Origin of the sequence: Paenibacillus paludis (assembly GCF_042610515.1) — a bacterium.
Lineage (GTDB): Bacteria > Bacillota > Bacilli > Paenibacillales > Paenibacillaceae > Paenibacillus_AQ.
In genome coordinates, this window is the sequence record NZ_JBGJZP010000015.1 from 57,672 (window position 1) to 115,342 (window position 57,671).

Here is a 57,671-nt window from a genome sequence, read left to right on the forward strand (position 1 = left end):
CCTTATACTTCTCCAGCACTTCCCCAAACGAATCATGATATTCGATATTTACGGCGTGCCAGTAATCGAGTCCTGCCCGTTTCAGCGTAGCGTCGTCTGTACGGAAGCCCAAGGGACGGACCAGATGAAGATGCGTGCCTGTTGCCGCGCAAGTGCGGGCAATATTGCCGGTATTCGCCGGAATTTCCGGTTCTACCAGCACAATATGAAGTGCCATAGTGTGAATGCTTCCTCTCTGAAGGCTCTAACAGCCCTATAATGTGTTAGTAAGGACATCCTCTAAGGTGAGGGCAGCGCTTATAGATCATACACGGCGCGTGGTGTGCCACGCAGAAAACCTTCCGCCTGCAGGCGGAAGGTTCAAAAGCTTTCATACATTAGCCCTGAGTTTGCCGGAAATGCTGCATGAAATCGGTAAGCGCCTTAACACTCTCATAAGGAACCGCGTTATAAATGGAAGCACGCAAGCCTCCAACACTGCGGTGGCCCTTAAGACCAACAAAACCTTCTTGTTCGGCAGCTTTGACGAATTGCTTCTCAAGCTCTTCCGACTGCATCCGGAATGTAACGTTCATGATGGAGCGGCTGCCTTGTTCCGCAACTCCGCGGTAGAAACCATCACTGCCGTCAATATGATTATAGAGCAGCCCGGCTTTGTCGCGGTTCTTGACTTCGATACCTGCAAGCCCGCCCTGCTCCCCAATCCATTTTAACACTTCATTAACCATATATACAGAAAAGGATGGCGGCGTATTGTAGAGAGAGTTGTTCTTATAATGCGTATCGTAACGCAGAATCGTCGGGATATTGGAAGGCGACTTCGCGATCAGCTCTTCCTTGGCAATAACTACAGTTACGCCTGATGGTCCGAGATTCTTTTGTGCGCCGGCATAAATCAGTCCGAATTTATTCACGTCAAAGGAACGGCTCAGAATGTCGCTGGACATGTCTGCAATCAGCGGGATAGAGCCGGAATCCGGAAACTCCGCATATTGTGTTCCTTCAATCGTTTCATTCGACGTAACATGCAGATACGCTGCATTATCCGCTGCCTTGATGCTGCTAAGCTCTGGAATCGCCAGAAACTTCTTGTCCTCTGAGGATGCGGCGACATGGGCGCCACCAACCAATTTGGCTTCCTTGAGGGCTTTATCCGCCCAGCTTCCTGTCATGACATAGCTGCCCACTTGGCCCTCAGAGACAAGGTTCATCGGAAGCATGGCGAACTGGGTGCTTGCTCCGCCTTGGATGAACAATACCTTATAGCCCTGCGGATTGCCAAGGAGTGATAGCAGACGTTCCTGAGCTTCGTTATGAACGGACTCGTATACCGCCCCACGGTGCGACATCTCCATAATGGACATTCCGCTTTCCCGGAATTCGACAAACTCCGCTTGTGCGCGTTCCAATACTGCAAGCGGCAGCGCCGCCGGACCTGCATTAAAATTGTATGCTCTCTTGCTCAAAATTGCCCCCACCCTTTCTCTCCTGCGAATATGGATAGAGATTATGATAGCAGTAATCTAACACACCATCAAGTATAATTATTCACATAGAAGGTATAATCGCCAGGCTTAAATGGTGAAAAACTGATAGCTGCGGCTCCAATCCTTGCTGTGACGCGGTAAAATGCTGATGTCCGCAAAAACTTCCGGCGAAATAACATGCTTCTCGCCCCACAGTGCTATCTGTTCCGGCTGGAAACTTCCGTATTCCCTGATCCCAACTCTGCTTGGCTGATGAGTGATTTCCCAATAAAAGGAATCCCCTGCATCTTCCCAGCCTCCCAGCTTACAGTAGAAGGGGCGGTCCGGCTCATTCTTCCAGCTTAGTTTATCTCCGGTTCGGCTGAGCAATTCCTCTGTATAAATGGATTCCGCCTGCTCTACCCTGACATTGTCCGGCAATCTCAGTTCATAGCCTGATCCGACATTTTTACCGTTAATTCCAACAAAATTATGATTGTACTCCTCCGTCAGAAGCTCCTTTGACCCTCTGTTCTCCAGAGTGTAAGAGATGTTCAGCCTGTCTTCGTCAAGCGAGATCCTCTTGGTCAAAAGCATGCTGTATCCCCGGCACTCCATCGGCTGCACCGAATAGGTAACCGAATCTGTAGTGTGTTCTTCCATCACCTCAAAGGGAATCAGCGGATAAATTCCGGCAAAAAAATAGGGAGCATCTTCCTGCTTCTGCAGCAGCCCTACTCCCGGCTTTGGAAACCATTCTCCAACTTCTGCATCGTCATAGCCAATTGCCCGGGAAATGCCGAATTCATTACATAGCCCAAAACCGCCAGTACCCTGCCCGGGCACGAGGCTTTCCGGAACGCAAAACGTATGTTTACCCTGCTCCAGTGTTACCTGTGTAATAAACCCTGTCCAATCAAATCTAGTGCCGTTATAGGCTCCAGTATCAGCAATCTCCACAGTAAGTATCCCATTAGTGAGAGTGTAAGCCATAAGTTATTCTTCCTCTTTCATTTGCTTATTATTATTGTTACCAATATTCTCAGAACCTCTTCATCGCTGAAAAAAGCGCCTGCAGCCGCATTTCCTGCGAAGCAAGCGCCTTTTCGTATACTTTTATGCAGTTAGGCCAGCTCCACTTGCAGGAGATGCAGTTCTCCTTCCGGCAGCGCACGGAGTATGCTGCGTGGTATCACAACACCCTCTGAGACGCGCTGAAGCGTCACCTCAGCGCCGTTAAGCGACACAGAGTGTATTTCATACTCCCCGTATTCTCTGCTTCCTGTGGACGTATAGGCGACCTCCAGCATGCGTTCCGCAAAGATCGTCTTAATCGTTGCCTTCCCCTGCTCATCGAACTGTTCCTTCACCAGTTTAGGCTGAAGCAGCAAATCGCCGAGCCGGCCCTTGACACCAAACACCTCTGTGACCATCGTCAGCAGCAGCCAGCTCGCTGAACCGGTTAAATAGGTGTACATTCCTCTGCCCTGCTCATTGATATATTCGGGAATGCCGGGATACATCCGGCTGAGTTCGAAATTCGCGCTGAGCTTGTACAGTGAACCCAGCACTTTGCGGCCTTCCTGAACAAAGCCGCGTTTATACAGGGCGTTCCCGTACATCACGGTCATATGGCTGAACATAGCCCCGTTCTCTTTATGACCAAAGGCAAAACCAAAAGCACGGCCCAGATTCTGCTGGATGCCGCCAAAATTGGTATTTAGCCGGTATCCGATATTGTCGTCCAGCAGGTTGCGTTCTACCGCTGCGACGATATGCGGAATTTGCTCTGGCGCTGCTGCATGGCCGAGCAGCGGGAATACCTGGCCTGTCAGTGTCATGCGTACACCTTCGGCATGTTCGCCTTCGACGCGTTCTCCGTCGTTATTATAATAACCGTTGAACCAGCCGTCGCCATGATCACTTTGCACCCACTCATTCCGGCGCAAGTGATTGAATATCCATTCTGCCTTTTTCGCCAGATCAGCTGCCACTTTCGCTATTGGCAGAGTTACCCGGACCCCGCTTACTTTGTTAGGCGCAGCGGTGTAGTAAAGGTTCAGCTGTTCCCGCTTGGCTATTACAGACTCATAGTTCAGCGATTTCTCTAATGTATCCAGCAGCAGCGTCATCTCTTCCGCCAGCTCCAGTGACTCCAGCCCGGTACGTTCCTGAAGAGTGCTCAGCAGCACGGACAGATCATACAGGTTGCTGCCATAGAAGGCAGTGAAGGTCACACTTTCTCCCCGCTGGGCCGCCATATCCAGCCCGTCATTCCAGTCTGCGCCCTCCAGAAGAATATTGTTATGCTCCCCCACATTGAAGAACGGAACCAGATTCTGCAGCAGAATATGCTCCAGAATCGTCCCTTTGTAGGTCTCTCCGGTTGAGGTCTGCAGATGGCTTCCCCCCGCAGCGTCCCAGGAGGCGTCGCGTTCCCGGCACCGGCTCATGAAGGAGTCGCGGAAATAGCTTTGCTCCTGCAGAAGAAAATCCAGATCCCCGCTCTGGTCCAGGTACAGCATAGTGGTCAGGAACGGCCAGGCCCCATGATCCATCCAAACCCGGGGAATATTGTTGCGGTCGGCAATAAATTCGCCCGGCTGCTGGCCGATAATGGTCGCATTGCTGCCATCGATTCGCACACCTGCATAATTATTCAGCAGCAGACTCCGCACATCTGACGGCTCCATAATAAGCAGCGCCAGGCAATCCTGCCACAGATCGCGCCAGCCGCGCCCGCCTCTTCCGTAGTCATGATAAGGGAGGAAAGAGTTGCCGTACAACCTGCGAAGCACAGGCTGCAGCGTTACCCATTTCATCCACTGGTCAGCAGCATGATCTCCGGTATGAAACTCAACTGTATTCACCTTGTCCGCCCAGAAAGCCTTGTTTTCTTCCAGTAAAACGTCAAAGGCTGCGGCGGATCCGTATTTGGCCATTAACCCCGGAATATCTATTCTTTCACTTTCAATGGCCAGAATCACCACATAGGAACGGCTTTCTCCTGGAAGCAGAGATGCAGTGGCAAAACGCAATCCGCCAAGAGCCTCATAACCTTCTTTATATACGCCTTCTTCGCCTGTCTGAGGAGCCTGATTCCGCACAACAGCCTCAGGCCAATCCAGGCTTCCACCTTCACCGATAAATTCCTCCTGCACCGGGAAGAAGCCCACAGGAGTTCTTCCTTCTCCTTCTACACCGAAGACGCCATAGGAGGTATGATTCACGCGATGGCCCCGTTCATCAAAGGAAAGTGCCGGCTGAACCTCGACACCGTGTGCTGAAGTATAAATCCGGTTGAGCAATGAGGTCACATGCCGGTGATCACGCAGATCATCCGCTGAACGGGCATACAGCGGAACAGCCGCAGTCGGCGTTATGATGATCTCAGCCGCTCCGGTATTCGTAAGCACCACCTGCATCAATTCTACCTTGTCTTGGCCGCAGGGTACAATGCTGGTGATTTGCGCCTTGATACCGAGTTCACGGCTCTCACGGGTTACCCGATGCCATAGGAGCCCTGCTTCCAATTCCGAATCATCAGAGTTAGGCTCATAGGCCTGTGCATGCTGTCTGGCTGAACTCCCCGCTGCCGACCAGGCGCCTTTACCCTCAATATATACCCAGAAATTGCGGGAAGCACGCGAATTATGCAAATCCTCCACCGAAAGCGGCGGAGTAAGAAATGTATTATGCCCTGAAGTGGCTTGGCCATGAAGATTCGGAGTGACCGAAGACATCATCCCTCCCTCATTCACCAAGGGAAAATATAAAAAACTGCTTTTTTCTGGATACTTAAGTTTAAACTCTCCATTTGTTCCGGTAAATTCCCAACCTGACTTAGACGTTTGTTCCACTGCAATCATCCTTTCCATAGCCTATTATTTTGTTACTTTTTTATCCATTTTACAGAAACCGCTTTCGGTATTTATTATCACATCGTTAGATATCGTTGTAAAGTAATTTCCGTTTGGTAACCTTGAATAATAATAAAACATAGAATAAAGTCTGATATATCAAGGAATAAACAAATTTATTACATAGGGGGATCACTTACACCAATCAATAATAACCGCACTAATTCGTCCGAAACTATTTTCGGTAATTCACATTATTGATCAAATTCACTCAAATAAACCTCAAAATCTTGAGTTTTCTTATCAAAAAACGCCTTAAACCAATCACATTACATATAAGCTCATGCTAAATGCACTCAAACTATGTAAAATAATGATATATCAACGAAACTTTTCGTTTTTTTCGTAAATTGTTTTTAATTTTGGGACATTGATTAAGAGAAATAGACCACAAAGAAGCCCCCGGGATACCCGGGGGCTTCTTAACAAAAATTAAGCTAACTTATAGGTCGAAGTACAGGGAGTATTCATGCGGATGTACACGAATCGCAACTTCTTGAGCTTCAGAACGTTTCAGAGCGATATAGTTATCGATGAAGTCTTTAGTGAATACGCCGCCTTCAGTAAGGAATTCGTAATCAGCTTCCAGAGAATCAAGCGCTTCGCTCAGGCTGCCCGGAACGCTGCGGATTTTTTCTTTGTCTGCATCGGACAGTTCGTAGATGTTCTTGTCCAGAGGACCGTAACCCATTTCTTCCGGGTTGATCTTCTTCTTGATTCCGTCCAGACCGGCCATCAGCATAGCTGAAAATGCCAGGTAAGGGTTGGCTGTGGAATCCGGTGTACGGAATTCGATGCGACAGCCTTTAGGTGTCACAGCAGCTACCGGGATACGAACAGCAGCGGAACGGTTACCTTTGGAGTAAACCAGGTTAACCGGTGCTTCATAACCAGGAACCAGACGTTTGAACGAGTTAGTGCTTGGGTTAGTCAGCGCGATCAGTGCCGGAGCATGATACAGGATACCGCCGATATAGTGCAAGGCCATCTCACTCAGGTTGGCATAAGCGCCTTTTTCGTAGAACAAAGGAGCGTCGCCGTTAAAGATAGATTGGTGAACGTGCATACCGCTACCATTATCGCCGAACAGCGGTTTTGGCATGAATGTTGCCACTTTTCCGTATTGGCGTGCAGTGTTTTGCACAATATATTTGTAAGTCAGCAGATTATCAGCTGTTTTCTTCAAGGTATCAAAACGGAAGTTGATTTCCGCTTGGCCTGCAGTTGCCACTTCATGGTGATGACGTTCAATTTCAAGTCCGGCTTCAGCCAGCAAACGGCACATTTCACTGCGGATATCCTGTTGGGAATCCACTGGCGCTACTGGAACATAACCGCCTTTAACGCCAACTTTGAATCCCAGGTTCCCGCCTTCGTCTTTACGGTTGGTATTCCATACCGCTTCTTCGGAATCTACAAAGTAGGAAGAACTGTTCATTCCGCTCTCATAACGCACATCGTCGAAGATAAAGAACTCGGATTCTGGTGCGAAGAAAGCTGCTGTACCCACACCGCTTGCTTGCAGGAATTCTTCTGCTTTCACTGCAATACCACGAGGGTCGCGCTCGTAACGTTCACCATCAGGGGTGAAAATATCGCACATGATGTTCAGCGTCGGATGAGCTGTAAAAGGATCGATATATGTAGTGCTTGGATCAGGCATCATTACCATGTCAGATTCTTCAATACCGCGGAATCCTTTGATGGAAGAACCGTCAAACGCAACACCATTTTCAAATGTTTCTGCTTCCACTGCGGATGCTGGCAATGAGATATGGTGAGCACGTCCACCCAAATCTACAAAACGAAAATCCACCCACTCGATATTGTTTTCCTTGATCGTCTGCAACACTTTTTCAACCGACATGAATATATTCCTCCCCAATTTCCGAACATTAGGCCGCTCACAGTATCAAATGTTCTTGTTTATAATTTTTTTGCTGTCGTCATTATAAATCTCAAACCTAACATCGTCAATGCTTATGTCAGGTATTTTTGAAGACAATGTAAGATATTCTAACGCTTTAGTGAAAAAAGCAACTTTCTCTATTTCCTATGTCACATTCATTCAATACGATACATAAAAACCGTCCTCTCCCTACGCCCGTAAGCGAGAAGAGGACGGCCTAAAGGCTGATTTCTGCTTCTTGTACTAAAGAATCGGGGCAGGCTCAAGAGACTCCGAGAACTTGCGTCCCACCAGCGGAGCAAGCTTCTCCAGATCTCTCAGCAGGGTGTCAAACTGCTCAGGGAACAGAGACTGGACCCCATCGCCTGTCATGGAATTGTCGGGATCGGTATGCATTTCGATAATAAGACCGTTGGCTCCCGCAGCAACAGAAGCTTTGGCCATCGGTGCAACCAGTTCACGCCGTCCTGTACCATGGCTCGGGTCAGAAATCACCGGAAGATGGCTGAGGTTCTGAAGCACCGGAATTGCTGACAAATCCAGCGTGTTGCGGGTGTAGGTTTCAAAGGTGCGGATTCCGCGCTCACAAAGCATGACATCACGGTTACCGCCGGCCAGAATGTATTCAGCCGCATTGAGGAGCTCATCATAAGTAGCACTGAAGCCGCGTTTAAGTAATACCGGACGTCCGCAGGTGCCCAGCTTGCGCAAGAGGTCGAAATTCTGCATATTGCGTGTGCCCACCTGCAGTATATCAGCATGCTCCGCACAAATATCCACATACTCCGGTGTCATGACCTCGGTAATGGTCAGCAGACCATGCCGCTTGCCGGCTTCTGCCATCATTGTCAGTCCTTCTACACCGACACCCTGGAAGCTGTAAGGTCCGGTACGCGGCTTGAACGCGCCTCCACGCAATACTTGGCCTCCGGAAGCTTTCACCAGCCGGGCGATTTCGTCAATCTGCTCCGGGGATTCAACGGCACAAGGCCCACCCATAATGACAAGATTTTCCCCGCCGATCTTCACGCCGCGGATATCGATAACCGTATCCTCCGGATGGAAATCGCGGCTCGCCAGCTTATAGGATTTGGAGATTTTCACTACGTTCTCCACCCCTTTCATCTGGCGCAAATGCTCGGCAAGCTTTGGTGTGACACCACCGATCAGGCCGATAACCGTATGATCCGCCCCCCGGGAGAGATGAACCTGCAGCCCTTCCTTTTCGATAACGGCAATAATATCATTTACCTGCTCTTGCGGTGTTTGATTGGATGTAATAACGATCATATTATAGCTCCCCTTTTAGGCAATTATTTAGCAAATGTTACCTTACAAATCACACAACACTATCACGCTACGACGCGTGTACGCTTTTAAGCACTAAAGTAATTTTACCGCATTTTGTTCTTTTCGTCAACCTTCAATTACGCTTCCAGCTGCATTAGTTACCATTTATTAGTATTCATGAAGCTATATCTCTGGTGCACATTGGAAAATCAGCTGGTACAGCATGGAATAATAAAAGGGATATCTATCCAATAACAAAGAGCACACAGGTTCCGCTGCCGGAATCTGTGTGCTTCATATTCACCTAATTTATAAGTTCAAATGCCGGGACAAACCTTAGGTAGCGCTCGCAGTCTTGTTCTTCACCGGAGGCAGCAGCTTCGCCATATTCACCGTACGTTTGATTTCCCATGTCTCCGGAAGCGCCGGATCATACTGCTCCAGGTAACTGATAACTTCCTTCGTAATCGGTGTAGGCGTCGAAGCGCCGGACGTTACCCCTACCTTGGATACTCCCTTGAGCCACTCTGTATTCAGTTCCGACACGTCGGAAATACGGTGGGCAGGCACGCCTGCGATCTCTTCTGACACCTGTGCCAGACGGTTGGAGTTATTGCTTCTAGGGTCGCCAACAACGATGACCAGATCACATTGACCAGCCTGCTCCGCTACAGCTTCCTGCCGTACCTGGGTAGCCATACAGATCTCGTTGTGCACCTCAGCGCCGGGGAACTTCTCCAGCAGCTTTTTCATGATATTTTTAATATCCCACTGGCTCATTGTGGTCTGGTTCGTAATAACGATACGGGAAGAAGGCACAGACAACCCTGCAATCTCTTCTTCCTTCTCAATCAGGTGGACATGCTCCGGGGCAATACCAACAGCGCCTTCCGGCTCCGGATGGCCCTTCTTGCCAATATAAATAATCTCGTAGCCTTCCTCTGCCTTCTCCTTGATGAGGTCATGCGTTTTGGTCACATCGGGGCAGGTGGCATCTACGGTCGTCAGCCCCTTGGCGCGGGCCATCTTGCGCACCTCCGGCGAAACGCCGTGTGCGGTGAAGATAACGGTACCACTGTCGACTTTATCGAGAATATCCAGACGGTTATGCCCGTCTAGAGTTATAATTCCGTCATCCTCAAAAGAATTGGTAACATGACTATTATGAACAATCATGCCCAGTATATAAATCGGCCGGGGCAGATCAAGATTTTGTGCGGCCTGCCGTGCCATTACCATGGCGTCGACGACACCGTAGCAATAGCCCCGGGGAGATATTTTGATAACTTCCATGAATTCACCGGCTTTCTGCTGTCAATGACGGCTGTAATAGGACCTGCCTAATTATACCCTATTCCAGCGGCGGAGCAAAGAGAAGGGGCAGCCAGATGACAAAAGTAGTCCCCTCGCCCTGGCGGGTAACGACCTCCACTGAACCGCCATGCTCATCAATAATCCACTTGGCGATGGACAGCCCGAGACCAATTCCTTCCGTAATACCCCGCGACTCATCGGCCCGGTAGAACCGGTCAAAGATATGCGGCACCTCATCCTTGTCCATCCCGATTCCGGTATCCGTGATGCGGATCCCCACCTGGCTCTGATAAAAGACAGCGTCCAGCGTCACTACTCCGGAAGGTGTGTATTTGAAGGCATTATCGATAAAAATGAATAACATCTGCTGCAGATAATCCTTGTTGCCGACAATATATTTGCCGTTCAGATGCCCCATAGCCCCTACAGACCATTCCGCCTGCCGCGGCAGGAAGGACGCCCGGCGGGCGACCTCAGTCATCATCGGCTCAAGCGCTACCGGCTCCTTATCAAAGGTCCGCCCGGTATCGGAACGTGCCAATGAGAGCATATCTGCGACCAGCCGGCTCATGCGCTGCGATTCATCGGCAATATCCTTCACCGACTCCATAGAGAGCTGGCGGATTTCCGCCTCGGTCATTCTGCTCTCGCCCGGCTCCATCTCCCATATTTTTTGCAGCAGGTCGATGTTCCCGCGAATCGTGGTAAGCGGAGTCCGCAGCTCATGCGAGGCGTCGGATACAAACCGGCGCTGGGTTGCATACGAATCCTCAAGATCCTTATAGAAATCCTCCATCCGCCCCAGCATGCTGTTGACCGTTTCAATCAGCCGCCCGATTTCATCCGGCGGACCGTCATATTCAATGCGGGAGCTCAGATCGGTTCCCGTCTGAATTCCGTTCGCAGCTTCAATGACCATGCCGATCGGGCTCATGGATTTACGGGCCAGGAACAGGCCGAAGGTGAAGGCTGCGATCAGCGTGGCAAAAGAGCCGACGAGCAGGATGTTCTTGAGCCGGGTCAGCATTGTCACTTGTTCCCCAATATATACTGCAACCTGAAGTACACCTGCATGATTGCCGCTGCTAGTAGCAACATCAACTGCCTGCTGGTAGATCAGAAAGGGATTCCCGCCATAATAGGACTGAGAGAATCCTTGCTGTTTCTGGATGTTTTCTTTCGCAGGATATTTGAATTCCAGATTGATCTGTGTCATGTTCGTGCTGAGAATCAGCTTTTCCAGGTCATAAATATACACTTGGGCAAATAAACTTTGTCCTGCAGGCCCTCTAAGCACCGGCCCCAAAGTACCGTCATTGTTCAAGCCCATGTCGGGTTGAACCTGCTGTGCCTGCAGTTTAAGCCGGTCCTTCAAATCACCATACGTATTAAAATAGACAAAACCGTAAATTGCGGCTGATAAAGCCAGCAGCATAACGGCCAAAATTCCTGAATACCAGGCTGTCAGCCGCAATTTAATAGACATGTTTAATTGTCACCTCTTAGAATGTAACCGGCTCCCCGGATCGTCTGGATCAAACGTTTGCCGCCGTGCTCCTCCGTCTTCTGGCGCAGCATGGCAATATAGACCTCAAGCACATTGGACTCCCCGCTGTAATCATAGCCCCAAATTTTATCCATAATCAGGTCGCGTGACAATACGCGCTTCGGATTCTGCATGAACAAATGCAACAGTTCAAACTCCTTGGCCGTCAGCTCCAGACGTTTGCCGGCGCGAGTCACTTCACGCGAGTCCACATCCAGCGTAATATCCTCATACGACACTGCCTGATCTGTGCCGCCTCCCTGCTCGCTCTTACGGCGAAGCAGTGCGCGCACCCGGGCCAGCAGCTCCTCCAGCGCAAAAGGCTTTACCAGATAATCATCTGCTCCGAGATCCAGCCCTTTGACCCGGTGTTCGATTTCATCCTTGGCTGTCAGCATCAGTACAGGCACATTGCTTCCGCCTTCCCGCAAACGACGGCAGACCTCAAAGCCGTCTACCTGCGGCATCATCACATCGAGTATGACTACATCGGGATCGCTGTTCAGAACAGCACGCAGTCCATCGGCCCCATTAGCCGCAGTTTTAACATCATAACCCTCAAAGGCAAGACCACGGCGCAGCATGGAAATAATTTTTTCATCGTCATCAATAATTAGAATATTCGGTCGCATCAAGCAGCCCCCATTGTCTAAATCGTTTATCTCTATTGTAGCATGAATGCGCGGCCCAGCGCCCTGTGCAGCAAAAACGGAAGGGTTCCCCCTTCCGCTGTTCACTTTACCGTCCGGTGTATTTACTGCTTCTGAGTTTTGGTGGTGTCAAAATCATTTTTGTTGCCGATGGTAACCGGAAGCTCCAGCGTTTTGCCGTCACGGACCACATTCATGGTGACCTTATCTCCAACCTTCAAGGATTGGATATAAGTAATCAGATCCTGGCTGGTTGCATATTTCGTTCCGTTCACACCTGTAATGATGTCATAAGGACGCAGGTCGGCGGAATAAGCCGGTGATTTAAAGACAATCTCAGCAACTACAGATCCTTCTTTGATGTCAGTGCCCATTTGTTTCGCCACTTCATCTGTAATGGTCATGAGCGAGGCACCGATAAATGGAACAGGTTCTTTCGGAATTTCCTGGTTGGCTTCAAGTTTGTCTACTACCTCTTTGATGGTGTTGACCGCAATGGCAAATCCGATACCTTGAGACTGCGTGCTTACGGCAACGTTCATTCCGATAACCTGGCCGCTCATGTTAAGCAGCGGTCCGCCGGAGTTACCAGGGTTGATCGATGCATCGGTTTGAAGCAGGTTTTTGTAATTGCGTGTCCCGCTGCCGTCTTCTTCGTTAATATCAATGCTGCGGTCCTTCGCACTCAGCACACCAGCAGTGACTGTATGATCAAAACCTTGCGGGTTGCCGATCGCGACAACTTCAGAGCCTACCTTGATGCTGTCTGAATCTCCAAGAGCCACTGTAGGGAAGTCTGCCCCTTCGATCTTCAGCACTGCCAAATCCAGATCTTTGCTGGCGCCGAGCAGTTTCGCCTCATAAGGTTTGGTGGTTCCATCAACAGTTACTTGAATAACATCTGCATTATCAACAACATGCTGGTTAGTCAGTATATATCCGGCCGAATCATAAATGAAGCCTGTTCCAATACCGTAAGGAGTTAGCTGGGATGAATCCGACTCTGGTTCCGACTGGGAATTCTGGTCCGTCCCGGAAGATCCACTGCCTCCGAATTGATCACCGAAGAAAAATTGTGAGAACGGATCGCTCGTGTTTGGATTGGTTGAGCTTCTGCCAGAGCCTGTTTTGACCAATGTCTCGATTTTGACGACTGCCGGTCCAACTCCATCTACTACACTCGACACATCACCTGATCCGGTAACAAGTGCCGTGGTGGACGTCGAAGGAGTAATATTGGCATTGCCGACTGCCGTCTTGGCTGCCGGGCTGGCCACTGTAGCTGTTGCCGCCTGTTCACCACCTGTGAACCAGTTACCGCGGTCTGCCATGAACATCGAGCCTGACAGCACGACCATCCCGGCGAGGAAAGAAATCAAGGCGGTTTTTACCGGTCTCTGGGGCTTGCGGTTATACTGCCAGCCGTTGCCGCCATCCGAACCGTTGCCGCCATTGCCGCCACGTCCACCGCCGTCATTTCCGGTAGTGCGAAGTGAAGTGCTGTAAGGGGCCGGTTTGATCGGCTGCGGAGGAGTGACCTCTACCCGCTCCGACTCCATCCGGTTGTAATGCTGTACATCATCCGGATTCATCTCGTCTTTGTTCAAAGATTTAAAAGGTCCATAGGAATAGTAGTATGAGGATCCTGAATCGGTTGATTGGTTATCATTGCTGCTGTCATTGTTCTTAGTATTATCCCATTCCCGATCCGGTGAAGGTTCATTATCACGATTGAAGTTGTTTTTGTTATCGTCCATGTTTACGTTCCTCCCGTGCCTTGCCTGTTCGACAAGGAGTATTGTGTTGTTCTCTTGTTCTTATTTTGTACTTTAAACCTTAAGGTCACATTAAAAACAATTTAAGCGGAGATAAAAGATAATAGGGTTCAGACATCGTAGCAGAGGAATAACAACCAAAGCTGTTGTATCTGTAACTTCAGGATATAAAAAAACAAAAAGGCCCGCGCGCACATTGCCGCGCCGGCCTCTAACAACATCTTATTATGATCAAGCTTCATTCTGCCATCCAGTAAATAGTCAGGTCCTATTTACTGATAGATTCCTATAAAGCCATTGTAATGAATCCATTTCCTTTATCCCTGCGCCCAGCCCTTGCGGTGGGCGTAAATCGCCAGCTGTGTGCGGTCGTCCAGTTCGCATTTCATCAGCAGGTTGCTGACATGTGTCTTCACCGTCTTGATGCTGATATGCAGCTCCTCGCCGATGTCCTTGTTGGTTTTGCCTTCGGCAATAAGCAGCAGCACTTCCTTCTCACGCTCGGTTAGGCCGGAGGAATCCCCCTGTACGGTCCGCTGGCGGATGCCGCGGGTCAGCGCCTGTGAGACATCGCCGGTCATGACCGGCATCCCGCGGTACGCTCCTTGCAGTGCGTAGATCAGTTCCTCGGCCGAGACAGTTTTGAGCACGTAGCTGACAGCTCCGGCTTCAATGGCGTCTACGACCAGATCATCTTCCAGGAAGCTGGTGAGGATGACAATTTTAAGCCCGGGGAATTCGGCTAGGACGGCCCTCGTCGTTTCGGCACCGTTCATCACCGGCATCATCAGATCCATCAGCACGAGATCAGGCAGACCGTCCTGTCCGCCGGCTTTCAGCATTTCCAGCGCTTCCTGGCCATTCGCCGCTTCGCCGATAACCTCGAAACTGGGCTCCAGCATCAGATACGTTTTGAGCCCCATCCGCACCATATCATGATCATCCACAAGCAGCACTTTTATAAGACTCATGTTTTACTCCCCCTGTTCCTGATAGCCCTGCACAAACTTTGGAATATGTACGCGGATCGTCGTTCCCGCTCCCTTGCGGCTGATAATTTCCACTTGGCCGCCAAGCTTTTCCGCACGCTCGCGCATCGTGGTGAGCCCGTAGGACCCCTGCTTGTGCTGCACATGCTCAAAGCCCTGACCGTCATCGCTGATGCTCAGTACGACCTGCCTCGGCACTTCGCGCAACGACAGGCTGACCACCCTTGCTCCTGCATGTTTGACGATATTGGCCATCGACTCCTGAATAATCAGGAACAGCTGATGCTCGATCGCTTCCGACAATTCGCCCTGCAGTTCAAGCTCCTTCACGCCTTTGAGCCCATTCTGGCGGCAATAGTCCGGAAACCATTTCTCCAGCGCCTCAAACAGATTACGGCCTTCCAGTTCCACCGGACGCAGCTGCGCAATCAGCGCTCTCATCTGCTTTTGCGCCATTTGGGACATCGTAATTAACTGGTTCATCACTATCTGGCCCTGCTCTTCATTGCGTTCCAGAACTTTAGGCAGCGAAGAAGCGGACATATGAATCGCAAAAAGCTGCTGGCTCACCGTATCATGCAGATCCCGGGCCATTCGCCTCCGCTCTTCCAGTACCGCGCTCTCCGCCGCCTTTTCTTTTTCAATCACTTCCTGTTCCCCGAGCCGCTGCAGCAATTGCATCTTGTTCTCCACGGTGTCCATCATAATGTTAAATTCATGGTAGACACGCGCAAAGGACTGATCATCACTCTCAGGCATCCGTACAGACAGATTGCCTTTGGCCACCTGCAGCATGTTCAGATCCAGATGATCGATCCGGCGCTGAATCCGCTGTCCCGCCACATAGCCGATAACCACGGTGAACAGTACAATCCCAACACACAGGTACACCCACATACGGTAATCTACAACTTCGATATAGCCCAAGCATGTTCCGGCATACACAAGTCCGGCAGCCAAACCTCCGCTGAGCAGGAAATAAACAAGCAGCATCCATTTGGTATTGCTAAAGATCGTCCCCATCCTTAACCTACCGTTTTGACTTTAATGTCGCCGATGAAAGCACTCACGTTAATACGGACCTTTTTGCCTGCTTCCTTGTAATAAGGTGTCTTGCACTGCACATTGCTCATAAACCCGCTGCGCGACTGCTCCAGTACCTGCATGTCACCGATAAAGGAACTGCTGGTCACAGATACCCCAAGATTCATATCATCCGGAATATACACTTTGATGTCGCCGACAAACGCGGAAATATTAATCTTCGTCTCCCCGTAAGGAATTTGCGCATTGGTCAGGTCCAGCACCGTGTCACCGATAAATTGCGAAACGTTGGTATGCTTCAATTGAAAATGCTCACGTCCCATATGGACATCTCCGATAAAAGCAGACCGGTTCGTCGTTTCCTTATGATCCTCTGTCTGGTGAAACTCCCCATGCCACTCGCCGTGTCTGCGGGCATGCCGGTCCTGGCGCTCCTGCCGTCTGCGTTCATGACGTTCACGGTTCTCCTGCCAGCGCGATTCCGCAGCCGATTGAAAACGGCCATCCTTAGGGTCAATCTCTTCTTCATTAGTGTCTTTATTTAAATATTCATTCCAGTCACGCTCTCCGGCAGGTTTGCCGAACTTCTGCTCAAACTGCTCATCCAGCGTCGATTCCAGCGGCTTTGGAGGCGGGGCATCCGGTGAACCCTGGCCCGGCGGGTAGAAGCTTGGCGGCGCTGGCGGTGCTGGCGGAACGGGAGGTACCGGTGGTGTAGCATTGCGCGGCTTGAAGATCACAAACAGTCCTCCGCCGATCAGCATGACGGGTATCAGCAATTTAAAGAAGTCGCCTGCTGAAACATCGAACCAGTCCAAGTTGCGCCCCAGAAAAAAGACCCCGAGCGCCAGAAAGAAAAATCCGCCAAGCGCTGATGAAAATTTAGATTGATGGTCGTCGGTGGATAGTAAACGCTGCACACCCATATAAATGAGAATAACCGGCCAGTAGTCAGAAATTAGTGATCCTATGCTGAAATCGGTATAACCCATCTGCCTCAGCAGGAACACTGCGCCGAGTCCAATCAGGATCAGACCGCCAAGTACCTGGCTGGTGAACCTTCTTTTCATAATCCATTTCCCCTTTAGTTGTTATAGCAATCATGTGATCCGTTTCTTATAGCCTTAGTCTACAGGAATACTGGTGCGGGGAACAGCGGCGCGAGAAGTAAATAAGCCTCAGTCTCTGGACGGAGTCCATTGGTATTAATAGTAAGAAATTTCATGGATTATTTCAATGGCTACTCTTTAAAGCCGCAAAAAAAGCTGCCCCTCAGCTCAATATGAGCGTGATCGGGACAGCCTGTTTCATGGCTTTTAGATGTAACCCAGAGTCCATCACCGCATTACTGCTGCGGTTTTTGGGCCGGTTTGGACAACGTGTTGTTGCTTTGCTTTGTTGCGCCGTCATTCTCGACAGCAAACTCAGCATTGTATTTTTCATTCGGTGTTTTGTAGTTTTCTTGTACCTTTGGTTTTTTAGCCACGGAATTCACCTCCCTTTTCGGAAGAGGCAAGTGTTTTGCCCCAGTCCGTATTATGGGAAGTGAAGGGCTGTATTATGCATACCCAAGTGAAAAAGAATTCAAACTTCCTAACATCCGTAATTGCGTTTAAACGATTTCCTCCAGCAGGTCTTGCGGAACGGTCTTGTATGTCTGGATCGCCCGGCTGAGACTCTTCAGCATGCTCTCCGTGCATTTCCCGTTACCGCGTTTGATGAGCTGGACCACAACTGTTTTTTTGCCCCACTCCTTATACACCTGCTTGGTAGTGGAAAAATATAAGTCAATCTTCCGTCCTTTAATCGCCGATCCGGTATCTGCAACAACAGCGTAGCCATAACCCGGAATATAAAGGATGCTGCCCAGCGGCAGAACCTTCGGGTCCGCTGCGATGGTGGAGACGGCATTTTTGTCCCTGCGTACCTTGACACCTGAATACGTGATCCCGTATTGCGGATGCTTTGAGGTTTTGCCTGTAGACTCAAATCCGGCCGTATAGCCGGTTGCCATGACCTTTAGCGAAGTGATGATCTGCTCCGGCGCCGGTGCGGCTACAGGCACGGTGGCCGGCAGCTTAGAAGCAGCATTGGTCTTCTTGCGGCTCTCCGTTCCTTCCGCTGGCTGAGGCGCCTGTGTTGCGGCAGGGCGCGTTGATCTTGAGGCGCCGCCGAGTGAGGATGCTCCGCTGGAGATCGTCTCCTGGGAATGCAGGATCACGCGGCCGGTAGCCAGCACCTCTGACGGCTTGGTATTGCGAACACTTGTAAAAACAGCTGAATCCTTTGTATTTTGAGAAGCCTCTGACTCCGTTGTACGGACGTTTAGCGGATTGGCAGTGTCTCCCGTCCCGCTCGCCTCAACCGACTTGCGTCCATAATCCGGATAAATATCCGCAGCAGCCAGCATAAGCACGATGGTAACGAATAGACACCAAAACCTCTGACATAAGCCCATTTTGTTCATTTGTTAAACCTCCCCCTATTAGCGAAGGTTTCCCGTTTCACAAAATTTTATACATGAAGCACCAGGTTCCGGCTTCATGGGGCCTATGACAGAGGTTCATATCAGGTGACTAAATTACACGCTCGGCGATCTCTTTGGCAAGGGACTCAATAACTTCCTGCAGCGGCTGGGCGCCGATATCGCCTTCTCCGCGCTTGCGGATGGAGACGGATCCCGCGTTCATCTCGTTCTCTCCCACGACGAACATATAAGGAAGTTTTTCCAGCTGGGCTTCACGGATCTTATAGCCCATCTTCTCGTTGCGCAGATCCACTTCAGCCCGGATGCCGCTCTTCAGCAGCTTCGCTTCCACTTCTTTGGCATATTCGTCAAAAGCAGAGGATACCGGAATAATCTTCACCTGCTGCGGGGAAAGCCACAGCGGCAGCGAACCGGCAAAATTCTCCAGAAGGAACGCTACGAAACGCTCCATGGTGCCGAGAATTCCGCGGTGAAGCACGACCGGACGATGTTTCTGACCATCATCGCCTACATATTCAAGCTCAAAGCGCTCCGGCAGCAGGAAGTCGATTTGCACAGTGGACAATGTTTCTTCCTTACCCAGAACTGTTTTGATCTGAACGTCCAGCTTCGGACCGTAGAAGGCGGCTTCGCCCTCTGCTTCGAAGAACGGCAGGCCCGCTTCTTCAACAACCTCGCGCAGCATCCGCTGAGCAGTCTCCCACATTTCATCGTTAGGGAAATATTTCTCGGTATCCTTAGGATCACGGTAGGACAACCGGAACCGGTAATCAGAAATCCCGAAATCGCTGTACACCTGCTTGATCAGCTCTAGCACGCGTGTGAACTCGCTCTTGATCTGGTCCAGGCGGCAGAAAATATGGGAGTCATTCAAGGTCATGGAGCGTACACGGTGCAGACCGGTCAATGCGCCGGACATTTCGTAACGGTGCTGAATGCCAAGCTCGGCAATACGGATCGGCAGATCACGGTAGCTGTGCATCGAGCTCTTATAGATCATCATGTGATGCGGGCAGTTCATCGGACGAAGCACAAATTCTTCGTTGTCAATTGTCATCTTAGGGAACATATCTTCCTGATAATGCTCCCAGTGGCCGGAAGTTTTGTAGAGTTCTACGTTGCCCAGCACCGGAGTGTACACATGCTGATAGCCAAGGCTTGCTTCCAGATCCACAATATAACGTTCCAGAATGCTGCGCAGCTTAGCGCCCTTCGGCAGCCAGATCGGCAGACCTTGTCCAACCAGCTGGTTAAATGTAAAGATCTCCAGCTCCTTGCCCAGCTTCCGGTGGTCACGTTTCTTAGCTTCCTCCAGAAGATGCAGATGCTCGTCCAGCTGTGCTTTCTTAAGCCAGGCTGTGCCGTATACGCGCTGAAGCATTTTGTTCTTGCTGTCGCCGCGCCAATAAGCACCGGCCACATTCATCAGCTTGAACACTTTGATCTTGGCAGTAGACGGCAGATGCGGGCCGCGGCACAGGTCAAAGAATTCGCCCTGCTCATAAATAGTAATCACGCTATCCTCAGGCAGCGCTTCGATCAGCTCCAGCTTGTAAGGATCGCCCAGCTCGCCAAAGCGATCCAGCGCTTCCTTGCGGCTAACTTCTTTGCGTACAATCGGCAGATTCTCGGAAACGATGCGATCCATTTCCTTCTCGATCTTCAGCAGATCCTCAGGATTCAGCGGATGCTCCAGATCCATATCATAATAGAAGCCATCCTCAATTACCGGACCTACTCCCAGCTTGACTTCCTTTGTGCCGAATAGACGTCTGACCGCCTGGGCCATCAAGTGGGCTGTACTGTGGCGCATAACTTCAAGGCCTTCCGGCGAATCCAGCGTTACAATTTCCACCAGCGCGTCTTCCTGCAGTGGAGTCGACAAATCTACGACAATCCCGTTCATTTTGCCCGCTGCGGCATTCTTGCGGAGTCCGCTGCTAATGGAGGCGGCCACATCATCGATGCTGCTGCCATCGGCGTATTCCCGGACCGAGCCGTCCGGTAGCTTGATACTTACTGACATTGTTATTCCTCCTAAAAGTTTTGTTAGCATTTACTTCTTGAGTTTTCTTCGTGCAAAACTACTTCGAGCCTATTTCGGAACGGAATGATCCACGCACACAAAAAACACCCGTCCCGCAAAGGGACGAGTGATTGCACCCGTGGTTCCACCCAAATTCGATTCCTCCCGGCTAACTACCTTAAATTAAAAGCAGCCATTTATGGGATTACATCCTTCGTCAGCATGGGAATAACGGCCATGAACCGGCGGTTCTTACTGTCCCGCAGCGGCTGGCTTTAACAAGCAGCATTCGGGAGTTCATAACCGCAGCTACAAAGGGGTAAATCGGAAGCCGGATACCGGAGGAACTTGCAGCCTTGTTTCCTCTCTCTGAAGCGGTCCTGAGCTAACGGTCCATGTCTTTGTCGGAGCTGATAACGTGAATTATGGAGTAATTATAAATCTGTCCTCACCTTCCGTCAAGCCTGCAGCCTGCCCGAAATTCCGCAAGCTGAATTATTCTTCCCGGCGTTTACTTCCCGGCAAGCGGCCCGAACGCTTCAAAGACTCACGCAGCAGGTACTCAATATGTCCGTTTACGCTGCGGAATTCCTCTGCCGCCCAGCGTTCCAGTGCCTCATGGAGCTCAGGATCGATCCGCAGCGGAAAGCTTTTTTTGGCCGCCATGATGAACCGCCTCTAGTACAACGAGCCGGCGTTAATGACCGGACTCGCTCCGCGCTCCGACACAATCGCTACCATCAGATTGTTGATCATCGCCGCTTTGCGCTCTTCATCAAGCTCAACGACTCCGCTCTCTTTAAGCTGGCGGATGGCCAAATCCACCATTCCAACTGCGCCTTCCACTATAATCTGGCGGGCAGACAGTATAGCGGATGCCTGTTGGCGCTGGAGCATCGTGCTGGCAATCTCCGTAGAATAGGCCAGATGAGTCAGCCGGGCTTCAATGACCTCTACACCGGATAAGGACAATCTCTCCTGCAATTCGGTTGCCAGCTCCTTGGCAATTTCATCCGCATTGGCACGCAGTGACATTCCTGATTCGTTGAAATTGTCATAGGGATACTTGCTTGCTACATGCCGCAGAGCCGTCTCACTCTGGATTTCCACAAAAGCCATATATTTATCTACATCAAACAACGCCTTGGCCGAATTGATCACTTTAAACACAATGACAGCGGCAATCTCGATCGGATTGCCTTCCACATCATTCACCTTCAGCTTGACGCTGTTGAAGTTGCGTACACGAAGCGATACCGTCTTGCGAATGCTGAACGGGATAACCGCCCATAAACCGCTGCTTGAAATGGTTCCGACATATTGTCCGAAGAAGGTCACTACCACTGACTTGTTAGGCTGAACTACTGTAATACTCGTACACAGCACAGCAGCTAGAGCGAACAGGATGAGCGATACTGCCACATACTCCTGAGACGCACCGTAAATACCTCCGCCTAAGCAAATGACAATTAAAGCGATAACCCAAAAACCGCTGACCGGGCGCAGTGTTTTCTCTTTCATAAAGATACCTCCATAAGATATGTATTTGATATGATTATGATATCACTTTTGGTTGTATATGTAAATCCCTTTCTCGCCTACTTTTTTTATCCCCCAAAAATATCACTGCGTTATTGCTCATATTTTCCTATACTACTAATCTATATAGAATGAACTTAAAAACTATACAAAAGGGCAAGTAGCGGAGGGTAATTTTGGAACTGTAGGAGCGATAGCGACCGCCTGAAAGCTTTCCATAGGAAAGCTCGCTTCGGAAGCATAACCAGTCACCTGATTTCCACCGCATATAGCGGGTTAAATCAAGAAATTCTTACGACAACAGCGGCCGGAAGTCCAAATATTCACCGTAGCTACGTCCTCGCCTAATGGGAAAATCTTAAATTCAATCTATCTAGCAAAGCTAATGTGATACACAAAAATCAAACGAGGAAGTGGAAAACATGAGTGTTAAAGAACAGGTATTGGATATTATCAAAGCTTCGCCGAACCCGCTTAGCGCAGGTGAAGTGGAAAAGCTGTCGGGACTGGAACGCAAAGCCATTGACAAAGCCTTCACCGAGCTGAAGAAAGAAAATGCGATTGTTTCCCCCATCCGCTGCAAGTGGGAAGCTGCAGCGAAGTAATCCCTGAGCAGCCGCAGCGGTCAGCGGGCTGCAGAGATCAACTTTCTGCCGGATATCCTCTTAATGAACAATGGAAGGCCCATGCACATAACCGCATGGGCCTTTTTTACAAAGAAAATAAACATACTTGGCACAAGTGGAAACGACTTCGCCGTCCTCAAAAGGACGGTATCCGTTTCAGCGAGAAATAGAAGGATAATTTATAACGTGAAGCATATAGATTCTATATTTTAAAAAAAGATGTTCCGCTGCTCTCTAAGAGAGCCGGCGGAACATCCGGGTAAAAGCTGAAATTAAGATGCTTTATTCTCCAGCATGCGGTAGATGATCACCGCTGCCTGAGCACGGTTCGCATTAGATTTCGGTGCAAACTTGGCGTCATCCATCCCATTCAGAATTCCAAGCTCTGTCAGCTGTGCAACAGCTTCCTGGGCATAGGAGGCAATGGAGGACTTATCGGCGAACTTTGCCAAAACCGCAGTCTTGTCTACGGAAGGCAGCTGCTCTTTAAGCGCACCCGCAATCATAATCGCCATTTCCTGGCGGGTAATTACACGTCCCGGCTCAAAGCGGTTATCTCCGGAGCCTTTTACAAGACCGGCATTCACCGCAATGGAGATCGGCTCAGAATACCAGGTTCCTTGCTTAACATCCTTGAACGTTGCACTTCCTGGCGTGCTAAGGTTCAGTGAACGAACAAGCATGGTTACAAATTCTGCTCTGGTTACCGTTTTCGCCGGAGCAAAAGTATTGCCGTCCAGGCCTTTGACAATGCCTTTGGCGGCCAAAGCACTGATCGCTTCCTGTGCCCAGGCTACCTTGCCCAGATCCTTAAATACAGGAACCGCTGTTGCACTCGGCACCGGCGTTGCGCTAGGCGCTGAGGTTCCTGCCGGCGCAGGTGTTGCGCTAGGCGACGGGCTTGCTGATGTGGTTGGAGAAGGTTTTGGTGTTGCTGTCGGTAATGTACCGCCTCCTCCTGTACTAGGAGCCGTAAGATTATTGACGATACGTCCTTCAAGCGCCGCAGTAATGGCACCGCCCTTGAATGTCTTCACAACGTAGTCATAGAACACGTCGAGGTCAATAGGTCCCGGCAAAGTTGCGCTTGCCTTCGTCAATACGCTGTAATTGTCACCGCCTGCAGCCATGAAATTGTTGACTACTGCCGTATAGCTCTGAGTCATGCTGATCGCGGTTCCGTCAGCCTTGGTAAGGTTGGCCACACGGTCAGCAACCGGCAGGTACATGTTGGCCGTATATTTCAGACCGGAAATCTGCAGTGTTTTTGTATCTACCGTTCCATCGGCTTTAACGTTCCACTGCTGCTGAAGCAACGTTTTGATTTGTTCGCCGGTCAGGGTCAGCTTCACCAGCGTGTTGCCGAACGGCTGGATTTTGGCCAAATCGCCAAATGCCACATTTCCCTTTGGAAGGTCAGCGCGGATGCCGCCCGGATTCATAAAGGCGAAATCAGCAGTCCCTTTGCCGTCACCGAAATTGGCTTGGCGCATCGCATCGGCAATCAGGTTGCCGAGATTGGATTCCTTAGTGTAGGCATCGTTGCGGTTAATCGTTCCGTCTGTAGTGCCTACAGGCTGAGTCAGCTCCGGATGAAGCGCCAGATACTTATTCACCAGTGCCTCAGTCTCGGCATCAGGTGTGATATTTTCCTGGAATGTGGTCGTAACTACCGCCGTTTTGCTCTTCACATCACGGGTAGTAGGATCAATGACAAGCTTGATGTCTTCAAAAGCGGTGCCGTAAGAGTAAGCCTGAACAACCAGCTTGCCGTTCACAACCCCATTGGCCAGCGCATGGTTATCTCCGGCTACGATAACGTCTACCGGCGAGTTGGCCGGAAGCGCGTTGGCCAGATCGGCAGCTTCGCCTGTGGTCACATCATTTTTAGTTGTAGCGGGATCATGGGCAAGTACAATGATCGTTTCCACGCCTTTTTGCTGCAATTCCTTGGCGTATTTCTCAATCGCCGCAACTTCTTCCTCAGCGGACAGGAATTTCACGCCAGCCGTTCCGGCAGGGGATACTTTGCTTGGCGTCGCTTTGGTAACCACGCCGATAAAGCCGATTTGGATACCGCCAACTTCCTTAATAACGTAAGGCGTGATGATCGGTTCTCCGGTTTTGCTGTCAACTGCATTAGCATTGATGTAATCAAAATCCGAACCCGCATGATTAACTTTGCTGTTAACCGGGTCCACACCGCCGAAAATTTGTGTTTTCAGTGCCGCAACACCCTGATCGAACTCATGGTTGCCCAAGGTTCCCACATCAAATTTCATCAGGTTCATCCATTCGTGGGTCGGCTCGTCGCGTTCAAGCGAGGATACCGGTGCAGATGCACCCACGGAGTCACCGTTATGGAACAGCAGGGAATTCGGATATTTCGCGCGTGCCTCTTTCAAATAGGTGGCGAGCACAGCTGCAGTACCTGCCTTTTTATCGCCCACCATAGAAGTTGTATCCAATTGACCGTGGAAGTCATTGATTCCGAGAAGGTGAACCTCGACATCCCCGGTAGGCGAAGGAGTGGTTTCCTTCAATTTCAAATTGTAGATTTCAAAATCACGTCCGTCACGCTCACCGGTATCCGTAATGTTCCCGGTCATCACTGCTGCTGCAGCTGGAGAAGAGGTAAAGGTAACGTTGACATTCCCCTTGATCGGAGCAATCGACCAGTTGTTGTCAGCAGTTGGATCAATTGTACCGGCAGTGGTAATGTAATCCATCAGCACCTGGCGGTTCTCTTCCTGGGAATTCAGAATCATGACTGAGTCCTTCACACCTGGGAAGTTGCCGCCGCCGCTGGCACGGTAGTTGTTCGTTACAACGACGAATTCCTGATTCATATCCAGCGGCTGATCGTTGTAGGTCACTTCCGTCACCCGGCTGGAAGTTGCGTCATTGATAGACCCGTCCGGCTTGTACTTTGCGTTCTTGGTCACATCAATTTGGTATTTAATTCCGTCAATTACATCGAAATTATATACGGCAAAAGAAGGATTAAGCAAAGACTGCGGCGTCGAAATGCCCGTTTTGATACGGTTGAAGGCACCGGCGCTCATTTCAAGCCATTCTTTGACTGTGCTGCCTTTGACCAGAATCGCCTTCAGCGTATTGTCATAGAGATAGAGGTCGCTGGCGCTGCGGATCGTCAAATCGCCTTTATCAATTTTGGTGTATTCGTCAGGGCCATTTCGTCCCGCTTTGAAAGGCGCCCCGACACTGAGAATTGGCAGATCCTTGTATTCCGGTGCGCTGGTGGCGATGTAATTCTCCACGTACCATTTTTGCGCATATGTTACGATCTGTACTGTCGGATCATCCTGTACCATAGCGAAGTAACTGTTCATCGGAGCCGTAGTTTCGCCCAGCTTCTGGCCGGTGTACGCGATTGTAGCTTCATGGTCGGCAGCAACGGCCGCATCCACTTCGGCATCCGGAGCAACATTTGCGATGTTCACTTTGTTTTCTGTGCGGTAGATCGAACGTGTGGAGGATTCCGAGTTGGCTTTATCCACCTTCCAGCCGCTGTCTCCGTCTTTGACAACCGAGAGATCGATGATGCCCAGGTATGCACCGCCGTAGCCGGCTTGTACAGCAGGAACATTATTGATGTGTCCCTTTGCATTGTCGATGACCGCTTTTTCGTTGTTGTACGGCAGCTTGGTCACGGGATCTTTAAAAGAAGCATCCAGCAGGGTATCATTCCCGTTGGTCGGGAATACCTTGTGGCTGTGGGAGAAGGTAATGGCATCGATACCCGGCACTTTGCTCAGCGCATTGACGTCATTTTCGGAAAGATCACCCTTCACGGCAGATGCATCAAATCCGGTATGTGCCATCGCCACGATTACATCTGCGCCCGCTTGCTCCATTTGGGGAACAAACTTCTCTGCGGTTTCGGCAATATCCTTGGTGATATATTTGCCTTCCAAATTCACTTTGTCCCATTCCATAATTTGCGGTGTTACCAGTCCAAGGAGTCCCACCTTGATCGTCTGCGTCTGGCCGCTGCTGTCAGTAACTGTCTTAGGAATGATGATATAAGGCTTATAGGCATTGACGTCATCTGCAGGATCCGCATTATGGTCGTCAATATAAATGTTTGCATTCACATATTTAAAATCAGCATTCGTAGCTTCGCTATCTTCCTTACTTCCATTAACTACCCGATCCAAATACTCCAACCCGTAGTTGAATTCATGGTTGCCGAAGGTCGCTGCGTCATAGCCCATCACGTTCATGGCTGCGATCAGCGGATGAATTTTGCCCGCCTTTGTCATAATGTCCGATTTGGTTGCCATATAAGTGCCAAGCGGAGTGCCTTGAATCAAATCACCGTTGTCGAGCAAAAGATTGTTCGGGTTCTCTTGTCTGGCCGTTTTGACCAATGTTGCTGTGCGGTCCAGACCTACCGTCAAGGATTTATTATTCTTGAAGTAGTCCCAGCCATAGACATTTGTATGCACGTCCGTTGTACTCATGAGCCGCAGTTTAACTGTGGCCGAAGAGTCTGCTGCAGCACCTGCGGCTTCAACCTTTTCCGCTCCCAAAACTGAACCTGCAAACATCCCTCCCAACACTTGCGCACCAAGAACCGTTGCCGCCAGTATTGAAGCGATAGGCTTGTTCCATCTTGTTACTTTCATAAGTTAATAATCCTCCCACTTTGTCTCTTTATACCGACCGCAAAAAGTGTATCATGACAAAGTTAAGGAATCTGTCGAAGTTTATCAAATCTAATAAATAGTTTTGTAAAACTTGAAATATTAGTAGATTCGACATAGCCGCTGGTTAGTTATCACCACGCAGGCACACAGCAAAAAGCACCCGCCCGTGAATTGCCATGTACACGGACAGGTGCTCTAACGCATTGTTATGAAGGTTTATTAAACTTAGAATATCAGCAGAGCTTCCTAGTTCTGCATCACAAAATCATTGTCGATCTTCGCATTGGCATCCTCGAACGTCCGCAGAATATCATAGCGTGTGTTGCGCTGCGCCGGGATCTTGCCCGCCTCACGGATAAGCTGGGTGATCGACTCGATGTTGACCTTGTAGGTCGCACCCGCCGAGGAAACCACGTTCTCTTCAATCATTGTACTGCCGAAATCATTGCAGCCGTATTGCAGGGACAACTTGCCAACCTCAGGACCCATCGTTACCCAGGAGGATTGGAAGTTCTTGATATTATCCAGCACAAGCCGGCTGATGGCTACCGTCTTCAGGTATTCCTCCGGCGTCTGTCTGTCCAGCTTCAGGTTGGTGTTGTCCGGCTGGAATGTCCAGGAAATGAAGGCCAGGAACCCTTCGGAGTCATATTTATTGGCGATACACTCATCTTGAGCTTCACGCACACGCAGCAAATGAAGCGCGCGCTCTTCCATACTCTCTCCCAGGCCAATAACCATCGTTGCGGTCGTGTTCATGCCGATTTTATGTGCGGTCTGCATGACATCCATCCATTCGCGCCAGGAGCCTTTCAGCCGGCTGATCTTGCGGCGGGTACGGTCGTCAAGAATTTCCGCTCCACCGCCTGGCAGCGAATCTAGTCCTGCGGCATGAATCTCCCGCACTACCTCTTCCAGAGAAAGGCCGGACACTTCCTTCATCTTCATAATCTCCGCCGGGGAGAAGGAATGCATCGTAATTTCCGGGAAACGCTGCTTAATGCCACGCAGCAAATCCGTATAGTAGCTGAACGGCAGATTCGGATTCGTGCCGCCCTGCATGAGAATTTCCGTGCCGTTTACGGCTATGGTTTCGGCAATTTTTTGATAGATGGTCTCATCCGGAAGCACATAGCCCTCCTCGGATCCGGGTCTGCGGTAAAATGCGCAGAAACGGCAGTATACATCACACACATTAGTGTAGTTAATATTGCGGCCGATCACGAATGTGGCCAGCGGGTCCGGGTGCCAGCGTTTCATAATAATATCTGCGGCAGCGCCCATTTTCTCAATTTCGTTGCTCTCGAACAACCGGATAGTGTCCTCCAATTGAAGACGTTCGCCCTTCAGCGTCTTATCCAGAATAAGATCTATCGCACTCATCGTTCGCAGCCTCCTCTTAAGCCCATTTAGTATGATGGATGAATTAAATTTGTATAACATTTGAATAAGCTCGTTTCTTCATCGTATCACAATCCGGGCGGCTTGAGAAACTTTTTGCGTACACGCGATTCCTCAGCCGAGGCAAAATCCTCCCTCAAAGTAGGGCATGGACTTCGCAGCTTCATCTGGAAGTTTGCTGGGGGCTGGGGCTCCTAAGGTGTTCAATCTCTAAATCCGCCATTTAGCGGGCATACGGTGAATTCAAACGCACTTTTACCGCTCATGCCGCTGCATTGCCCACATACGCCAAATTCAGATGCACTTTTACCGCTCATTCCACATTTTTTTACATTATTTACTTCTGCATACAATAAAACAGCAGCGCCATAAAGCGGCGCTGCTGCCTGTATCCTTTATCATTTGCCTGCGAGAACCTGGTCCAGATCAGTGATAGGGTCTTCGAACGACTCGCTTTCCGGTCGATTTCCCCGCCGAAATGAAGCAGTTGGACAGCGGATTTTAACGATTTTTCATTCTCGCTCATCCCTGTTGTTTCCCTTAATTCGCAGCTTCCTCAAGCTCGATCCGCGCTGCTTCCAGCGCCTGGCCGAGATCGCTCTTCAGATCATTCACATGCTCTATTCCGACGGAGAAGCGCAGTAGGCGGTCATCCACGCCTACGGCATCGCGAATTTCGACCGGAATGTCGGCATGGGTCTGCACCGCCGGATAGGTCATCAGCGACTCGACACCGCCCAGGCTTTCGGCGAAGGCGATCAGGCGGATATGGCGGAGCAGCGGCTCCACATATCTGGCGTCTTTTACCTTGAAGGAGAAGATCCCGGTGTTGCCGGAGGACTGGCGGTTCTGAATCTCGTAGCCCGGGTGATCAGGCAACCCCGGATGGAATACCTCTGCAATAGCCGGGTGCTCCAGCAGATAATGAGCCAATTCCAGCGCATTGCTCTCATGCCGCTCCATACGCAGGGCCAGCGTCTTCATGCCTTTCATCAGCTGGTAGCTGTCATTTGGTGCAAGCACTGCACCCAGAGAGTTATGCAGAATGGCCATTTCTGCCGACAGCTCGGTGCCCTTGGTAACGATAAGACCCGCAAGGACATCGTTATGGCCACCCAGATATTTGGTGGCACTGTGGACAATAATATCCGCGCCGAGCTCCAGCGGACGCTGGAAGAACGGGGTAAGCAGCGTATTGTCTACGATTGTGAGCAGCCCATGGCGGCGGGCCCACGTACACACGGCTGATACATCCGTAATCATCATCAGCGGATTGGTCGGGGTTTCAATAAATACAGCCTTCGTATTCGGAAGGCGTGCCGCTTCCAGCGCATCAAGATCGTTTGTATCCACATAGGAGGCGGTGATCCCGTACTTGGACAGAATCCGCTCCAGCAGCCGGTATGTGCCCCCGTACAGATCCAGCGAGACCACCAGATGGTCACCATGCCCGAACAGCGCAAACACTGTGGTCAGCGCAGCCATCCCGGAGCTGCAGGCAAAACCGGCGTCCCCGGATTCCAGCTCCGCAGCCGCCTCTTCCAGCACGGAGCGGGTTGGGCTTTTGGTGCGGCTGTAGTCAAAACCTGTGCTTTGTCCGAGTCTAGGGTGGCGGAATGCCGTTGCATTATAAATCGGATAATTTACTGCCCCTGTACCGGGATCTTCCTGTGAACCAATTTGCGCCAGTCTGCTTTCAATCCTAAGTTTCTCGTCCATCTGTAAGCCTCCTAAATGTGGTGTAATCATTTCTATATGGTGTGATGTGGTGTAATCATTTCTATATGGTGTGAAGCAGCCAACGTCTTCTCTTTTAAATAATCGGACCAATATCGTAAGGGGTCTCCTGGTATACATAGTAATTGAGCCAATTGGCAAACAATAAGTTGGCATGGGCCCGCCAGACGGCCGGCGGTGTGCGCTGCGGATCATCCTTAGGATAGTAATGCTTCGGCAGTGCGACATCCATCCCCTTGGCTGCATCCCGGTCATACTCCCATTTGAGGGAAAAAGGATCATATTCAGAATGACCGGTAACGAAAACCTGTCTGCCGTCATGTGTCGCTACCAGATAAATTCCGGCTTCCTCCGATTCGGCCAGAATCTGCAGATCCGGATTAGCGAGGATATCCTCACGGGAAATGTCTGTATGGCGGGAATGTGGAACATGGAACACTTCGTCAAATCCGCGCAGCAGCTTGACGTTATTATGGCTCAGGGTGTGCGGGAAAACTCCGAAGCATTTCTCATCCAAGCTAACCTTGCGCACTCCAAAGTGGTGATACAATCCTGCCTGGGCAGCCCAACAGATATGCATGGTCGAAGTAACGTTGTGTTTGCTCCATTCGAAGATTTCTTTCAGCTCTTCCCAGTAGTTCACATCCTCGAACTCCATCTGTTCTACCGGGGCGCCGGTAACAATTAATCCATCCAGACGGCGGTGGCTGATTTCGTCAAAGGTTTTATAAAAGCTCTTCAAGTGCTCTGCCGAAGTATTCTTGGAGGTATGGGAGCTGGGATGCAGCAGAATCACATCAACCTGAAGCGGCGAGTTTCCGATTAGGCGCAGCAGCTGTGTTTCCGTCGTTTCCTTAGTCGGCATTAAATTCAGAATAGCGATTCTCAAGGGGCGGATGTCCTGGTGGAAGGCCTGGCTTTCATCCATTACAAAGATATTCTCCCCGGATAATACCTCTTTGGCCGGCAAGCTGTCGGGAATTTTAATTGGCATTGTTGTGTCCACTCCTTAACTGAATTTGAGTGCCGCTAATACGGCTTGTGTTTAAAATACAACCAAAAAAGACCTTTCTCGGGCGAGAAAGGTCATAGATTTGCAGTCATATGCGCCTCTCTCATCTGCCAGAGAACTTCTGCCGGGATTCAAATATCCCCTGCAAAGCTTCCGCAAGAATTAGCACCGTGCGTTCACACGCCGGTTGCCGGGTTTCATCGGGCTAGTCCCTCCACCTGCTCTTGATAAGATTTAGCTGTATTCAGTTAGAAAAATCTAAAATGTCAAACGTTGTTTTTCTTAAAATTCACTTTAAATCATGAACCTCCTTTTCGTCAAGTCCATACAATGCTAAAGAGCCCCTGAAAGTGAAAAGAATTTTGCTTGAAAGAGGCATACCCCGGCGTTATACTAGACAAGTGTTTCATACCATAAATGACGAAAAGAAGAGGTGAGAGAAGAATGGAAGGCGACCCGGGTGCGCAGTTAAGCGTGCAAAGTGAGCTACCACACAGGATTAACATCAGCTTGCCGGCGGCGGGAGCAGTTCTTCTTCATGCTCTCGAAACGTCATTTGGCCTGATTCATTGATTGTACCACCGGCCAAGCTGATCTTTTTCTCTGTGCTTTAATTAGCATATCCCTGGAGAAGACCGGGGACAGAAGGAGTGAATCAGATGAAAATCCGGCTGGTGAACGCAGGGGTTTTTACAACTATTGAGGATATTGAAGAAACACTGACAGCCCCTACAGAGGGCTTCTACTGGATTGATGCGGATGTTGAGGATTTGGAGCTGCTTCAGCCCCTATACAATCTGCATGACCTGGCCGTTGAGGATTGCCTCAGCGAAGAGGAGCAGCGCCCGAAGATTGAAATTTATGAAAGCCATTATTTTATAGTTGTCAACAGTATCCGTTTTGATGACGAGGAGATTTTCCTCCGTGCACTGAACGTGTTTCTCGGCAGACATTACATTATTACCGTCACCAAACAAAAGATCCATGAGCTGCGTGTGCTGAAACCCATCCTGTGGGAGCAGGAGGTCAGCGAGCCGGACCGCTTCCTGTACCATCTGATCGACACTGTCGTGGATAACTATTTCTCCGTCGGCGACCGGATTGAAGTGCGGATTGAGAAGCTGGAAGAGGATATTCTTATGCATACCAAGAAATCGCATCTTAGCGAGATTATCGGTCTGCGCAGCGAAATTCTCTGGCTGAAGAAGATGCTTGGGCCGCAGAAAGAGGTTATCAACACCCTAAATAAAAAAGACCTCCGCCTGATTGATGACCAGCTGCAGAAGTATTTTAGCGACATTTATGAAAATGCGGTCAAAATCTCTGAAACCTTCGAGACCTACCGCGATCTTATGGGCAACTTGCGCGAGGCGTACCAATCGAGTATTGCCAACCGTGCCAACGAAATTATGAGAGTATTTACAGCCATTACAACGATATTCATGCCGCTGACCGTAATTACCGGGATCTACGGGATGAACTTTGACAATATTCCCGAGACCCATTCAGAGTACGGCTACTATGGCGTTATTGCCGTTATGGTGACGCTCGGCTGCGGGATGCTGTTTGTTTTCCGCAAAAAGGATTGGCTATGAACAACAACGGACGAATACGCTAGGCGAAGGCACCGGTACCGCAAGGGAATGGAAGCCTTCGTCTTTTTGTTCAAAAGAAGCTGAATAGCATCTATTCTAATCTTCGTTAAGCATTGCCCATTGCTGAAATATTTTTAGTATCTCTTCTAAATTGTTCACTCCTCCTCTTCCCTGGAAAATATTATCGCTTACCTTGCCGTATACCCAGTCGACATCCGACCTGTCAATATTCAGCAGTTCAAAACCTTTATCCTCCAGTTCGGTTCCCCCCAGAAAAATGTCAACAGACCACCCGGGATTATCAAGTGTCGTGATGCTGACAACCCGGCTGTGTTCCCAATCTCCGTCACATTGCCGTGAATACCACACTTCAAGCCATTGTAAAACATTCATGTATACAGCTCCAATCCAGAATATGTTCAGCGGCAATCCGCAAATCCCCTTTGATCATCTGCCTAAAGGTTAATGTTCATTACCCTGTTTGCATATTTTGTAATACAAATCGAAAAAAAACCTAAGCGGAACTCTCTCCTGCAAGGGGAAAATCCCGCTTAGCTACAATTCTTTCGCTTAGGCAACTCCATTTCGCCCCGGCATCGAAAGCCTTATTCTAAAACCCCGTAGCCATCTCCACTCCGCTCTCCGTACCGCGCCGGAAACGGATCCGGATCAGCCGCAGCCGTTCATAATACATATCCAGCCCTTCGGCAGGTGAAAATTCCTCTCCGTACGTTTTATACAGCACAGGCTTCAGGAAGGAATCCCCCAACAGTTCATAAGCGGTCCATATACTGTCCTGCTCGTTTGGTGAAATTCCCTGTAGTTCCAGCTCAATCAGCTTCTCCACGGAATATCCGTCCTTCTCCAGTTCTTCTACCGCTTCGAGCACTTCACGGCGGCTAACCCCGCTCGTCGTTTTGAGCTGGTCCATTCCCAGGCCGTTTTCAATCCCCTGGAGCACTATGCGCCGCAGCCGCAACCGTTCCAGCTGTTTCTTGTACTTAAGCTCTTTCTGCTTATAAAGCCATGAGCTGAAAGCTTCCTCTTCAACAGCCTCGTTGACCCAGCTCAGCGGATAACTGTGATCACGCGAAGCTCCCGAAGTGATGTTCAGCCATTCGGCCCCGTATTGCGAAGCCTTTCCCTCGCCGACCCCCGGGATTTGCAGCAGTTCCTCCGGCGTGCGGGGAAGAAATGCGCTGAGCATCCGCAGCAGACGGTTGCTGGCCAGAATATAAGGCGCTTTGCGCTCACTGGATGCCCTGCCCCTGCGCCAGGCGCAGAGCTCCTCATAGATGGCTTCGTTAGCGTGCTGTTCGCTGTAATGCTGCAGCTTGAGCTGCTCCTGATTACGGCTGTTCAGACCCTCTTCTTCATGGAATACGCCGTCGATTAACGGACGGTAGCCGTCCCCCATCTTTACCGCCAGCTCATGCCTGTATACACATAACATCTCATTCCATGAGCCGCCCTCATACCAAATATTGTCGCTCAGCTCCTCGGCTCCGGAAAAATCGCGCCAGCCCACACTCCAACTGCCTTCTTCCTCGCCAATCCATAGCTGGGCAAACGCTTCCTGGTCCGCCCCTGACATTCTCGACAACCGGTTCATAAATACGATCTGCATCCCGATCCCTACCTTCCTCGTCTTACAGCAAGCATGATCGCGTCAACGCCGGAGCTTCCAATCTATAGAGCACGACTGCTATATAGACCCCTTGAACGCACAAAAAGCACCTCTCTCACGCTGAACGTGAAAGAGGTGCTCCCTCTTAAATGCTATACTGTTAAATCCTAGGATACCATAGATTGCCGAACAGTCAATCTCTTTTTGTGTTAGGCTCTGTCCAATGCCATTTTGGCTAATCCAAGCGCTCCGGACAGTCCGGCATTGTCTCCAAGCTGTGGTGAAACAACATAGTTGCTGATGCCTTCATTCAGCGCAGGATGCTGCACATAACCCCCCAGCAACTCTTGCAGCTTGGCATGGATTAACGGGAACAGCTGACTTTGCTTCATGACACCGCCGCCCATAACGATCTTCTGCGGAGACAGAATAAGCACATAATTCATTAGTGCATGCGCCAGATAATGGGCCTCCATGGCCCAAGCCGGGTGATCCGCAGGCAGTTCGCCTGCCGGCTGGCCCCAACGGCTGCCGATCGCCGGACCTGCGGCCAGGCCTTCTAGGCAATCCCCATGATAAGGGCAAAAGCCTGCAAAGTTGTCCTCCGGATGGCGCGGCACGAGAATATGCCCCATTTCAGGATGGGATAAGCCGTGAATCAGCTCACCGCCGACCACTGCCCCGGCCCCGATGCCTGTGCCAACGGTAATATAAAGACAGCTGTTCAGCCCCTGAGCCGCGCCCCATTTGTATTCACCCAACGCTGCTCCATTCACATCCGTATCAAAACCGATCGGCACATTGAATTGTCCGCCTACGGCTCCTACCAAATTATATTGTCCCCAGTGAGGTTTCGGAGTCGTCGTAATATATCCATACGTAGGGCTTCCCAGCACCGGATCAATGGGTCCAAATGAGCCGATGCCGATGGCGTCGACTTGTTTATTGCCAAAATAATCGATCACGAGTCCCATCGTCTCTTCGGGCGTTGTCGTTGGAAAGCTGACCCGGTCGATTATCGTCCCGTCCTCATTCCCCACTCCGCATACAAACTTCGTTCCCCCTGCTTCAATCGCTCCCAACAATTTCACTGCAGTGTTCCCCCTTCTCCATGAACGGCTGGCCGTTAACCGGCTCTACCGGTAGTTATACAATATTGAAGCGCTCTCTTGCCTTTATTATACGTGGGTTGCAGGGTTATGACAAGCGGTTGACATACTTCTGTTTTCCGAAAAAAAGGACATTACACGCTATCCCCTGTTTAACCGGAGCAGCTGTTTTGTCCTTTGTCATAGCTGGTAAATATCTGGCTTACTTACGTTTATGATAGGCCCGGCATGCTGCGACAAACCGTGCGGCGGCCGGCAGATAAGAAGCCAGATGAATATGGGCATAAGCTGCCATCACATTGCCGCTTACATAACCTTCCTGCTGGCTGCCGCCCCTCCCTTTGCTCTCATACGCAAAGGTCCTCGGCTCTCCATGGTCATAACTCATGACGGAGTAATGAAATTCATGTCCGCGCAGCGTCTCTCCCTGCTGCAGCAGCAGGCAGTCCCGGATCGCGGTAACTTCCCGGTAACCAAGCGCCGCACGACGCTCCTGCATAACCGTATGGGCCGGAATAATCCCGGCCATCTCATGCAAGTTCCCGCTGCGGTCGGTCAGACTGCGGGCCAGTACCATATAGCCGCCACATTCGGCATAGAGCGGCATTCCGCCCGCCGCAGCTGACCGGATGCCGTTCAGGAAAGCCTTGTTCCCCGCGATCACAGAAGCGAACTCTTCGGGAAACCCGCCGCCGATATAGATGCCGTCCACATCCGGCGGAATGCCCTCGCCGCGCAGCGGGCTGAATTCAGCCAGTCTTGCACCGGCTCGAACCAACAGCTCCAGATTGTCGGTGTAATAGAAATTAAATGCCGCATCACGGGCAACGGCAAGAACCGGGCGGTAGTCGGCTGGTTCAAGGGACGGAGGGATGGGGTGAACCGGCCTGGAGCTAGCTGATGCGAGTGACGGAGCGATGGGAAAATGGCTACTTGGAGATACGGCTGGGGATACGGCTGGGAATATCGCAGCGGATTTGCTAGCGATTACCGGTTGGTCTGGCCGCTCGGAAGCCGCTGCCCGTTCACTTTCCACACCCCGGGAAAGGTGCAAATCGGGAGCAGGATTAGTTGGTAATCCTGTTTCCGCGATGCCTGCCGGTTGATCTTCACGCAGGCATCCGGACGCCGCCACCGGGTAGTCTTCAGCTGGCGACCCGCCCTGTGGAGGGTCACCAAACAGGGAGATCTCTGCCAGCGGGATCTCCGGTAAGAGGAGCGGATGCCGCAGCGGGGGCGCTGCTCCGGCAAGCTGCAGCAGCGCCGAGAGGTCGGTGCCCTCCGCCAGCAGATCGGCGGCACGGTCGAACAAGGGCTCCAGCTCCCCCCGCTCAACGGCGGGCAGCAGGCCCAAATGCCGCTCCGGAATGTCGAGCCCGCTATCCCGCAGCAGCCAGCCCAGCACGGGAATTCCACAGGCAGCTTCAATCGCCGCCTTCACCGTCTGGTAATGACTGGCGCTGCCGCAGCGGTTCACGATAACTGCGGCAATACGTACGCGCGGCTCCAGCTGCTGGAAGCCCAGTACTATTGCCGCCGCACTGCGGCCCATGCTGCGGACATCGAGCACCAGCAAAACCGGACTTTCTGTCAGGATGGCAATCTCGGCGGTTGAGCCGGTTAGCCCTGTCGCTTCTTTGCCGTCATACAGCCCCATGACCCCTTCGATCACCGAAAGATCCGCTTCCGCTGAGGAGCGCAGAAAGTACTCCAGCAAATACTCGCCTGAGGTCATCCATGAATCAAGATTCCGCGGTGAACGTCCGGTGACAGCGGCATGATAGGCCGGATCAATGTAATCCGGGCCGCATTTGAAGCCCTGTACATTCAGTCCCTGCCGGGCAAACGCCCGCATCAGCCCAAGTGTTACAGTCGTTTTGCCCGAACCGCTGCCTGTACCGGCTACAAGGATGCGGGCACGCCGCTGCAACGGAAGCCCGTCTCCTTCCCACTCATACATCTGCATTTGCCTCCCCTCTGTCAAAAATAACCCTGGCCACGGCAATCGTCACATTGCCGCTTTTTTTCTTGGACAAGAGCAAGTCCTTCGCACCGGAAGACAAAAGGGCTGCAGGCTCGCAAACACCATAGGCTCCGGTCGCCTTGAATACAATCTCCGACGGCTGGTCCAGCGGCACCGTATTCAGCTGCTCCGGCGGATACAAAGCCAGCTCCCAGCCGTGCTTGGCGCACAAAGCGAGCAGTCCGGCTTCATCGCCTTTGATCCCGGCAGTGGCCGCATTCCGCACGCTTAGGAGGGACAGCCCCAGCTGTGCCAAGGTTTCCGTCACCACGGCTTCCAGCTCCGCCGCCGAAGTGCCGCGGTTGCAGCCCAGACCGAGCACCAGGCTGCGCGGACGGTACACTACGGTCCGTTCCGGCAAAGCCGCCGCTTCCGGCGCTTTCAGCAGCCTGTCGGTTACAACAATTGCCGCGCTGAAGGAAGCCGCGCGCATTTCAGCCATATCCCCGCAGAGCTGCACATGCTCGGGCAATGCCGCTCCGGGGTGCAGCCAGCCGCACTCCCCGTGTTCCTGCAGGAAGGCTACCCGCTCGCCGTTCACCAAGGCGGCGCTCACCGCCTTCATGTGGGTGAAGCTCTCCGGCCGCCAGCCGAATTCATGGCCGAGCAAATCCACCGTGAACGTCCCCTGAACATCCGAGGCGGTCGTGATCACCGGATGGCTGCCCAGCAGCCCGGCAATCTGCAGTGTCAGCCTGTTGGCCCCGCCTAAATGGCCAGAGAGCATGCTGATTACATGCTCTCCGCGTTCGTCAATCACGATGACGGCGGGGTCGGTTTTTTTATCCTGCAGTAAAGGCGCAGCTAATCTTACCGCTGCGCCAAGCGAGAAGAAAAGAATCAAAGCCTCATAACGTCGGAATAGAACCGGCAGGAGCTCTTTTAGCGGCTCAGCAAATATCCGGCGTTCCCCCGGTAGCTCTTCAAGCTCCCCGCTGTACTTGGCGTAGCAGAACACTTCGGTACTGCCCAGTTGCTCCCCCAGCGTCAGCGCAAGCTTAATGCCGTTACGTGTAATGGCGACAGCCGCATATTTCTTATCCATGATTGCCGGTCCCTTCCCGGCAGCCGTGGGTAAACGTCTTGTCGTACAGCTTTGAGCGGTGAGCATCGCGGTCGACCAGCCCGGGATCCAGTGCCCAGCCGGCCAGAATCATCGCATGCATCGTAATGCCCGCTTCACGAAGGTCAGCCTCCAGTCTCTCTACCGTTGTCCGCAGAATCTGCTGATCCGGCCAGGTGGCCCGTTTGACCACAGCCACAGGCGTGTCCGGACTCCATCCGGCGGCGAGGAATTCCTCCGCCGCATGTCCGGCCAGTGAAGCGCTGAGGAACAGTGCCACCGTGCAGTGATGGCTGGCCAGACGGCGCAACTGCTCGCGCTCGGGCACGGGCGTGCGTCCTTCGGCACGGGTCAGAATGACCGTCTGCGTCAGCTCCGGCACCGTCAGCTCCGCGCCAAGCGCCGCCGCTGAGGCAAAAACAGAGCTGACACCCGGCACGATCTCATAGCCGACGCCGCACAGCTTCAGCAGCGACATCTGCTCCAGGATCGCACCATACATCGAGGGATCGCCTGTGTGCACACGTGCTACGCTTTTGCCGGCCTGTACCGCTTCTGCCATCAGCTCCACCTGTCGCTCCAGATCCATCCCTGAGCTTTGCAGCACCTTAGCACCGGGCTTCGCGCTGGAGATCAGCTCTTCACTGACCAGCGAATCGGCGTACAATACGAGATCGGCCGAGCGCAGAATACGGCTGCCCTTAACGGTAATCAGCTCAGGATCGCCGGGTCCTGCCCCGACGATGTAGACCTTAGGTTCCAGCTGTACTTCCGTCATTTGCTCACCACCATCAGACTCAAATACTCCAGATCCGAGCCGCGCAGCTCGCGGGCATCCCGCCAGACGGTCTCATAGGGAGAAGTCACCTTGGTGACAACGGACGCTTTTCCTCCAAGACCCAGTTCATCCAGCACCTCCAGCACCAGATCAAGCACCTTCGCCACCTTAAGGAACACTACAGTATCATGATGCAGCAGTGCTTCCTTCAGCGCCTCGCGGTCATCGGTAGCCGGAATAATACCCACCCGCTGATCGCCGTCGGCAAGCGGCTGTTCGAGTGCTGCAGCGGCACCCAGCACCGAAGAAATTCCGGGAACCGATACAATCGGTACAACGGGATGCTGCTCTTGCATTAAACGGGCCAGATGAATAAAGGTGCTGTACAGATTGGGGTCACCCTCCGTCACAAAAGCAACATCATTGCCAAGGCGCAGCTCATTCCAGCACAGCTCCACAGTCCAGCGCCACCCGTTCTCCAGCTGCACAGGGTCTTTGGTCATCGGAAACACAAGTCCCAGCATGACCTTTTCGTCCTCATTCACATAGGTGTCGACGATCTCCTGTGCATAGGATTTGCCGCCTTTTTTGGCAGCCGGATAGGCGATCACCGGACATTCTTTCAACAGACGGCAGGCTTTGACCGTAATCAGCTCCGGGTCCCCGGGACCGACACCTACTCCATACAAGGTACCTACAGCCAGCAAAGCAGCCTTAGACTCAATTACATTCTCGGCCTCCAGCTGGCCGTCAACAAACTCATACTCCTCCACAGCAGTTTGGGCCATCGCTTGGGCTGCCTCTTCACCGGCAGTATACTGCCCGCTTGTGGGCACCAGCTGCGGTTCCGCTTGATTGTTTGTCATCTCCAGTTTCTCCTTTTATTGAGCTGTATGTTTACTTGGATATATCTTTAGGTCACCACTGCCTATGGCAGGGGGGATTTATGCTGCGACAGTTTCGTGTATGTACGGCATGGCATTTTGCGGCACAGGTATGCATATAAGAGTTCGGATTGGCACGCACGGGTGCACGTATGGACTGAAGCCTATTAGTAACTAAATCTGGTAGTGACTAACTCAGATATGGACTAATCTTCCATGTGCTTCGCTTTAGATTGCCGATTGCATATCCGGACGATAGTCAGTTGATTGCCTTGCAGCTGCTGGATGCAGCACTCAGTTTCTCAAGGGGAGGACTAGCACAGAATGCTTGGTCCATCGCTCATGATTCGAGCACCTGGTGGCTACGCGGACTGGAGAGGCGCTATTTGCAGATTTCTTGCTGTTTTTCGCTCTTCTCGGACTCCAGAGACGTTATTAGCATCATTTACCTCCACGGTACAGCCCAGCGAATGAAATAGCGGCGCTGGGGTCCGTTTACTTGGAAAACTAAAGCTCATTGATAAAATAACGTCGCTGCGGTCCGCCTCTGCTCGTAGCTAACTTCGTGACGTTACCTACTAAATATCGTGGCCGTCTAGTCATCTTCGTATCGCCACCTTCTTCGCACCGTGGCCGTCTAGTCGTCCTCATATCGCTACCTTCTTCGCATCGTAGCCGTCTAATCGTCCTCGTATCGTTACCCTCTTCGCACCATAGCCGCATTCACAACTTTATCTTTTTCGCACCGCAGCCGATGTCCGCCTCATACCTATCTTCCGCTGCCCTGCAGCGTTCATCGGTTAAACCATCTTTTGGCCGCTGACCACATAGACGGGATTCATCCCTTCAAACCGGGTCATGCCAAGAATCGGTTTGCCCCGCGAGGCCTGCAGCATTGTTACTTCCGGAGCAAATCCGGCGAGTGCCAGCGCCTCCATACTGCCATGCAGCGTCTCAATCGTGATGGCCCCCACAACGATCCGCCCTCCGGGCCGCAGCCGGGCCGCACTATGTGCAATTATAGCTGCCAGCTCACCGCCGCTACCGCCGATGAACACGGCGTCCGGGTCTGGAAGCTTATCCAGCCCCTGCGGGGCTTTATCATGGATAATTGCAAAATCCGCACGGAACTTCCGCCGGTTGGCTTCAATGTTGGGCAGATTATCTGCCCCTTTTTCCAGGGCATAGACCCTGCCAAGACGGGCAATCCGCGCACACTCCACCGCTACTGCACCGGAGCCGGAGCCGATATCCCAGACAATCGCATCCTCGGACAGATTCAGCTCCGACAGGACAAAAGCGCGGACCTCCCGTTTGGTAATCAGGCCCTTTTCCGGCTTTCGCTGCTGGAACACCCCATCGGGATATGCGAATCCGCGCCGCACCTCCACCGTACTTCCCGGCTTCCGCCGCAGAATCACTACATTTAGTGCTGCAAACTCCGCCTGCTCCAGCTCCTCCAGTTCCCAGAACCGGCAGACCTCTTCCGGGCCGCCCAGCCGCTCGCAGACAAAAGGCTGATACTCTGTCATGCCAAACTCCCGCAGGTAAGCTGCAATCCGCGCAGGAGTATTGACTTCATCCGTCAAAAGAGCAATCTTCTGCCTGCCGTCAATCCGCTGGGCCAGCCCGTTAATCGGCCTGCCGTGCAGACTGATAAGCTCTGCATCCTGCCAGCTGTCACCCAGCCGGGAAAAAGCAAGCTGCACACTGCTGTAATGCGGCATCACTTCGACCTGCTCCGGCCCGAACCTTTTGGCAAGGTAGCCGCCAATCCCAAAAAACAGCGGATCCCCCGAAGCCAGCACAGCAATACGTTTTCCCGCTTTCCATAATCCTTCTAGCTTATCGGCAAAAGGCTTCAGCCCGCCCTGCAGCGTGATCTTTTCCCCATCGTACCGGCTGAAAAACGACAGTTGCCTCTCCCCGCCGAGCAGTACCTCGCTCTCCTGCACTTTTCTCAAGCTACCCGGCGTCAGCCCGCCTGCGCCATCCTCGCCGATACCGATGATATAAATTACATTAGCCACAGATTTCCGCCCTTCCCAGCACTCGGCCTTTCATCGTGATCAGCACCATTTCTACCGTCATCTCCCCATTCATGTGAATCAGGCAATGTCTGCAGGCATGAAGGCATAATTGTTCAAAAAAAGCGTAATTCCCGGCCTCCGTCATCATGTCCACAACCTGCGAAGCCGTATTGGCGGCAGCAATCTCCTGCACCAGTTCTTCGTCAGCCCCGGCTTCGGACGCTACTTGGGACAGGAAACCAAAATCAACCGGTGCATTTTTTGAGTGAATCAGCATGGCACCCTGTGCTACTTTGGAATATTTGCCCGCCATGCCGACAAGCGTCACCTTGCTGAATCCATAGGCTTTGGCATGGCCGAGAGAGAACCCCACGTATTCGCCCATCTGGATAAAAGCTTCCTCCGGAAGCTCCGGGAACATTGCCATGGCATATTTTTCACTGCTGCCGCCGGTAGTGAGGATCAGCCCCCTGTTCCCTGTAGCAGCTGCAACCGATATGGCCTGAACCACACTCGCCTTATAGGCTTCAGTGGAGAACGGCGTAACCACTCCCCTTGTGCCGAGTATCGAAATACCGCCTACGATGCCTAGGCGCGGATTGAGTGTCTTGAGCGCAATGGCTTCGCCTTCGGGCACACTGATTACCACCCGCAGTCCCCGGGCGGCGCCATGCTCTTCCAGCACCTCGGATACAGCTTCCAGAATCATACGACGGGGCACCGGATTAATCGCGGCTTCTCCTACCCCTACCGGCAGCCCCGGCTTCGTTACTCTGCCGACGCCCCGCCCGCCGTCAATCTCCACACCGGGATGTTCCAGCCAACTGACAGTGGCCTCGATCCAGGCCCGGTGAGTGGCATCCGGGTCATCCCCGGCATCCTTCACCGTGGCACAGATTGCCGTGAAATTATCCTGACGCTGCCATCCGGTCAGTTCGAAGGTATGCCGGAATCCCGCCGGCAAGTAAAGCTCCACGCTCTCTGGCGCATCGCCTGTGATCAGCAGGAGTGCCGCGCCTTTGGCTGCGGCGGCAGCACAGGCGCCGGTGGTATAACCCCGGCGCATAGGTTTTGAAGCGGTCTCCTCAGTCATGCCGATCCCTTCTTTGCTGTATGTTATGGGTCTCTGTTGATACCGGTAATTGCTGCACTTGCTTGGCTCACTACATTTTAACTTAGTGCTTCTACGTGCTTAGTGCTGCTTCTTAGCTTATTAGTTTTTTTAATGCTCTTAGTACTTCTTAGTACTTCTTAGCTCTTCTTAGTGCTCTTAGTGCTCTTAGTGCTCTTAGTGCTCTTAGTACTTCTTAGTACTTCTTAGTACTTACTTGATGTTACTTTTCACTTGTGGTCTGTGGATGTTCTGCTCTCTGTTTGGCTCTCATTAATTCGCTTCTTCTTGTCTTAGCTTGGCTAGTCTTGGCTTGTTTCTGCTTAGTTCCCGACTTCTATGATTATTTATTCTTTATTCGTATAAAACCCTACCTTTACTGCTACCGTCCAGATTCCTGTTGCTCAGTATCCTGCCGGACAGCCAGCAGGCTTAAGGCATTCACCGCTGCTACAACGACCGTACTGCCGCCTTTGCGGCCTATGTTCGTAATGTAGGGAATATCCAGCTTGCGCAGCTCATCTTTGGATTCGGCAGCGGATACGAAACCAACGGGCATGCCGATGACGAGTCCGGGCTGGGCCGCTCCTTCTTTTACCAGACGAATCAACTCCAGCAGCGCCGTGGGCGCATTGCCGATAACATATATCCCGCCGGGAGCTTCCTTACAAGCTTTGCGCGTCGCGACAATCGCCCGGGTCGTCCCCAGCATTTTGGCTTCTTCGATGACATCCGGATCGGAAATATGCACCCTGACATCTCCGCCGTATTTATGTATCCTTTCCTTGGCGATACCGGCCTCTACCATCCGCACATCGGCAATGATCGGCTTGCCCTGCAGAATGGCAGCTATACCCGCTTCAATCGCCCGGGGATGAAACACCAGACTCCGCCCCAGCTCGAAATCGGCAGATGCGTGGATGATCCGCTGCACCACCGGATACTGTATAGCGTTAAAATAATGTACTCCCAGTTCCTTCGTGATCATTTGAAAGCTCAAGCTCTCAATTTCCTGCGGCTGCACCGTCAGCGGTTTGAAATCCGTTCCAAAGTCCAAGCCCATTCCCCTTTTCATAATTCAGTAGATGTTTCCACATCTTTTCGCTCACGCCCCGCCAGTACTGCTTTTACCGCATAAGCTATCTCATCCATTGCATGATAGACACTGCCAAAATCACAATAAGGCGTGTCCGGACGCGTTATCAAAATAACGTAAAGCCCCATATCCAGCGCAGCATGCAGCTTCTCATCAAGAGATCCCTCTGCCCCGCTCTCCTTAGTGATCATGACCTGCGTGCCGTACTGCCTGTACATCGCTTCGTTCATTTCCCTTGAAAAAGGTCCCTGCATCCCAATAATATTCCGCTGTTCTATCCCAAGCGCAAGGCATTTCTCAATGTTCTCCAGGCAGGGAAGCAGCCTGACCGTCAGGCGCACCTCCGGATCGCTGAGCAGCCGCTCCGCAAAAATCTCCAGTGTTTTCCCACCGGTGGTCAGCATGACCGAGCCTTTTAATTGTTTTGCTTTGCGGGCCGCTGCTTCATAAGAATCTACACAAATCAACCGGGGATGACTGTCATAGTGAAGGCTTCGCCGCTCGTAGCGAAAATAGGGCAGCCCCAGCGCTTCCGCAGCGGCCATTGCATTGGCATGGGCCTCAAGTGCAAAGGGATGGCTTGCGTCTACTACAACACTGTAATTCCCCTCCTGCAAAAAGGAGGTCATCCCCGGCTGGTCCAACCTGCCAACCGCAGTCCGTATTGCGGCTGCTTCAAGCCGCTCCGCTGCACTTGGCGTCACGACAGAAGCCACCAGCGGCAATCCATGAGATGACAAAGTCAGCGCTAATTCCCGGGCATCACTCGTTCCGCACAACATAAATATCATAGCGCTCAGAATTCCTTCGGTCCGTTGGCCGAAGATACTGTCTGTACTGAAAGTTCCCGCTGACGCGGCTGTATTTTGCCTTCCGTACCCATCTCGGAGTGATGCTCCTGTTCATGCTGCCTGCTGCAGCACTGATGCCCATGAGCCGCATGATTATGCCCACATCGCCCGTGCTCCTGGCTATGATGTTTCCCGTGATGGTGGTGGTGATGCCCATGCTCGTGATTATGATCTTCTCCATGATGATGGTGATACCTGTGGTCATGGCTATGATCTTCCCCATGATGATGGTGATACCCGTGGTCATGGCTATGATCTTCCCCATGATGATGATCATGCCCGTGTCCCTCTTCATGTTCATGATCTTCCTCACCATGGTGGTGGTGATGGTGGTGTGCGGCCGCCTCAACACGGTATTTGCAGTTATCGCAGTTGGCGAAGGATTGGCCTTCCAATGTCTCTTCAATTCGCTCCGCAAGCATGTCGGACAGCAGCGGGTGAGAACCAAGGTAACTGCCTTGCTCCACCTCGACCTCAGGATGCCCGGCAGCGAACTGCGAGATGATATCAGAAAACTGCTTCATCAGAACTCCGGTGAAAAGCAGGTACGGCAGCACCACAATTTTACGCGCACCCAATGCCAGACAACGCTCCAGCCCCTCGGGCAGCGAAGGTTTGGCAATGGCGATAAAGCAGCTCTCTACGCTTTTATAAGCAGTCCTTTCCCACAGCAGGCGGGTCAGCTTATAGAAATCACTGTTGGCATCAGGATCGCTGCCTCCACGGCCCATAACAAGAATAATGGTGTCTTTGTCCTCCACTTTCGAGGTTTTCATCTCAACTACAGCAGTGCCTGTATTGCCAGCTCCGGAGACAGAATGCACTTCCCCCGGACCCGCTTCTTTCGCATTCTCCCCCAATGTCAGTATCTTGTCTTCCGGCTGGGCCGGCTGTCTCCACGCAGTTGCTTCTGCGATCCGGTCCAGCAAAATATCCACCGCCCGCTCCTGTACACCGACCGGACGTCCATACACAAATTCCACGCCGGGATACTTTAGCTTCGCCTGGTCCATGGCCAGCGGAATGTCCAGCTTGGAATGGCCAGCCGCGAACAAAATAATCGGTACCACGTAAACCGCCGAAGCGCCTCCTTTTACACAAAGCGCTATGCCCTCAGCAATCGAAGGCGAAGCCAGTTCTATAAAGCAGGTTACAAAGGTCAGCTCCGGCTTGCGGGCGGCAAGCTCACTTGTGAATTTCCGCAGCTCATCGTTGCCCTCCGCTACCCGGCTGCCGTGTCCTACGAGCAATACTGTTTTCATTCGTTGTGGCCCCCATGCTGAAAAAATGTATAAAACAGTTCATTGATTTTGCCCTGCGAAGCGTATCGCAGGGCAATCGCTGTAACTGCGGTTATGAGCTCATCTTCATTCATTCCTTCTCGGAACAGGCTGCCTGCATGTGCGCCTCTTCCCGACTTCTTCCCGCCAAGATACAGCTCGAAGCTGCCCTTGGAGAACACTACGCCGATATCCTCCAGCACGGCTGAGCTGCAGGCCATGCCGCAACCAGCTACACCGATCTGTAGTTCCCGCGGCACCGGCCGTCCGTGGAGCTGCTTATGAAGGCGGATAGCTGCATTAAGTCCGTCTTCCTTTCTTAATTCACAGAAGCCGCACGTTTTCACTCTCACAAAATTCCCTGGCAGGCTCACATTCAGCCCGGCCTCTGCCAGCCGGTACGCCTTATCCTCCTGCTCAGCCCCACTGCTGCGCAGCAAAAAATGTCCGTCCCGCGTATATACCAGCTGACCTTCATCGCCTGCAAGCTCCGCAAGCAGCGCCATCTGGGCGCCGTTATATCTATGGCTGCCAAGTGCCGGCGAAACCTCCAGTTCGGAGGCTTCGAATTGCGCCGCCGGCGAAACGGCGGAAGCAAAAGCCTTAGGCAGCTCCGTCCGGGCCGCTGCAGAAACAGCTCCGCTCTCCGCAGCCGCCGCGCTGCCAATAGGGCCAGCAGCGTTATTCACCTCTGCTGCGGCCTCTGCGGCAACCGCTGCCGCAGCCAGCGACCACGGCTCTGCCGCTGTCCGCAGCCGCTCATGCGGCTTCAGCGCCTGCGTCTCAGCGCCAAGACTGTACTTGCGCTCATAGCCGCGCGGCGTCACCATCAGACCTTCATAGACGGTAGTCGCGGAGTTGCCGACCACAACTGTGGAGAGCATGCCGATCTCATGCTCCAGCATATTCTGCAGCGTAGTTACAACCGTCTGCTGGCGGTCACGGTAGGCGCTTTTGACAATGCCGACCGGCGTGGAAGGATCGCGGTAGCGAAGCAGAATGCTGCGGGCTTCCTCAATCTGCCGCGTCCGTTTGCCGCTGCGCGGATTATAGAAGGCAATTACAAAATCCGCCGCACCCGCCGCATCGACACGCGCCGCGATGCTCTCCCACGGCGTTAGATGATCGCTCAGACTGATCGTGCAGGCATCATGCATAATCGGCGCTCCCAGCAGTGAGGAGCAGGACTGGATCGCCGATATTCCGGGAATCACCTCAACTTCCACACCGCCCGCACGCTTCCAGCCCCGTTCGATCAGCACCTCGTACACCAGTCCGGCCATCCCGTACACACCTGCATCCCCACTGGAAATGACCGCAATGCTCTGTCCCGCTTCCGCCCTGCGCACCGCTTCCTGGGCCCGGCTGACCTCTTCGGTCATACCGGTGCCGACAATTTCCTGATGCTTCAGCAGCGGCTTGATCAGCTCTACATAGGTGTTATAGCCGATGACAGCTTCACTTTCCTCAAGCGCAGCCAGTGCGCGGCCTGTAATATGCTCCAGGGCACCGGGGCCAAAGCCGATAATCAGCAGCTTTCCTTGTTTCTTCATCCTTTTTCCCCCCGTCCACAAAATAACCTGATTTCATGCTTCCCCTGCTGCTTGCTACAACGCTCTATATATAGCAGATGCTTCTGCCCAAACGGCATTCACCTCTGTCATTGACGCAATCATTCTATTGAATTTCCCGCTTCAGAATGGCTTTGAACTCTTCTGCATTCCGGGGAGCAGTCTGCCCGGCAGTCAAACGGCCGGGCAGGCTATGCCATAAATCGGCGAGCAGCGGCAGGTCAAGGCCGATCGCCCGTATATCTTCCCCGTCTGCAAAAATATCCTCCGGCGATCCGGCTGCCCGGCAGACGCCTTTATCCAGCACGATGATCCAGTCCGCCCAGCGGTAGGCCAGATTCATATCATGCGTCGCCATGACCACCGTGGTGCCCTTGGCATAAATGCTCTCAAGTCCCGCAAGCAGCTGTCTCTCGGAGAGCGGGTCCAGATAGGAGGTCGGCTCATCCAGCAAAATCAGCTCCGGCTCCATCGCCATGACCCCTGCGAGCGCCGTGCGCTTTTTTTGGCCCAGACTGAGCTGATGAACCGGCTTATCTTGCAGAGCCAGCAGATTCAGCTGCTCCAGCACTTCCAGGCAGCGCTTCTGAATAGCGGCCTCATCCATACCCGTCCCCCGCAGCCCGAATGAAATATCCTCGATAGGCGTACTAAGAATCAGCTGCTGCTCGGGGTCCTGAAAGACGAGGCCCACGCGGCGGCGCAGGGCGGCCAGCTCTTTTTTGGAATAGGTTAGCGGGGTACCGCCCTGCAGCACCTTGCCTTTCTGCGGACGCAGTACGCCAACCGCATGCAGGAACAAGGTTGATTTGCCGGAGCCGTTGTGGCCGAGGACTGCTGTTTTTCGTCCTTTGGGGATGGAGACAGTCAGCTCCCGCAGCGCAGGTTCCGCCGTGTCCGGATAACTGTAGGCGACCCCCTCAAAGACCAGGCTATATTCATTATTCATTGCAATCTCCTTACTCTTAGTTCAGTCTCCACTTTAACTCCTGCCGTTGGCCGATTCCTGCATCAGGCAATCACCTGCTCCGCAAGATCCATAGCTGAGCGAGCAGCAGCAGGGAAATACCGGTGCAGGCCTGAACCGCGAATCTGCGCGGCACCGGGCGTGACACATAAGGCGGCAAAATAATCTCACCCATGTACCCCCGGGTTATCAGCCCTTGCGACAGCCCATAGTAGCGGTGCATCGTATTGGCAAACAGCGAGCCCGCCATTCCCGCAACTTCCCGCAGTTTGGCCCCCCGTCCTCTTCTGCCGCCGCGCAGCCGCCGGGCCAGCATCATTCCATGTGCTGTATCGCTCAGCAGGAACAGAAAACGGTACATAATCAGCATGAGCTCCAGTACGATCTGCGGCATCCGCAGCCTACGGAGTACCTGCAGCAATTCTCCGAACGGTGTTGTAAATATGATAAATAAGCAGCAGGTCAGACAGGCCAACACGCGCGCCAGCAGCAATCCTGCCCGGTGCAGCCCCTCCGCCGTAATGTATAACGAACGAGTCAAAGCCGGGAGCTGAAAGGATATTACCGCCTCACCGACAGTTGGAAGGCCAATTTCAAGCAATAGGGCCGGCAGGCTCAGACAAAAGAACAAAAGTGCCGTACCAAACAGCAGTCCGTAGGCGCGCAGCGGGATTTTGGCGTACAGTACACACCACACGGTCATCCAGCCCGCAATCACAAGCTGCAAGGCCGGATGAAGCGCATAGGAAAGGATGAACATGACTGCTGCGAACAGGCTTTTCCACATCGCGGGCAGCTGCCTCAGCGCATTGCTGTAGGATAACGCATCAATTCTTCTGATCATTAAGCTTGCGCCGGTCCTGTCTGCCTTTCAGCAGGCCGATGGAATAGCCAATCACTCCGGCCCCGATCGCCGCCTGCAGCGCGAACAGCATGCTTTCCGTTTCGCCGGGCAGCTCGGTCAGCGGTTTGAACCAGGGCTCATAACCGGGATCAATCTCTGTAATTACACCCTCTGCGGCATCGTCAGCCCCGCCGAATTCCCCGTTCACCAGCAGCAGAGGCAGCACCACCAGCAAAATCACCGCCAGCAGCATCAACCCATTTTTCCACTTATTGCTCATCACAGACTTCCTCCCTTGGTTTGCCGTTTCAGCAGCGACAGCTCATTCGGGCTGTAGGATTTCAGCCAGTTCCAGAGCAGCACGGTCAGCAGCCCCTCGCTGATGGCGAGCGGAATCTGCGTCACGGCAAAAATACCGCCGAACTTAATCAGAGAAGCCAGCACACCTCCGTCTGCCGCCGGAAAAGCCACTGCAAGCTGAACCGAGGTCACCACATACGTCATGAGATCGGCCACTGCCGCTGCCATAAAGACAGCCAGCTTTTCACGACCGTTCACCTTCATCAGCAGCTTATAGACCGCATACCCGGCAAAAGGACCGGCCACTGCCATCGAAAATGCATTCGCTCCGAGTGTCGTTATCCCCCCGTGCGCCAGCAGCAGCGCCTGAAACAGCAGTACAACAGACCCGATTACGCTCATCGGCAGCGGCCCCAGCATTACAGCACCAAGCCCCGTTCCTGTAGGATGGGAGCTGCTTCCGGTTACGGAAGGCATTTTGAGTGCCGACAATACAAAGGTAAATGCACCCGCCAGCCCAAGCAGCAGCTTCAGCTCCGGGTTGTCCTTGGTCATTTTCTTCAGCTTAAGGACTCCAAGGGCAAAAAACGGCAGAAACGCCGCCCACCAGAATACGGCCCAGCCTACCGGCAGAAACCCCTCCATAATATGCATCGCGTTGGCCGTGCCCGGCTCATTCAGCAAAAAATAAACGGTAAATCCGGCAATAAGTGCAGCAAAACTCCAAAACTTGCGTTTGTTCATGCTTTTCCCTCCATGGATTCGTCATTTTGTGCCGCATCAAATCAAAAACTCCCGCCCCGGGGGGTGGGAGTGCTATGTACGTCATCAGATATGTAAGAGATGGTGGTCCCGCTGCAACAGCGCGGAGAATTCGCAGAATTGTAATGTGGGGGAGCTGAAGCTGGCACTTGCTCTGCACCAAATCTTCAAAATCCACCGTCTCCAAAACTGCATGCCTTCATCTCTTTAACCAATTCGTACACCGCTCCTATCCGCGTAGAGTCGTGGTGCGCGCAAACAAGGTAGGTCTCCTGGCTCGGGATCATAACGCCTTCCTTCGTCTTCCCCGGCTGTTTGCCGAGTGACATGCTGAAGTTCAGCTCTTCCTTACAGTGGCGGGACCGCTCGGGATTTGCACCCGATTCCCTGTTACCCCTTGTAGTTACAAGGGCACCTTGTCTTATCGCTAATTTATCCTGTACATTATAGTGGACTTCGCCGGGTGGTGTCTGTGATAAAAGTGGAGCGGCAAAGTTCTCCAGCACACCATCCGGTGAACCCAACGGGTTGTAAGAAAGCCATTTAAGTAATATAATTATTAACTATATAACTTGAATCCGGAGGCGTACCCAGAAAATGAAACTTGATCTTACCGAAGATTCCCTGCCGGTGTACGAGGCGCTCTCAAGCGCTGTACGTCTGCGAATGCTGCAGCTGCTTGCTGTTCAGCCCATGAATGTAAAGGAATTGGCGGGAGCGGTCAAGCTGAGCAGCGCCATTATGACAATGCATGTGCGTAAGCTGGAAACGGCCGGACTGATCCGCACCCATATGGCTCCCGGACGAAGCGGACTGCAAAAGATTTGTTCTCTTGCCGCTGAAGGGGTGGAGATTATCTTCCCACTCCAGGCCAAAGCAGAGCGCAAGGGTCACCGGAAAGAAATACCGGTCGGACATTATTCCGATTTTGAGATAGAGCCAACCTGCGGGCTGGCCACTACCGAGCATATCATCGGCAGCTTCGACGATCCGCGTTATTTCTGGGATATGGAGCGGATGAATGCCGGAATTCTCTGGTTTGGCAAAGGTTATGTCGAATACAAAATACCCAACTTCCTGTTGTCCAGCCAGCAGCCGGAGGAGCTCATCATTACGATGGAGATTGCCTCGGAAGCACCCTCAACCAATAATAACTGGCCTTCGGATATTGCGTTTACGCTAAATGGCCAGAAGCTCGGGTATTGGACTAGCCCAGGCGATTACGGAGACAGCCCGGGGAAATATACCCCTGCCTGGTGGCCGGCGTACACCAATCAATACGGCCTGCTCAAGCAGCTGCGCATTACCCCAAAAGGAACCTATATGGACGGCTTAAAACTCTCAGACATTACGCTGGAGCAGGTTGCAATCCGCAACAAGCAGTGGACCTTCAGGCTCTCGGTGGAAGAGGATGCCGAACATATCGGCGGGCTCACCTTATTCGGCAAAGGCTTCGGCAATTACAACGAGGATCTGGTCGTAGAGCTGTTCTATATCGATGGATTCAATGGTGCTGACGCGGATAAAAGGGATGCAGCAGCAGGTACTGACAATGGGAATGGAACAGTTTCCTAGCCAAGCGATGCCTTCACTGTAAAGTCCGCATATATATTCTTCTCTTCTCACATAAACGCCCCCATCCCTCGCGGTATTGCATCCACGAGTGATGAGGGCGTTTAAAATTTCAGTATGCCTGGGACTCCAGGGGGTTCTTTCCGGTATTCACAGCCGATGATGCTTCCTCTGTGACAAAGGCTCTCCAACGGCTTGGCGGAACGCTACTCCGTGACCGGACTCCACAAACCGCCGCCCGGCAACGGGCAGCCGCGCTCCTTCAGCTTGGCCACGACCGGTATAATACAGCCGCAGGCCGTGCATGTTACGCCATCCTGGAGCTTCGGACAAGCTGAGCAAAGGGCAACCCGCTCCCTGTATACTTCATCTGAAGCGGTGTTGTCCGGGGTGAACATTGGTGAAGCCAGAATCCGGGCAATCTGGGCATCCGTCACCTTATACTCTTCCCGGCAGCCCTTGCAGGTTGATAAAGTGCTCATAACGGATGCTCCCTTAAGCCTTCGGGGTAATTTCCAGCACGGTCACCGACATCGGAGGCAGCTCAACGTTAAGCTTGCCGCCTTCCAGCTTAAAGCCGGTAAACGGCTGTGGCGTCACTGCCTCCGGCTGGCTGAATGTATTGTGGGCATCAATTGCTGTTCCGGCCAGCGTCGTTCCTGTAATTTCAACCTCTTTCCCGGCAAGTCCGCGCAGCTCCAGCGGAAGCGATGCTGCTGCAGCATGATTCAGGTTGCACAGACTGACATGAATTACACCCTCCGCCGTAATGGAAGCTGAGGCCGAGACTTCCGGAATCTCGCGGCCTTCGAAGCTATAGGTACCACTCTCCAGCGAAAGATCAAGCAGTTCCGCATCCTGATGCACCTTGTACATGTTGAATACGTGGTACGTAGGAGTCAGCAGCATTTTCTCGCCTTCAGTAAGAATTACAGCCTGCAGCACGTTGATCGTCTGGGCAATATTCGCCATCCGGACGCGGCCGCTGTGCTTATGGAAAATGTCGAGGGTTACACCGGCAACCAGTGCATCACGGATCGTGTTCTGCTGATAGAGGAAGCCGGGATTGGTTCCAGGCTCAACATCATACCAGGTTCCCCATTCATCGACAATGAGGCCCACACGTTTCTCCGGATCATATTTGTCCATAATTACACTATGGCGGGTTACCAGCTCATCCATGCGCAGCGCCTTCTCCAGCGTAGAGAACCATTCGCCGGTTTCAAATCCGGTAGCCGCCCCCTTCTGTTCCCAGGCAGGACCCGGAATGGTGTAATAATGCAATGTGATGGAATCCATATAGCGGGTGGCTTCACGCATCAGGACCTCCATCCAGTGATAATCATCGACATTCGGACCGCAGGCAATGCGATGGATCTTATTGTCTCCATAATTGCGCACATAGGTCTGATACCGGCGGTACAGATCGGCATAATATTCAGGACGCATATTTCCGCCGCAGCCCCAGTTCTCATTGCCCACGCCAAAATATTTCACGGCCCACGGTTCCTGCCGGCCGTTCTCCTGACGCAGCTCCGCCATTGGCGAAACGCCGTTGAACGTCAGATACTCCACCCACTCCGACATTTCCTGAACCGTGCCGCTGCCGACGTTACCGTTGATATAAGGCTCACAATCCAGCATGGCGCATAGCTCCATAAATTCATGGGTGCCAAAATGGTTGTTCTCCACCGTACCGCCCCAATGCGTGTTGATCATCCGTTTGCGGCCTTCACGCGGACCGATGCCGTCTTTCCAGTGATATTCATCGGCGAAGCAGCCGCCCGGCCAGCGGAGCACCGGAATCTTGATTTCTTTAAGCGCTTCCACAACATCGTTGCGGATGCCGTTCGTGTTCGGGATCGGCGAATCCTCGCCTACCCAGATGCCTTCATAAATACAACGTCCCAAATGCTCGGAGAAATGTCCATAAATATTCCGGTTGATTGTTCCCTTGCGGATATCCGCATTTAATACTGCACGCTGAGCCATTTTAATAATCCACCTCTCAATAATTAATATATATATTAACCACTTAATAATTATATTAATATTATAAACACTGCTAAACCCCTTCGTCAATCTTTATATAACATGTTCCACCCCATTCGGAAAAAAAGCACTCTGGAACCTATATGGGTTCAAGAGTGCTTTTGCAAAAAAATAATCAACCTGTATCAGCAGCTGGCGAAGATCAGCCCAGATCCCCAAGCTCGATCTGCACAATGCCCCGCTCATCCTGCACACTGCTGATCAGATGCATCAGGCTGCCGAATTCCAGCTCTTGGAACTTGCGGGCTGCCGTCTCGCGCTGCAGCGCCCACAGGCATTCAGCCAGCGTGCAGACTACCGGAACATCACAGCGGATTTCCGCCAGCTCACGGGACAGGTGAAGCATATCAAGATCGGCCTCAATTTTGGCACGCACGCCTTTAGGAAGCAGATGAAGATTCTCGATTACCCCTTCCACCGTACCGTATTCGGTCAATAGCTTCAGCGCCGTTTTCTCGCCAATGCCTTTTACACCGGGGTAGTTATCGCTGGTGTCGCCCATGAAGCCCTTCAAATCGATCACCTGGGCAGGGGTGAGGCCCTTTTCCTCCAGCAATTCCGCCGGATCATAAACTTTATAGTTCGAGCGGCCTTTTTTCATAATGACGACTTTGACGTTATCGTTGACCAGTTGCAGCATATCGTGATCGCCGGTGAGAATGTACACCTCGGATTCCCCGCTGTAGCATGAAGCAAGCGTGCCGATGCAATCATCCGCTTCATAGCCCACCAGTCCAATATTCGGAACGCCCAGTTCAGCCACGACTTCCTTGACCAGATCAAACTGTGGAATCAGCTCCAGCGGCGCATCTATCCGGTTCGATTTGTAACCGTCATACTTCTCGGTGCGGAAAGTCCCTTTGCCCATATCCCAGCAGCAGACCACATGGGAAGGCTCAAATGTGCTGACCGCATCGAAAAAATACTGCAAAAATCCGTACACCGCATTGGTCGGCAGTCCGGCCTTCGTCTTGCGGATATATCCTCCATAAGAGGTCGCATAAAAGGCCCGGAACAGCAGAGCCATTCCATCGACGATCATTACCCGGCCCGTTGTTACTGAACTCATGTGTAACCTCTCCTTATATTCCATCTTATTAGGCGTTGCTCCAGGCTTCGCCGTATTGCTCTTCTTTATAGCCTACAGTGACTTTCTTGCCGTCAGTGACTACCGGGCGTTTGATCAGCATCCCGTTGCTGGACAGCAGTTCAAGCTGCTCATCTTCACTAAGACTGGACAACTTGTCCTTCAAGCCCAGTGCTTTGTACACCTCACCGCTCGTATTAAAAAACTTCTTCAACGGAAACCCGCTGTTCGCGACCAGCAAACGCAGCTCTTCCACAGTGGGCGGCTGCTCGGCGATATGCTGAAGCTCCAGCTCATGCCCCTGTTCCTTCAGCCATTTGACAGCACTGCGGCAGGTTCCGCATTTTGGATATTGATATACTTTCAGTTGACTCATAGCAGCTCCTTTGGCAGTTCCCTTTTAAAATTTATAGTGAATTCAATTGCAGCCCAACTGCAGCTAAGGAGATGACCCGTGGTGCGGTCATGTATCATTCACAGATAGAATTGTAATTCCGGCCTATCTTTTCGTTTTACAGTGCATTAGATCAGTAATACGGGCGTTACTAGAGGGAAATATGCCCGCTAGTTCCGGCCGAACCCTCAATTATAAAAGGACAGCGGGAATTACTCCCTCTATAATTGTAGAAATCACGCTATAACACACTATCGATAAAATTACAGGTAGTAAATCCCGCTATTCACTCCGCTACTTCCAAAAGCGATAATTACAGGGACCTTTTCCCGTTAATCACGAGGTCCAGGTGTTGCGGCGACATATGCTTGTGCAGGTGCAGTGCAGGTGCAGTACCGCTACTCCCCAGCCGTCTCCTTTTCCAGCTTCTGCTCAAGCAGCGCCATATCCGGCGGCAGCGGTGCTTCGAAGACCAGCTCCGCAAGCCCGACCGGGTGCTTGAACGACAGCCGCACCGCATGCAGCGCCTGCCGCGGAATTGAGGCATCCAGCTCCGCGATGCTTGCAAGCCATCCCGCTTCCTCCGAAGTCAGCTCCTCCTTGCCATACAGCAGGTGGCGGTACATGCCGTCACCGATCAGCGGGCAGCCGATAGAGCTCATATGCACCCGGATCTGATGGGTGCGGCCGCTTTCCAGCTTCAGCTCCACCCTAGCCGCACGGCCCGGGTAGGCTGCCTTGACCTCATACCGGGTCAGGGAGGGATAGCCATCCGGCGTCACAATGCGCCGGTGCGGTTCTGCCGGGTCACGGTCGATGGGACCGTCGATATCACCGCGCGGCACCGCAGGAATTCCGTGAACAAAGGCCGCATAACGTTTGTCCACGGTTCCGGCAATCATCTGCTCGGAAATATGCTGGTGGCTATAAGGATTTTTCGCGATTACCAGTACGCCCGACGTCTCCTGGTCCAGCCGGTGAACCGGGCGGAAGCGGTACTGTTCTCCCTTTTGCGCCCAATAATGGACGACCCCATTTGCCAGTGTGTCAGTATAATGGCCATGGGTCGGATGGACAATGATTCCGGCTGCCTTGTTCACGACCAGCAGATGCTCGTCCTCATACAGGATATCAAACGGAATATCCTGCGGCAAAATATCCTCCGACGTTTCCTGCTCCATCCGGATGTCCACGGTGTCTCCGGCGCTGACCCGGACGCTGATATAGACTCGCTCGCCGTTCAGCATAATCCCCTGCTCTGTCATCTTCA

General features: G+C 52.2%; 48 protein-coding genes and 2 riboswitches (2 of these 50 cut by a window edge). Of the genes, 3 read left to right on the forward strand and 45 right to left on the reverse strand.

Annotated features, from left to right (window positions below; genetic code table 11):
* The 18 genes from trmL to ACAN56_RS24420 all read right to left on the reverse strand — a co-directional run.
* A protein-coding gene (gene trmL / locus ACAN56_RS24335; protein WP_038588402.1) for a tRNA (uridine(34)/cytosine(34)/5-carboxymethylaminomethyluridine(34)-2'-O)-methyltransferase TrmL crosses the window boundary here: on the reverse strand, positions 1–217 show its 5' end (the start). 248 nt of this gene lie to the left of the window's left edge; 217 of the gene's 465 nt are visible here — the first part of the coding sequence; it begins with the start codon at positions 215–217; its stop codon lies off the left edge, out of view.
* Between the two features lie 160 nt (positions 218–377).
* Entirely contained in the window at positions 378–1,469 is a 1,092-nt protein-coding gene (gene serC, locus ACAN56_RS24340) for a 3-phosphoserine/phosphohydroxythreonine transaminase (RefSeq protein ID WP_038599110.1), read from the reverse strand.
* A gap of 105 nt (positions 1,470–1,574) precedes the next feature.
* Positions 1,575–2,459: a hypothetical protein gene (locus ACAN56_RS24345; protein ID WP_038588399.1), complete on the reverse strand. Its 885-nt coding sequence runs from the start codon at positions 2,457–2,459 to the stop codon at positions 1,575–1,577.
* 131 nt (positions 2,460–2,590) lie between these two features.
* Entirely contained in the window at positions 2,591–5,212 is a 2,622-nt protein-coding gene (locus ACAN56_RS24350; RefSeq protein WP_379146059.1) for a GH36-type glycosyl hydrolase domain-containing protein, read from the reverse strand.
* A gap of 616 nt (positions 5,213–5,828) precedes the next feature.
* Complete coding sequence (gene glnA / locus ACAN56_RS24355) at positions 5,829–7,253, reverse strand: type I glutamate--ammonia ligase (RefSeq protein ID WP_038588392.1); 1,425 nt, start codon at positions 7,251–7,253, stop codon at positions 5,829–5,831.
* A gap of 285 nt (positions 7,254–7,538) precedes the next feature.
* Positions 7,539–8,585, reverse strand: coding sequence for a 3-deoxy-7-phosphoheptulonate synthase (aroF, locus tag ACAN56_RS24360; RefSeq protein WP_038588389.1), 1,047 nt, complete (start codon positions 8,583–8,585; stop codon positions 7,539–7,541).
* Positions 8,586–8,921: 336 nt separating this feature from the next.
* A complete protein-coding gene (locus tag ACAN56_RS24365; RefSeq protein ID WP_038588386.1) occupies positions 8,922–9,878 on the reverse strand; it encodes a 4-hydroxy-3-methylbut-2-enyl diphosphate reductase in 957 nt (318 codons plus the stop codon).
* Positions 9,879–9,936: 58 nt separating this feature from the next.
* Entirely contained in the window at positions 9,937–11,385 is a 1,449-nt protein-coding gene (locus ACAN56_RS24370; RefSeq protein ID WP_379146060.1) for a sensor histidine kinase, read from the reverse strand.
* Between the two features lie 2 nt (positions 11,386–11,387).
* The gene (locus ACAN56_RS24375; protein ID WP_038588381.1) at positions 11,388–12,077 is read right to left on the reverse strand and encodes a response regulator transcription factor; all 690 of its coding nucleotides are present in this window, start codon (positions 12,075–12,077) and stop codon (positions 11,388–11,390) included.
* A gap of 122 nt (positions 12,078–12,199) precedes the next feature.
* Entirely contained in the window at positions 12,200–13,852 is a 1,653-nt protein-coding gene (locus tag ACAN56_RS24380; RefSeq protein WP_038588378.1) for a S1C family serine protease, read from the reverse strand.
* 335 nt (positions 13,853–14,187) lie between these two features.
* Entirely contained in the window at positions 14,188–14,841 is a 654-nt protein-coding gene (locus ACAN56_RS24385; protein ID WP_076113054.1) for a response regulator, read from the reverse strand.
* Positions 14,842–14,844: 3 nt separating this feature from the next.
* Positions 14,845–15,882, reverse strand: a complete 1,038-nt coding sequence (locus tag ACAN56_RS24390; RefSeq protein ID WP_038588372.1) for a HAMP domain-containing sensor histidine kinase — start codon at positions 15,880–15,882, stop codon at positions 14,845–14,847.
* A 2-nt stretch (positions 15,883–15,884) separates the two neighbouring features.
* Positions 15,885–16,973, reverse strand: coding sequence for a cell wall-active antibiotics response protein LiaF (gene liaF, locus ACAN56_RS24395; RefSeq protein WP_379146063.1), 1,089 nt, complete (start codon positions 16,971–16,973; stop codon positions 15,885–15,887).
* 275 nt (positions 16,974–17,248) lie between these two features.
* Positions 17,249–17,389 (reverse strand): hypothetical protein, encoded by a 141-nt coding sequence (locus tag ACAN56_RS24400; protein ID WP_179091822.1) that lies wholly within the window; start codon positions 17,387–17,389, stop codon positions 17,249–17,251.
* A gap of 126 nt (positions 17,390–17,515) precedes the next feature.
* On the reverse strand, positions 17,516–18,124 hold the full coding sequence (locus ACAN56_RS24405; protein ID WP_379146126.1) for a 3D domain-containing protein: 609 nt from the start codon (positions 18,122–18,124) through the stop codon (positions 17,516–17,518).
* 355 nt (positions 18,125–18,479) lie between these two features.
* Complete coding sequence (thrS, locus tag ACAN56_RS24410; RefSeq protein ID WP_342439104.1) at positions 18,480–20,417, reverse strand: threonine--tRNA ligase; 1,938 nt, start codon at positions 20,415–20,417, stop codon at positions 18,480–18,482.
* 495 nt (positions 20,418–20,912) lie between these two features.
* Entirely contained in the window at positions 20,913–21,083 is a 171-nt protein-coding gene (locus ACAN56_RS24415; protein WP_038588362.1) for a type II toxin-antitoxin system antitoxin, read from the reverse strand.
* 12 nt (positions 21,084–21,095) lie between these two features.
* Positions 21,096–21,938, reverse strand: a complete 843-nt coding sequence (locus tag ACAN56_RS24420) for an SPFH domain-containing protein (RefSeq protein WP_379146064.1) — start codon at positions 21,936–21,938, stop codon at positions 21,096–21,098.
* Between the two features lie 440 nt (positions 21,939–22,378).
* On the opposite strand from ACAN56_RS24420, the gene ACAN56_RS24425 reads away from it, so the two are divergent.
* Positions 22,379–22,561, forward strand: a complete 183-nt coding sequence (locus ACAN56_RS24425) for a hypothetical protein (RefSeq protein WP_038588359.1) — start codon at positions 22,379–22,381, stop codon at positions 22,559–22,561.
* 293 nt (positions 22,562–22,854) lie between these two features.
* On the opposite strand, the gene ACAN56_RS24430 is transcribed toward ACAN56_RS24425, so the two are convergent.
* From ACAN56_RS24430 to metA, 5 genes are all read right to left on the reverse strand, one after another.
* On the reverse strand, positions 22,855–27,234 hold the full coding sequence (locus ACAN56_RS24430) for a bifunctional 2',3'-cyclic-nucleotide 2'-phosphodiesterase/3'-nucleotidase (RefSeq protein ID WP_379146066.1): 4,380 nt from the start codon (positions 27,232–27,234) through the stop codon (positions 22,855–22,857).
* Between the two features lie 267 nt (positions 27,235–27,501).
* Positions 27,502–28,638 carry a cyclic dehypoxanthinyl futalosine synthase gene (gene mqnC, locus ACAN56_RS24435; protein ID WP_038588354.1) on the reverse strand — a complete coding sequence of 379 codons (1,137 nt, stop codon included), beginning with the start codon at positions 28,636–28,638 and terminating at the stop codon, positions 27,502–27,504.
* Between the two features lie 355 nt (positions 28,639–28,993).
* Complete coding sequence (locus ACAN56_RS24440) at positions 28,994–29,182, reverse strand: hypothetical protein (RefSeq protein WP_379146068.1); 189 nt, start codon at positions 29,180–29,182, stop codon at positions 28,994–28,996.
* Between the two features lie 14 nt (positions 29,183–29,196).
* Positions 29,197–30,375: an aminotransferase class I/II-fold pyridoxal phosphate-dependent enzyme gene (locus ACAN56_RS24445; RefSeq protein WP_038588349.1), complete on the reverse strand. Its 1,179-nt coding sequence runs from the start codon at positions 30,373–30,375 to the stop codon at positions 29,197–29,199.
* Between the two features lie 94 nt (positions 30,376–30,469).
* Positions 30,470–31,387: a homoserine O-acetyltransferase MetA gene (metA, locus tag ACAN56_RS24450; RefSeq protein WP_379146071.1), complete on the reverse strand. Its 918-nt coding sequence runs from the start codon at positions 31,385–31,387 to the stop codon at positions 30,470–30,472.
* Between the two features lie 118 nt (positions 31,388–31,505).
* Positions 31,506–31,639, reverse strand: a riboswitch (SAM riboswitch).
* A gap of 425 nt (positions 31,640–32,064) precedes the next feature.
* On the opposite strand from metA, the gene corA reads away from it, so the two are divergent.
* Positions 32,065–33,000, forward strand: a complete 936-nt coding sequence (corA, locus tag ACAN56_RS24455) for a magnesium/cobalt transporter CorA (RefSeq protein WP_038588344.1) — start codon at positions 32,065–32,067, stop codon at positions 32,998–33,000.
* A 96-nt stretch (positions 33,001–33,096) separates the two neighbouring features.
* Here the strand turns inward: corA and ACAN56_RS24460 are convergent, their stop codons facing one another.
* The 17 genes from ACAN56_RS24460 to ACAN56_RS24540 form a co-directional block, all read right to left on the reverse strand.
* Complete coding sequence (locus ACAN56_RS24460) at positions 33,097–33,393, reverse strand: immunity 53 family protein (protein WP_379146073.1); 297 nt, start codon at positions 33,391–33,393, stop codon at positions 33,097–33,099.
* A gap of 217 nt (positions 33,394–33,610) precedes the next feature.
* Positions 33,611–34,627: an HRDC domain-containing protein gene (locus tag ACAN56_RS24465; RefSeq protein ID WP_038588341.1), complete on the reverse strand. Its 1,017-nt coding sequence runs from the start codon at positions 34,625–34,627 to the stop codon at positions 33,611–33,613.
* A gap of 209 nt (positions 34,628–34,836) precedes the next feature.
* Positions 34,837–35,718 carry an ROK family protein gene (locus ACAN56_RS24470; RefSeq protein ID WP_379146075.1) on the reverse strand — a complete coding sequence of 294 codons (882 nt, stop codon included), beginning with the start codon at positions 35,716–35,718 and terminating at the stop codon, positions 34,837–34,839.
* A 220-nt stretch (positions 35,719–35,938) separates the two neighbouring features.
* Positions 35,939–37,696 (reverse strand): cobyrinic acid a,c-diamide synthase CobB, encoded by a 1,758-nt coding sequence (locus ACAN56_RS24475; protein WP_379146076.1) that lies wholly within the window; start codon positions 37,694–37,696, stop codon positions 35,939–35,941.
* Entirely contained in the window at positions 37,689–38,804 is a 1,116-nt protein-coding gene (locus tag ACAN56_RS24480) for a cobalt-precorrin 5A hydrolase (RefSeq protein ID WP_379146077.1), read from the reverse strand. The genes ACAN56_RS24475 and ACAN56_RS24480 overlap by 8 nt, the downstream gene beginning before the upstream one ends.
* Entirely contained in the window at positions 38,797–39,600 is an 804-nt protein-coding gene (cobM, locus tag ACAN56_RS24485; RefSeq protein ID WP_379146078.1) for a precorrin-4 C(11)-methyltransferase, read from the reverse strand. The genes ACAN56_RS24480 and cobM overlap by 8 nt, the downstream gene beginning before the upstream one ends.
* Positions 39,597–40,307 carry a precorrin-2 C(20)-methyltransferase gene (cobI, locus tag ACAN56_RS24490; RefSeq protein WP_038599100.1) on the reverse strand — a complete coding sequence of 237 codons (711 nt, stop codon included), beginning with the start codon at positions 40,305–40,307 and terminating at the stop codon, positions 39,597–39,599. Before cobI ends, cobM begins: the two co-directional genes overlap by 4 nt.
* A 977-nt stretch (positions 40,308–41,284) precedes the next feature.
* The gene (gene cbiE / locus ACAN56_RS24495; RefSeq protein WP_379146080.1) at positions 41,285–42,514 is read right to left on the reverse strand and encodes a precorrin-6y C5,15-methyltransferase (decarboxylating) subunit CbiE; all 1,230 of its coding nucleotides are present in this window, start codon (positions 42,512–42,514) and stop codon (positions 41,285–41,287) included.
* Positions 42,507–43,607 carry a cobalt-precorrin-5B (C(1))-methyltransferase gene (locus ACAN56_RS24500; protein ID WP_038588329.1) on the reverse strand — a complete coding sequence of 367 codons (1,101 nt, stop codon included), beginning with the start codon at positions 43,605–43,607 and terminating at the stop codon, positions 42,507–42,509. The genes cbiE and ACAN56_RS24500 overlap by 8 nt, the downstream gene beginning before the upstream one ends.
* Before the next feature lie 400 nt (positions 43,608–44,007).
* Positions 44,008–44,682, reverse strand: a complete 675-nt coding sequence (locus ACAN56_RS24505) for a precorrin-8X methylmutase (protein WP_038588327.1) — start codon at positions 44,680–44,682, stop codon at positions 44,008–44,010.
* Positions 44,683–44,696: 14 nt separating this feature from the next.
* Complete coding sequence (gene cobK / locus ACAN56_RS24510; protein WP_038588324.1) at positions 44,697–45,512, reverse strand: precorrin-6A reductase; 816 nt, start codon at positions 45,510–45,512, stop codon at positions 44,697–44,699.
* A gap of 5 nt (positions 45,513–45,517) precedes the next feature.
* Positions 45,518–46,834, reverse strand: a complete 1,317-nt coding sequence (locus ACAN56_RS24515; RefSeq protein WP_379146082.1) for a sirohydrochlorin chelatase — start codon at positions 46,832–46,834, stop codon at positions 45,518–45,520.
* A complete protein-coding gene (cobJ, locus tag ACAN56_RS24520; RefSeq protein WP_379146084.1) occupies positions 46,831–48,405 on the reverse strand; it encodes a precorrin-3B C(17)-methyltransferase in 1,575 nt (524 codons plus the stop codon). Before cobJ ends, ACAN56_RS24515 begins: the two co-directional genes overlap by 4 nt.
* A 124-nt stretch (positions 48,406–48,529) precedes the next feature.
* The gene (locus ACAN56_RS24525; RefSeq protein WP_340893789.1) at positions 48,530–49,372 is read right to left on the reverse strand and encodes an energy-coupling factor ABC transporter ATP-binding protein; all 843 of its coding nucleotides are present in this window, start codon (positions 49,370–49,372) and stop codon (positions 48,530–48,532) included.
* A gap of 70 nt (positions 49,373–49,442) precedes the next feature.
* The gene (gene cbiQ / locus ACAN56_RS24530) at positions 49,443–50,234 is read right to left on the reverse strand and encodes a cobalt ECF transporter T component CbiQ (RefSeq protein WP_379146085.1); all 792 of its coding nucleotides are present in this window, start codon (positions 50,232–50,234) and stop codon (positions 49,443–49,445) included.
* On the reverse strand, positions 50,218–50,514 hold the full coding sequence (locus tag ACAN56_RS24535; RefSeq protein WP_038588318.1) for an energy-coupling factor ABC transporter substrate-binding protein: 297 nt from the start codon (positions 50,512–50,514) through the stop codon (positions 50,218–50,220). Before ACAN56_RS24535 ends, cbiQ begins: the two co-directional genes overlap by 17 nt.
* Positions 50,514–51,278, reverse strand: coding sequence for an energy-coupling factor ABC transporter permease (locus tag ACAN56_RS24540; protein ID WP_038588315.1), 765 nt, complete (start codon positions 51,276–51,278; stop codon positions 50,514–50,516). The genes ACAN56_RS24535 and ACAN56_RS24540 overlap by 1 nt, the downstream gene beginning before the upstream one ends.
* Before the next feature lie 263 nt (positions 51,279–51,541).
* A riboswitch (cobalamin riboswitch) is annotated at positions 51,542–51,730 on the reverse strand.
* A gap of 163 nt (positions 51,731–51,893) precedes the next feature.
* Between ACAN56_RS24540 and ACAN56_RS24545 the strand changes: the two genes are divergently transcribed.
* Positions 51,894–52,871: an ArsR/SmtB family transcription factor gene (locus ACAN56_RS24545; RefSeq protein ID WP_379146087.1), complete on the forward strand. Its 978-nt coding sequence runs from the start codon at positions 51,894–51,896 to the stop codon at positions 52,869–52,871.
* A 203-nt stretch (positions 52,872–53,074) separates the two neighbouring features.
* On the opposite strand, the gene ACAN56_RS24550 is transcribed toward ACAN56_RS24545, so the two are convergent.
* The 5 genes from ACAN56_RS24550 to ACAN56_RS24570 form a co-directional block, all read right to left on the reverse strand.
* Complete coding sequence (locus ACAN56_RS24550; RefSeq protein ID WP_379146088.1) at positions 53,075–53,350, reverse strand: DUF6171 family protein; 276 nt, start codon at positions 53,348–53,350, stop codon at positions 53,075–53,077.
* A 13-nt stretch (positions 53,351–53,363) separates the two neighbouring features.
* Positions 53,364–54,860 (reverse strand): alpha-N-arabinofuranosidase, encoded by a 1,497-nt coding sequence (locus tag ACAN56_RS24555; protein ID WP_038588309.1) that lies wholly within the window; start codon positions 54,858–54,860, stop codon positions 53,364–53,366.
* A 202-nt stretch (positions 54,861–55,062) separates the two neighbouring features.
* Positions 55,063–55,989, reverse strand: coding sequence for a 5'-3' exonuclease (locus tag ACAN56_RS24560; RefSeq protein WP_379146089.1), 927 nt, complete (start codon positions 55,987–55,989; stop codon positions 55,063–55,065).
* Between the two features lie 28 nt (positions 55,990–56,017).
* Positions 56,018–56,383 carry an arsenate reductase family protein gene (locus ACAN56_RS24565; RefSeq protein ID WP_076111496.1) on the reverse strand — a complete coding sequence of 122 codons (366 nt, stop codon included), beginning with the start codon at positions 56,381–56,383 and terminating at the stop codon, positions 56,018–56,020.
* 416 nt (positions 56,384–56,799) lie between these two features.
* On the reverse strand, positions 56,800–57,671 hold the 3' portion of the coding sequence (locus ACAN56_RS24570) for an RluA family pseudouridine synthase (protein ID WP_379146090.1). Its footprint extends 115 nt past the window's final position; only the last 872 of its 987 coding nucleotides appear in the window; its start codon lies off the right edge, out of view; its stop codon occupies positions 56,800–56,802.

Coding starts and splice junctions, on each gene's coding strand:
- cobM (WP_379146078.1), bottom strand. CDS start 39,600: ATGACGGAAGTACAGCTGGAACCTAAGGTCTACATCGTCGGGGCAGGA.
- ACAN56_RS24555 (WP_038588309.1), bottom strand. CDS start 54,860: ATGGCTCAGCGTGCAGTATTAAATGCGGATATCCGCAAGGGAACAATC.
- ACAN56_RS24560 (WP_379146089.1), bottom strand. CDS start 55,989: ATGAGTTCAGTAACAACGGGCCGGGTAATGATCGTCGATGGAATGGCT.
- ACAN56_RS24390 (WP_038588372.1), bottom strand. CDS start 15,882: ATGGGGACGATCTTTAGCAATACCAAATGGATGCTGCTTGTTTATTTC.
- ACAN56_RS24430 (WP_379146066.1), bottom strand. CDS start 27,234: ATGAAAGTAACAAGATGGAACAAGCCTATCGCTTCAATACTGGCGGCA.
- ACAN56_RS24460 (WP_379146073.1), bottom strand. CDS start 33,393: ATGAATGTTTTACAATGGCTTGAAGTGTGGTATTCACGGCAATGTGAC.
- mqnC (WP_038588354.1), bottom strand. CDS start 28,638: ATGAGTGCGATAGATCTTATTCTGGATAAGACGCTGAAGGGCGAACGT.
- ACAN56_RS24515 (WP_379146082.1), bottom strand. CDS start 46,834: ATGAAAACAGTATTGCTCGTAGGACACGGCAGCCGGGTAGCGGAGGGC.
- metA (WP_379146071.1), bottom strand. CDS start 31,387: ATGCCAATTAAAATTCCCGACAGCTTGCCGGCCAAAGAGGTATTATCC.
- ACAN56_RS24565 (WP_076111496.1), bottom strand. CDS start 56,383: ATGAGTCAACTGAAAGTATATCAATATCCAAAATGCGGAACCTGCCGC.
- ACAN56_RS24500 (WP_038588329.1), bottom strand. CDS start 43,607: ATGACTGAGGAGACCGCTTCAAAACCTATGCGCCGGGGTTATACCACC.
- cobK (WP_038588324.1), bottom strand. CDS start 45,512: ATGATATTTATGTTGTGCGGAACGAGTGATGCCCGGGAATTAGCGCTG.
- ACAN56_RS24540 (WP_038588315.1), bottom strand. CDS start 51,278: ATGAACAAACGCAAGTTTTGGAGTTTTGCTGCACTTATTGCCGGATTT.
- ACAN56_RS24350 (WP_379146059.1), bottom strand. CDS start 5,212: ATGATGTCTTCGGTCACTCCGAATCTTCATGGCCAAGCCACTTCAGGG.
- liaF (WP_379146063.1), bottom strand. CDS start 16,973: ATGAAAAGAAGGTTCACCAGCCAGGTACTTGGCGGTCTGATCCTGATT.
- ACAN56_RS24420 (WP_379146064.1), bottom strand. CDS start 21,938: ATGAAAGAGAAAACACTGCGCCCGGTCAGCGGTTTTTGGGTTATCGCT.
- corA (WP_038588344.1), top strand. CDS start 32,065: ATGAAAATCCGGCTGGTGAACGCAGGGGTTTTTACAACTATTGAGGAT.
- ACAN56_RS24465 (WP_038588341.1), bottom strand. CDS start 34,627: ATGCAGATCGTATTTATGAACCGGTTGTCGAGAATGTCAGGGGCGGAC.
- ACAN56_RS24480 (WP_379146077.1), bottom strand. CDS start 38,804: ATGGATAAGAAATATGCGGCTGTCGCCATTACACGTAACGGCATTAAG.
- ACAN56_RS24440 (WP_379146068.1), bottom strand. CDS start 29,182: ATGAGCGAGAATGAAAAATCGTTAAAATCCGCTGTCCAACTGCTTCAT.
- ACAN56_RS24380 (WP_038588378.1), bottom strand. CDS start 13,852: ATGGACGATAACAAAAACAACTTCAATCGTGATAATGAACCTTCACCG.
- thrS (WP_342439104.1), bottom strand. CDS start 20,417: ATGTCAGTAAGTATCAAGCTACCGGACGGCTCGGTCCGGGAATACGCC.
- ACAN56_RS24345 (WP_038588399.1), bottom strand. CDS start 2,459: ATGGCTTACACTCTCACTAATGGGATACTTACTGTGGAGATTGCTGAT.
- ACAN56_RS24545 (WP_379146087.1), top strand. CDS start 51,894: ATGAAACTTGATCTTACCGAAGATTCCCTGCCGGTGTACGAGGCGCTC.
- ACAN56_RS24550 (WP_379146088.1), bottom strand. CDS start 53,350: ATGAGCACTTTATCAACCTGCAAGGGCTGCCGGGAAGAGTATAAGGTG.
- glnA (WP_038588392.1), bottom strand. CDS start 7,253: ATGTCGGTTGAAAAAGTGTTGCAGACGATCAAGGAAAACAATATCGAG.
- cbiQ (WP_379146085.1), bottom strand. CDS start 50,234: ATGATCAGAAGAATTGATGCGTTATCCTACAGCAATGCGCTGAGGCAG.
- ACAN56_RS24445 (WP_038588349.1), bottom strand. CDS start 30,375: ATGGACGAGAAACTTAGGATTGAAAGCAGACTGGCGCAAATTGGTTCA.
- ACAN56_RS24365 (WP_038588386.1), bottom strand. CDS start 9,878: ATGGAAGTTATCAAAATATCTCCCCGGGGCTATTGCTACGGTGTCGTC.
- ACAN56_RS24370 (WP_379146060.1), bottom strand. CDS start 11,385: ATGTCTATTAAATTGCGGCTGACAGCCTGGTATTCAGGAATTTTGGCC.
- ACAN56_RS24535 (WP_038588318.1), bottom strand. CDS start 50,514: ATGAGCAATAAGTGGAAAAATGGGTTGATGCTGCTGGCGGTGATTTTG.
- ACAN56_RS24525 (WP_340893789.1), bottom strand. CDS start 49,372: ATGAATAATGAATATAGCCTGGTCTTTGAGGGGGTCGCCTACAGTTAT.
- ACAN56_RS24415 (WP_038588362.1), bottom strand. CDS start 21,083: ATGGCGGCCAAAAAAAGCTTTCCGCTGCGGATCGATCCTGAGCTCCAT.
- ACAN56_RS24425 (WP_038588359.1), top strand. CDS start 22,379: ATGAGTGTTAAAGAACAGGTATTGGATATTATCAAAGCTTCGCCGAAC.
- cobJ (WP_379146084.1), bottom strand. CDS start 48,405: ATGAAGAAACAAGGAAAGCTGCTGATTATCGGCTTTGGCCCCGGTGCC.
- aroF (WP_038588389.1), bottom strand. CDS start 8,585: ATGATCGTTATTACATCCAATCAAACACCGCAAGAGCAGGTAAATGAT.
- ACAN56_RS24385 (WP_076113054.1), bottom strand. CDS start 14,841: ATGAGTCTTATAAAAGTGCTGCTTGTGGATGATCATGATATGGTGCGG.
- ACAN56_RS24475 (WP_379146076.1), bottom strand. CDS start 37,696: ATGTATGAGTGGGAAGGAGACGGGCTTCCGTTGCAGCGGCGTGCCCGC.
- ACAN56_RS24375 (WP_038588381.1), bottom strand. CDS start 12,077: ATGCGACCGAATATTCTAATTATTGATGACGATGAAAAAATTATTTCC.